The sequence below is a fragment of the Janthinobacterium sp. Mn2066 genome (assembly GCF_049319705.1).
Lineage (GTDB): Bacteria > Pseudomonadota > Gammaproteobacteria > Burkholderiales > Burkholderiaceae_D > Janthinobacterium.
In genome coordinates this window covers 1-57671 of sequence record NZ_JBMOUF010000015.1, presented here as the reverse complement: position 1 = coordinate 57671, position 57671 = coordinate 1, and the positions used below count along the sequence as shown (strand labels likewise).

At 59.9% G+C, this 57671-nt stretch carries 47 protein-coding genes (1 of these 47 running past the window's edge); 26 read left to right on the top strand and 21 right to left on the bottom strand.

Annotated features, from left to right (window positions below; translation table 11 throughout):
* Nucleotides 1–752 carry the 3' portion of a LysR substrate-binding domain-containing protein gene (locus tag ACL9RI_RS24615; RefSeq protein ID WP_422729108.1) on the top strand. 139 nt of this gene lie to the left of the window's left edge, so the window shows 752 of its 891 coding nt (coding positions 140–891); its start codon lies beyond the left edge, outside the window; the stop codon is at nt 750–752.
* Between the two features lie 7 nt (nt 753–759).
* Here ACL9RI_RS24615 and ACL9RI_RS24610 read toward each other — a convergent pair whose 3' ends face one another.
* Entirely contained in the window at nt 760–1230 is a 471-nt protein-coding gene (locus ACL9RI_RS24610; RefSeq protein WP_422729107.1) for a DUF1854 domain-containing protein, read from the bottom strand.
* 2 nt (nt 1231–1232) lie between these two features.
* Nucleotides 1233–3515 carry an ABC transporter ATP-binding protein gene (locus ACL9RI_RS24605; RefSeq protein ID WP_422729106.1) on the bottom strand — a complete coding sequence of 761 codons (2283 nt, stop codon included), beginning with the start codon at nt 3513–3515 and terminating at the stop codon, nt 1233–1235.
* 465 nt (nt 3516–3980) lie between these two features.
* On the opposite strand from ACL9RI_RS24605, the gene cphA (ACL9RI_RS24600) reads away from it, so the two are divergent.
* The 12 genes from cphA (ACL9RI_RS24600) (at nt 3981) to ACL9RI_RS24545 (ending at nt 22274) form a co-directional block, all read left to right on the top strand.
* A complete protein-coding gene (gene cphA, locus ACL9RI_RS24600; protein ID WP_422729105.1) occupies nt 3981–6158 on the top strand; it encodes a cyanophycin synthetase in 2178 nt (725 codons plus the stop codon).
* Nucleotides 6159–6213: 55 nt separating this feature from the next.
* Nucleotides 6214–8784 (top strand): cyanophycin synthetase, encoded by a 2571-nt coding sequence (gene cphA, locus ACL9RI_RS24595; protein WP_422729104.1) that lies wholly within the window; start codon nt 6214–6216, stop codon nt 8782–8784.
* A gap of 270 nt (nt 8785–9054) precedes the next feature.
* Nucleotides 9055–10350 carry a DUF945 family protein gene (locus ACL9RI_RS24590; protein WP_422729103.1) on the top strand — a complete coding sequence of 432 codons (1296 nt, stop codon included), beginning with the start codon at nt 9055–9057 and terminating at the stop codon, nt 10348–10350.
* A gap of 73 nt (nt 10351–10423) precedes the next feature.
* Complete coding sequence (locus ACL9RI_RS24585; protein ID WP_422729102.1) at nt 10424–10699, top strand: hypothetical protein; 276 nt, start codon at nt 10424–10426, stop codon at nt 10697–10699.
* A 58-nt stretch (nt 10700–10757) separates the two neighbouring features.
* A complete protein-coding gene (locus ACL9RI_RS24580) occupies nt 10758–12089 on the top strand; it encodes an aspartate aminotransferase family protein (protein ID WP_422729101.1) in 1332 nt (443 codons plus the stop codon).
* Between the two features lie 222 nt (nt 12090–12311).
* Nucleotides 12312–14558 carry a protein kinase domain-containing protein gene (locus ACL9RI_RS24575; protein ID WP_422729100.1) on the top strand — a complete coding sequence of 749 codons (2247 nt, stop codon included), beginning with the start codon at nt 12312–12314 and terminating at the stop codon, nt 14556–14558.
* Nucleotides 14555–15124: a hypothetical protein gene (locus ACL9RI_RS24570; RefSeq protein ID WP_422729099.1), complete on the top strand. Its 570-nt coding sequence runs from the start codon at nt 14555–14557 to the stop codon at nt 15122–15124. The genes ACL9RI_RS24575 and ACL9RI_RS24570 overlap by 4 nt, the downstream gene beginning before the upstream one ends.
* Nucleotides 15125–16305: 1181 nt before the next feature.
* Entirely contained in the window at nt 16306–16395 is a 90-nt protein-coding gene (locus ACL9RI_RS24565; protein WP_422729098.1) for a bacteriocin, read from the top strand.
* A gap of 77 nt (nt 16396–16472) precedes the next feature.
* Nucleotides 16473–16829: a hypothetical protein gene (locus tag ACL9RI_RS24560; protein ID WP_422729097.1), complete on the top strand. Its 357-nt coding sequence runs from the start codon at nt 16473–16475 to the stop codon at nt 16827–16829.
* 427 nt (nt 16830–17256) lie between these two features.
* Entirely contained in the window at nt 17257–18564 is a 1308-nt protein-coding gene (locus ACL9RI_RS24555) for an HlyD family secretion protein (protein ID WP_422729096.1), read from the top strand.
* Nucleotides 18565–18601: 37 nt separating this feature from the next.
* Nucleotides 18602–20737: a peptidase domain-containing ABC transporter gene (locus ACL9RI_RS24550; protein WP_422729095.1), complete on the top strand. Its 2136-nt coding sequence runs from the start codon at nt 18602–18604 to the stop codon at nt 20735–20737.
* A 517-nt stretch (nt 20738–21254) separates the two neighbouring features.
* Nucleotides 21255–22274: a glycoside hydrolase family protein gene (locus ACL9RI_RS24545; RefSeq protein ID WP_422729094.1), complete on the top strand. Its 1020-nt coding sequence runs from the start codon at nt 21255–21257 to the stop codon at nt 22272–22274.
* A 51-nt stretch (nt 22275–22325) separates the two neighbouring features.
* Here the strand turns inward: ACL9RI_RS24545 and ACL9RI_RS24540 are convergent, their stop codons facing one another.
* Together ACL9RI_RS24540 and ACL9RI_RS24535 are read right to left on the bottom strand one after the other, a co-directional pair.
* Complete coding sequence (locus ACL9RI_RS24540) at nt 22326–22859, bottom strand: superoxide dismutase family protein (protein ID WP_422729093.1); 534 nt, start codon at nt 22857–22859, stop codon at nt 22326–22328.
* Nucleotides 22860–22953: 94 nt separating this feature from the next.
* A complete protein-coding gene (locus tag ACL9RI_RS24535) occupies nt 22954–23880 on the bottom strand; it encodes a LysR substrate-binding domain-containing protein (RefSeq protein ID WP_422729092.1) in 927 nt (308 codons plus the stop codon).
* Nucleotides 23881–23978: 98 nt separating this feature from the next.
* Between ACL9RI_RS24535 and ACL9RI_RS24530 the strand changes: the two genes are divergently transcribed.
* Nucleotides 23979–24830: an SDR family oxidoreductase gene (locus ACL9RI_RS24530; RefSeq protein ID WP_422729091.1), complete on the top strand. Its 852-nt coding sequence runs from the start codon at nt 23979–23981 to the stop codon at nt 24828–24830.
* 264 nt (nt 24831–25094) lie between these two features.
* Here ACL9RI_RS24530 and ACL9RI_RS24525 read toward each other — a convergent pair whose 3' ends face one another.
* On the bottom strand, nt 25095–25445 hold the full coding sequence (locus tag ACL9RI_RS24525) for a CzcE family metal-binding protein (RefSeq protein ID WP_422729090.1): 351 nt from the start codon (nt 25443–25445) through the stop codon (nt 25095–25097).
* Between the two features lie 228 nt (nt 25446–25673).
* Between ACL9RI_RS24525 and ACL9RI_RS24520 the strand changes: the two genes are divergently transcribed.
* Nucleotides 25674–26747 (top strand): catalase family peroxidase, encoded by a 1074-nt coding sequence (locus ACL9RI_RS24520; protein ID WP_422729089.1) that lies wholly within the window; start codon nt 25674–25676, stop codon nt 26745–26747.
* Entirely contained in the window at nt 26744–27280 is a 537-nt protein-coding gene (locus ACL9RI_RS24515) for a cytochrome b (protein WP_422729088.1), read from the top strand. The genes ACL9RI_RS24520 and ACL9RI_RS24515 overlap by 4 nt, the downstream gene beginning before the upstream one ends.
* A gap of 8 nt (nt 27281–27288) precedes the next feature.
* On the opposite strand, the gene ACL9RI_RS24510 is transcribed toward ACL9RI_RS24515, so the two are convergent.
* The 3 genes from ACL9RI_RS24510 to ACL9RI_RS24500 all read right to left on the bottom strand — a co-directional run bounded on the left by ACL9RI_RS24510 (nt 27289) and on the right by ACL9RI_RS24500 (nt 31295).
* Nucleotides 27289–29739, bottom strand: a complete 2451-nt coding sequence (locus tag ACL9RI_RS24510; protein WP_422729087.1) for a TonB-dependent siderophore receptor — start codon at nt 29737–29739, stop codon at nt 27289–27291.
* Nucleotides 29740–29813: 74 nt separating this feature from the next.
* Complete coding sequence (locus tag ACL9RI_RS24505; RefSeq protein ID WP_422729086.1) at nt 29814–30788, bottom strand: FecR domain-containing protein; 975 nt, start codon at nt 30786–30788, stop codon at nt 29814–29816.
* A gap of 3 nt (nt 30789–30791) precedes the next feature.
* Nucleotides 30792–31295 (bottom strand): sigma-70 family RNA polymerase sigma factor, encoded by a 504-nt coding sequence (locus ACL9RI_RS24500; protein ID WP_422729085.1) that lies wholly within the window; start codon nt 31293–31295, stop codon nt 30792–30794.
* A 332-nt stretch (nt 31296–31627) separates the two neighbouring features.
* Here ACL9RI_RS24500 and ACL9RI_RS24495 point away from each other — a divergent pair, with 332 nt between their 5' ends.
* The 3 genes from ACL9RI_RS24495 (at nt 31628) to ACL9RI_RS24485 (ending at nt 36707) form a co-directional block, all read left to right on the top strand.
* Nucleotides 31628–32788 carry a Fic family protein gene (locus ACL9RI_RS24495; RefSeq protein WP_422729084.1) on the top strand — a complete coding sequence of 387 codons (1161 nt, stop codon included), beginning with the start codon at nt 31628–31630 and terminating at the stop codon, nt 32786–32788.
* Nucleotides 32789–32982: 194 nt separating this feature from the next.
* Entirely contained in the window at nt 32983–35655 is a 2673-nt protein-coding gene (mutS, locus tag ACL9RI_RS24490; protein ID WP_422729083.1) for a DNA mismatch repair protein MutS, read from the top strand.
* Nucleotides 35652–36707 (top strand): hypothetical protein, encoded by a 1056-nt coding sequence (locus tag ACL9RI_RS24485; RefSeq protein ID WP_422729082.1) that lies wholly within the window; start codon nt 35652–35654, stop codon nt 36705–36707. The genes mutS and ACL9RI_RS24485 overlap by 4 nt, the downstream gene beginning before the upstream one ends.
* 81 nt (nt 36708–36788) lie before the next feature.
* Here ACL9RI_RS24485 and ACL9RI_RS24480 read toward each other — a convergent pair whose 3' ends face one another.
* The gene (locus ACL9RI_RS24480; RefSeq protein WP_422729081.1) at nt 36789–37337 is read right to left on the bottom strand and encodes an FKBP-type peptidyl-prolyl cis-trans isomerase; all 549 of its coding nucleotides are present in this window, start codon (nt 37335–37337) and stop codon (nt 36789–36791) included.
* Nucleotides 37338–37430: 93 nt separating this feature from the next.
* Between ACL9RI_RS24480 and ACL9RI_RS24475 the strand changes: the two genes are divergently transcribed.
* Both ACL9RI_RS24475 and ACL9RI_RS24470 read left to right on the top strand, forming a co-directional pair.
* Nucleotides 37431–38552: a JmjC domain-containing protein gene (locus ACL9RI_RS24475; RefSeq protein WP_422729080.1), complete on the top strand. Its 1122-nt coding sequence runs from the start codon at nt 37431–37433 to the stop codon at nt 38550–38552.
* A gap of 354 nt (nt 38553–38906) precedes the next feature.
* Entirely contained in the window at nt 38907–39161 is a 255-nt protein-coding gene (locus tag ACL9RI_RS24470) for a hypothetical protein (RefSeq protein ID WP_422729079.1), read from the top strand.
* A 173-nt stretch (nt 39162–39334) separates the two neighbouring features.
* On the opposite strand, the gene bamC is transcribed toward ACL9RI_RS24470, so the two are convergent.
* From bamC to ACL9RI_RS24430, 8 genes are all read right to left on the bottom strand, one after another.
* Nucleotides 39335–40522, bottom strand: coding sequence for an outer membrane protein assembly factor BamC (gene bamC / locus ACL9RI_RS24465; RefSeq protein WP_422729078.1), 1188 nt, complete (start codon nt 40520–40522; stop codon nt 39335–39337).
* A 68-nt stretch (nt 40523–40590) separates the two neighbouring features.
* Nucleotides 40591–41469, bottom strand: a complete 879-nt coding sequence (dapA, locus tag ACL9RI_RS24460; protein WP_422729077.1) for a 4-hydroxy-tetrahydrodipicolinate synthase — start codon at nt 41467–41469, stop codon at nt 40591–40593.
* An 84-nt stretch (nt 41470–41553) separates the two neighbouring features.
* The gene (locus tag ACL9RI_RS24455) at nt 41554–42135 is read right to left on the bottom strand and encodes a class I SAM-dependent methyltransferase (RefSeq protein ID WP_422729076.1); all 582 of its coding nucleotides are present in this window, start codon (nt 42133–42135) and stop codon (nt 41554–41556) included.
* Between the two features lie 44 nt (nt 42136–42179).
* A complete protein-coding gene (locus tag ACL9RI_RS24450; RefSeq protein ID WP_422729075.1) occupies nt 42180–42860 on the bottom strand; it encodes a site-2 protease family protein in 681 nt (226 codons plus the stop codon).
* A 59-nt stretch (nt 42861–42919) separates the two neighbouring features.
* A complete protein-coding gene (locus tag ACL9RI_RS24445; RefSeq protein WP_422729074.1) occupies nt 42920–43543 on the bottom strand; it encodes an L-threonylcarbamoyladenylate synthase in 624 nt (207 codons plus the stop codon).
* Nucleotides 43544–43580: 37 nt separating this feature from the next.
* On the bottom strand, nt 43581–44468 hold the full coding sequence (gene htpX / locus ACL9RI_RS24440; protein WP_422729073.1) for a protease HtpX: 888 nt from the start codon (nt 44466–44468) through the stop codon (nt 43581–43583).
* 128 nt (nt 44469–44596) lie between these two features.
* Complete coding sequence (locus tag ACL9RI_RS24435; RefSeq protein ID WP_422729072.1) at nt 44597–45430, bottom strand: 3',5'-nucleoside bisphosphate phosphatase; 834 nt, start codon at nt 45428–45430, stop codon at nt 44597–44599.
* A 91-nt stretch (nt 45431–45521) separates the two neighbouring features.
* The gene (locus ACL9RI_RS24430; RefSeq protein WP_422729071.1) at nt 45522–46400 is read right to left on the bottom strand and encodes an alpha/beta fold hydrolase; all 879 of its coding nucleotides are present in this window, start codon (nt 46398–46400) and stop codon (nt 45522–45524) included.
* A 317-nt stretch (nt 46401–46717) separates the two neighbouring features.
* On the opposite strand from ACL9RI_RS24430, the gene hslO reads away from it, so the two are divergent.
* From hslO to ACL9RI_RS24410, 4 genes are all read left to right on the top strand, one after another.
* Complete coding sequence (gene hslO, locus ACL9RI_RS24425; protein ID WP_422729070.1) at nt 46718–47701, top strand: Hsp33 family molecular chaperone HslO; 984 nt, start codon at nt 46718–46720, stop codon at nt 47699–47701.
* 259 nt (nt 47702–47960) lie between these two features.
* Nucleotides 47961–50387 (top strand): TonB-dependent receptor, encoded by a 2427-nt coding sequence (locus tag ACL9RI_RS24420; protein WP_422729069.1) that lies wholly within the window; start codon nt 47961–47963, stop codon nt 50385–50387.
* A gap of 11 nt (nt 50388–50398) precedes the next feature.
* Nucleotides 50399–51517, top strand: coding sequence for a glycerophosphodiester phosphodiesterase (locus tag ACL9RI_RS24415; protein WP_422729167.1), 1119 nt, complete (start codon nt 50399–50401; stop codon nt 51515–51517).
* Nucleotides 51518–51691: 174 nt separating this feature from the next.
* A complete protein-coding gene (locus tag ACL9RI_RS24410) occupies nt 51692–51958 on the top strand; it encodes a hypothetical protein (RefSeq protein WP_422729068.1) in 267 nt (88 codons plus the stop codon).
* 208 nt (nt 51959–52166) lie between these two features.
* Here ACL9RI_RS24410 and ftsB read toward each other — a convergent pair whose 3' ends face one another.
* From ftsB to ACL9RI_RS24395, 3 genes are all read right to left on the bottom strand, one after another.
* On the bottom strand, nt 52167–52490 hold the full coding sequence (gene ftsB / locus ACL9RI_RS24405) for a cell division protein FtsB (protein WP_422729067.1): 324 nt from the start codon (nt 52488–52490) through the stop codon (nt 52167–52169).
* A 54-nt stretch (nt 52491–52544) separates the two neighbouring features.
* Nucleotides 52545–53828 carry a phosphopyruvate hydratase gene (gene eno / locus ACL9RI_RS24400; protein WP_422729066.1) on the bottom strand — a complete coding sequence of 428 codons (1284 nt, stop codon included), beginning with the start codon at nt 53826–53828 and terminating at the stop codon, nt 52545–52547.
* A gap of 160 nt (nt 53829–53988) precedes the next feature.
* Nucleotides 53989–55638, bottom strand: a complete 1650-nt coding sequence (locus ACL9RI_RS24395; RefSeq protein WP_183675776.1) for a CTP synthase — start codon at nt 55636–55638, stop codon at nt 53989–53991.
* 245 nt (nt 55639–55883) lie between these two features.
* Here ACL9RI_RS24395 and ACL9RI_RS24390 point away from each other — a divergent pair, with 245 nt between their 5' ends.
* Nucleotides 55884–56291: a PRC-barrel domain-containing protein gene (locus ACL9RI_RS24390; protein WP_422729065.1), complete on the top strand. Its 408-nt coding sequence runs from the start codon at nt 55884–55886 to the stop codon at nt 56289–56291.
* On the opposite strand, the gene ACL9RI_RS24385 is transcribed toward ACL9RI_RS24390, so the two are convergent.
* Entirely contained in the window at nt 56292–57182 is an 891-nt protein-coding gene (locus tag ACL9RI_RS24385; RefSeq protein WP_422729064.1) for a ChaN family lipoprotein, read from the bottom strand.
* Nucleotides 57183–57671 lie beyond the last annotated feature (489 nt).

Genomic DNA, 57671 nt, shown 5'->3' with positions numbered 1-57671 from the left:
TCCTGGGCGTCACGCTATTCCAGCGCGTGGGCAACCGGGTGCGGCTGGCGCCCAGCGGCGCGCGCTACGCGCTGCAGGTGCGCGAAATCCTGGACCGGCTGGAACGGGACAGCCTGTATCTGATGGGGCAGCCAGTCGACGGCGCGAGTATCGAGATCGCCGCGCTGCCCACCTTCGCCAGCCGCTGGCTGATTCCGCGCCTGAAACGCTACAAGGACCGCCAACCGCACATTACCGTGCATATCGCCGAACGCATGGAACCGTTTGTGCTGGCCGGCAGCGGTTTCGACGCAGCGATTCATTTTGAGCATCCGGCGTGGGCGGGCATGCATCGCCATCTTCTGCTGGAGGAAATACTGGTGCCCGTCTGCAGCCCGGCGCTGCTCGACACAGCGCCCGGCACTGCGCTCGATGGCTTGCCACTGCTGCACCGGCGCCAGAATCCGGACGCCTGGCAAGACTATGCCCAGGCGGCCGGCATCGCGCTGGCCAACCCGGCGGTCGGCCCCCGCTATGACCTGCATGGCATGTTGATTGAGGCGGCGCTGGCCGGACTGGGCGTGGCCCTGGTGCCGCGCCTGTATATCGAGGCAGAACTCCGGCAAGGCCGCCTGCTGGCGCCCTGGCCCGATGGGAACACCATCAGCAAGCAGTTTTGCCTGGTGCTGCCCGAGCCGATTGCCTTGAGTGCCCCGCCACTGCAGTCCTTTGCGTCATGGCTGCTTGAGGAAGCGCAAGCGGCCATGCCCTGAATGCCGCTTACAGGAAGCGGTCGAGGATCTTGCGCGTGGTCTTGTCGATGTCGAACATGTCGCGGATGAGGAAATGAATGCCGTGGCTGTCGGCGATCAACAGCGAGGTGGCGCCGATGCGGCGGATGTCTTCCTCGCCTTTCAGCACGAAGTGGGTTGCGCCGCGGTCCGTTTCCACCTGCCAGGTGCACGGCGTGGCGTAACTGCTGACGCTGACCACGCGTGAAATCTCGGGCATGAATTCGCGCCCTTCCAGTTCTTCCTTCACCAGCGTGCGGGCCGGTTCCGGCAGGGTGTCGACGTGGTCGATCCACGCCACTTCCTTGCCGTCGCCCTGGACCAGCGAAATGCCTTCGTTCGGCGACTGGATGGGGAAGGCACGCACGGGCGCCACGCCGTGGTAGACCTGGCCGTCTTCGGCCGTCATCACCAGCTTGCCGAAAGTATCGCGCGTCAATGTAAATGTGGTGCTGGCCATGCTTATTCCTTGTCTTCCAGTGCGAGTTCGGCGTTGCGCGCCTGCGCTTCGTAGAGGCGGAAATAGGCGCCCTCTTTCGCCATCAGTTCATCGTGGCTGCCCACTTCCACTACCTGGCCGCGGTCCAGCACCACCAGGCGGTCGGCCCGGTGCAGGGTAGACAATCTGTGCGCGATGGCAATCGTGGTGCGGCCCTGCACCAGGTTATCGAGCGCCTTCTGGATTTCCTTCTCGGTTTCCGAGTCCACCGACGAGGTCGCTTCATCCATGATCAGGATGCGCGGATCGATCAGCAGCGCGCGGGCGATCGAGATGCGCTGGCGTTCGCCGCCCGACAAGCCCTGGCCCCGCTCGCCGACCATCGAGTCGTAGCCTTGCGGCAGGCGCAGGATGAATTCGTGGGCATGCGCGGCGCGCGCGGCGGCGATGATTTCCTGGCGCGTGGCGTGCGGCTTGCCGTAGGCGATATTTTCAGCGATGGTGCCAAAGAACAGGAAGGGTTCCTGCAGCACCAGGCCGATATTGCGGCGGTAGTCGGCCACGGCGAACGAGCGGATGTCGACGCCGTCGAGCAGGATCGCGCCTTCCGAGGCGTCATAGAAACGGCAGATCAGGTTGACCAGCGTGCTCTTGCCCGAACCGCTGTGGCCCACCAGGCCGATCATTTCACCGGCCTTGATATTGAGCGTGATGCCACGGTTGACGGCGCGGTTGCCATAACGGAAACCGACTTCGCGCAAATCGATCCGGCCTTCCACTTTATCCAGCTTGACCGGATTGGCCGGTTCCGGCACGCTAGATACATGGTCGAGAATGTCGAAGATGCGCTTGGCGGCCGAAGCGGACTTTTGCGTCACGGAGACGATGCGGCTCATGGAATCGAGGCGGCCATAGAAACGCGTGCTGTAGGCGATGAAGGCGGTCAGCACGCCGACGGTGATTTCGCCGCGCGACAATTGCCAGATGCCGAAGCACCAGATCACCAGCAGCCCCATCTCGGTCAGGAACGATACGGTCGGCGAGAACAGCGACCAGACTTTATTGAGCTTGTCGTTGACGGCCAGGTTGTGTGCATTGGCGTCGCGGAAGCGGGCCGCTTCGCGCTTTTCCTGGGCAAACGCCTTGACCACGCGGATGCCGGGAATGGTATCGGCCAGCACGTTGGTCACTTCGCTCCACACGCGGTCGATCTTTTCAAAACCGGTGCGCAGGCGGTCGCGCACCAGGTGGATCATCCAGGCGATGAACGGCAGCGGCGCCAGGGTCATCACGGCCAGCCACGGGTTCATCGACCACAGGATGGCGCCCGTCATGATGATCATCAGCACGTCGGAGGCGAAATCGAGCAAATGCAGCGACAGGAACACGCAGATGCGGTCGCTACCGCTGCCGATACGCGACATCAAATCGCCCGTGCGCTTGCCGCCGAAAAACTCCAGCGACAGTTTCATCAGGTGTTCATAGGTGGCAGAGCGCAAGTCGGCGCCCATGCGTTCGGAGACGATCGCCAGGATATAGGTTTTCCACCAGCCCAGCAGCCAGGCCAGCAAGGCTGAACCGAGCAGGCCGCACATATAGTAGACCACCAGCCAAGGGTCGATATGCTTGCCGTTCTGATACGGGATCAGCACATTGTCCATCAGTGGCGCCGTCAGGTAGGGCGGGATCATGTGGGCGCCGGTACTGAGCAGCATCAACAGGAAACCCAGCGCCAGCTGGCCACGGTAGGGATGGGCGAAGCGCCACAGGCGCAGCAGGGTCCAGGTCGATGGCGGGGTATGCAGCACCTTGGCGCAGATCGGGCATTCTTCCTGATCCGGCTCCAAAGGCGCCTTGCAGCTGGGGCACACTTCCTGTTCGGCCACCACCACGGGCAAGCCCGTCAGATGGCTGTCGAGGCGCTCGACGAACTGTTCCAGCACGCGGATGGCATGCAGGTTCTGGCCCAGGGTAAAACGCCAGGAAGCCAGGCGGCCATGGTCATCGAGCAACTCCAGGTGGCCGACACCGGCGTGGTCATGATGCGTCAGGCGCAGGCCAGAACGGTAAGACCAGCTTTTCCACTCGCTTTCACCGGGAGCGAGCGCTAACAGACGCTTCTCGGTAACAACTATTAAGCCTTTTGTGAAACGTAATCGTGCATCGAGGTCAACCTCAACGCTAGTTAAAACGTTCTCCCCTGGAGAAAGATTTTTTTCCACCTCCGTCAGCCACGTTTCTGACAGCGTTGTCGGTGAGGAGTTGGCAGGAATGGTTGTTGCAGGAACACTCAGTTCAGTTGTCATCGTAAAGCATACTCCGGCTCAAGGCCTGGCCCTCAGGGGCGGGATTTTGGGGGATGGGGCTTCGCCCGATCCATGTTTGTATTTTGGTATTGCGCGGTGGCGGCTGGCGGGTTGCCAGGGCAGTTCCTGTATTGTATCGAATGGATGCGTGCCGATCAGAAATTGAATAGGCAAAGACGCAAGAAATAATCAGACACCGCTGTGCTTTTGCAAGTATACAACAGCTCGCTGTTGCGTAAATGCTGGTTATTCTGGCAAAAACACTAACTTTATAACAATGATGACAATAAAAAATAGCAACTAGAGTCAGAATACAATCAGCAAACGCGACAAAAGGCCGCCAAAAGTGGCACACTGCGCATACCCGGGATAAAGAACACAGCACGAGCCTGAAAAGTCTCTGTAAGCCACCCTATAAAGTATCTGGCGCCCAGACGCCTGGCTTGTTATCAAGAAACCACTTACATGATCAAGAAGAAGAACATCGATTTTCTCCGCATTACCCATTTGCGCGGCCCCAACATCTGGACTTACCGCCCGGTGATTGAAGCCTGGGTCGACATCGGCGAACTGGAAGACTTTCCCTCCAATACCCTGCCCGGCCTGTACGAGCGGCTGATCGCCTGGCTGCCAGGCTTGATCGAGCACCGCTGCGGCGTGGGTGAACGGGGCGGCTTCCTTGAGCGTCTGCGCGACGGCACCTGGGCCGGCCACGTGCTGGAACACGTGGTGCTGGAATTGCAAAACCTGTCCGGCATGCGCACCGGCTTCGGCCAGACGCGTTCGACCAGCCAGCGCGGCGTCTACAAGATGGCCTTCCGCACGCGTGAAGAACAGGTCGGCCGCGCTGCGCTCGACACCGCCCGCACCTTGCTGCTGGCCGCCATCAACGATGAAGCCTTCGACCTGGAAGCGGCCCTGGTGCCGCTGCGCGACATGGTCGATTCGCGCTGCCTGGGTCCGAGCACGGCCAGCATCGTCGACGCCGCCACCGAACGCCGCATTCCATCCTTGCGCCTGAGCGACGGCAACCTGGTGCAACTGGGCCACGGCGCCGCACAGCGCCGCATCTGGACGGCCGAAACGGACCGCACCAGCGCGATTGCCGAAGGCATCGCCAGCGACAAGGACCTGACCAAGTCGCTGCTCAAATCGTGCGGCGTGCGCGTGCCCGATGGCAGCCTGGTGCGCAGCGCCGAAGCGGCCTGGGAAGAAGCGCAGGATATCGGCTTGCCGGTGGTCTTGAAACCGTATGACGGCAACCATGGCCGTGGCGTGTCGCTCAACCTGATGACGGAAGCGGACGTGAAAGCCGCCTACGAACTGGCCGCGCGCAAGGGCGACAGCTCGGCCGTGCTGGTGGAAAGCTTCATCACGGGCGACGAACACCGCTTGCTGGTGGTCGGCAACAAGCTGGTGGCCGCCGCCAAGGGCGAATCCTTGTGGATCGAAGGCGACGGCGTCTCGACCATCCTGGACCTGGTCAACACGCAGATCAATACCGATCCGCGCCGTGGCGAAGGCGAAGACTTCCCGCTGGGCGTGGTGAAACCGCATGAATCGGGCGAAGTCATCCTGGAACTGGAACGCCAGGGCATGACCGCCCTGTCCGTGCCGCAGGCCGGCCAGAAAGTGCTGATCCAGCCGAACGGCAACGTCGCCATCGACGTCACCGACGAGGTGCACCCATCGGTCGTGCATGCGGCCCTGCTGGCTGCGCGCGTAGTCGGCCTGGACATCGCCGGCATCGACCTGGTCACCACCGACATCACGCGTCCGCTGGAAGAGCAGCGCGGCGCCATCATCGAAGTCAACGCCAGCCCGGGCCTGCTGGCCCACATCAAGCCTGGCGTGGGCAAACCGCGCCCGGTCGGCACGGCCATCGTCGATCACCTGTTCACAGAGGAAGAGACGGGCCGCATTCCGCTGGTCGGCGTAACGGGCACGCAAGGCGCCAGCCTGATCGTGCGCCTGCTGGCCAAGCTGCTCAGCCTGTCGGGCAAGCACACGGGCGCCGTCTGCAGTGAAGGCATGTTCCTCGACCAGCGCCGCGTCACCAGCAGCGATTGCGTGAACTGGGACGCGGGCCAGCGCCTGCTGATCAACCGCAGCGTGCAGGCGGCCGTGTTTGAAAGCAATCCACGCATGATCCTGGCCGAAGGCCTGGCCTATGACCGCTGCCAGGTGGGCGTGGTCACGGACATGGGCAGCCTCGATAGCGTCAAGGATTTCGACGTGCTGGACGCCGACGCGCTGTACAAGGTGGTACGCAGCCAGGTCGACGTGGTGCTGTCGACCGGCGTGGCCGTGCTCAACGCCAACGACGCCCAGGTGCTGGAACTGGCCGACCTGTGCGATGGCACGGTGACCCTGTACGCCCAGGATGGCAGCCTGCCCGCCATCACCGAACAGCTGGCGGCCGGCCGCCGTGCAGCCTTCGTGCGCGAGCACCACATCGTGCTGGCCGAAGGCGGCATCGAAACCGTGCTGCTGTGCCTGGACTTGCTGAAACCGGCTACCGCCGGCCAGGTCGACAGCGTGCTGGCCGCCGTGGCTGCCGCCTGGGCGCTGGAACTGTCGGCAGACCTGATCTGCGCCGGCCTGCGTACTTTCGATGCAGCGCCTGGCAGCACCGGTAACTAAACTGAGCCCGGCGCATGCCGGGCCCCAAGAACACAACAGGATTAATGGTTTAACTATGGAAGTATCTCGCGTACGGGCCTTGCGTGGCCCTAACCTCTGGAGCCACGACACCGCCGTGGAAGCCATTGTGTCCTGCACCACGCAGGAACTCGACATCGCCCAATTGCCTGGATTCGAGGCGCGCCTGCGCAACCTCTTCCCGCAACTGAGCCCGCTGCAGCCACTGGGTAACTACAACGCCGCGCCGATGGCGCAGGTGCTGGAACTGGCGGCGCTGGGCCTGCAGGCGCAAGCCGGCTGCCCCGTCACCTTCAGCCGCACCACGCCGACCCTGGAAACGGGCATCTTCCAGGTGGTGGTCGAATACTCGGAAGAAGACGTGGGCCGCCTGGCCCTGGAACTGGCGCAGCAGCTGTGCCGCGCCGCGCTGGACGACGCGCCGTTCGACTTGCCTGGCGCCCTGCAGCAGTTGCAGGACCTGGACGAAGACGTGCGCCTCGGTCCATCGACGGGCGCCATCGTCAACGCCGCCGTGGCCCGCAACATTCCGTTCCGCCGCCTGACCGAAGGCAGCCTGGTGACCTTTGGCTGGGGCAGCAAGCAGCGCAAGATCCAGGCCGCCGAAATGGACGGCACCAGCGCGATTGCCGAAGCGATCGCACAGGACAAGGAACTGACGAAAAAACTGCTGGATTCGGCCGGTGTGCCGGTGCCGCAAGGCCGCGTGGTGATCGACGCGGACGACGCCTGGGCGGCAGCTTGCGAAATCGGCTTGCCGGTGGTCGTCAAGCCCAAGGATGGCAACCAGGGCAAGGGCGTGACGGTCAACGTCACCACCCGCGAACAGCTGACGGCCGGCTTTATCGCGGCGCAGGAATTCCGCGACGATATCCTGGTCGAACGCTATTTGCCGGGCCACGATTTCCGCCTGCTGGTGATCGGCAACAAGATGGTGGCGGCAGCGCGCCGCGACCCGCCGCAAGTGGTGGGCGACGGCCAGCACACGGTGCGCCAGCTGGTAGACCAGGTCAACCTGGACCCGCGCCGCGGCAGTGGCCACGCCACCTCGCTGACGAAAATCCGTTTCGATGACATCGCCCTGGCCAGCCTGGCCAAGCAGGGTTATGTGGCCGATTCGATTCCACCGGTCGGCCAGCGCATCATCCTGCGCAATAACGCCAATTTGTCGACAGGCGGCTCGGCCACCGACGTCACCATCGACGTGCACCCGGAAGTGGCGGCCCGCGCCGTGGCGGCTGCGCACATGGTCGGCCTCGATATCTGCGGCGTGGACGTGGTGGCCGACAGCGTCCTGAAACCGCTGGAAGAGCAAAATGGCGGCATCGTTGAAGTCAATGCCGCGCCAGGCTTGCGCATGCACCTGGCGCCATCGTTTGGCCGGCCACGCCCGGTCGGCGAAGCGATCATCGCCGCCATGTTCGAAGAAGGCGACGATGGCCGCATTCCCGTGGTTGCCGTCACCGGCACCAACGGCAAGACCACCACCGTGCGCCTGATCGCCCATTTGCTGACGGCTTCCGGCCTGCGCACCGGCATGACCAATACGGACGGCGTGTATATCGAAGGCCGCCAGATCGACAGCGGCGACTGCAGCGGCCCGCGCAGCGCGCGCAATGTGCTGCTGCACCCTGACGTCGATGCCGCCGTATTCGAGACGGCGCGCGGCGGCATGCTGCGCGAAGGCCTGGCCTTCGACCGCTGCCAGGTGGCCGTGGTGACCAATATCGGCGCCGGCGACCATCTGGGCCTGAACTACATCACCACCGTGGAAGACCTGGCGGTATTAAAACGCGTGATCGTGCAAAACGTCTCCGACAGCGGCGTGGCCGTGCTGAACGCCACCGATCCGGCCGTCGCCCGCATGGCGAAAAACTGCAACGGCACGGTGACGTTCTTCGCCGCCGACAAGACGCATCCTGTGATGGCCGCCCACCGCGCCCAGGGCAACCGCGTGGTGTATGTGGAAGACGGCAAGCTGGTGGCCGCCGAAGGCAAGCAGCGCCATGAAATCCCGTTGTCGCAAGTACCGATCACGCGCAATGGCGCGATCGGCTTCCAGGTTGAAAACGTGATGGCCTCGCTGGGCGCTGCCTGGGCCGTGGGCCTGGACTGGGATGCGATCGCCAGGGGCTTGAAATCGTTCGCCAACGAGAACGACAATGCGCCTGGCCGCTTCAATGTCTTCGATTACAAGGGCGCCACGCTGATCGCCGACTATGGCCACAATCCGGACGCCATCCTGGCGCTGGTGCAGGCGGTGGAAAGCATGCCTGCCAAGCGCCGTTCGGTGGTGATCAGCGGCGCTGGCGACCGCCGCGACGAAGACATCCGCCAGCAGACGGAAATCCTCGGCGCCGCCTTCGACGACGTGCTGCTGTACCAGGACCAATGCCAGCGCGGCCGCGCCGACGGCGAAGTGGTGGCCCTGCTGCGCCAGGGCTTGAACGGCGCCAGGCGCACCAGCCATATCGATGAAATCAACGGCGAATTCGTCGCCATCGACAAGGCTTTGGCGCGCTTGAACGAAGGCGACCTGTGCCTGATCCTGATCGACCAGGTGGAAGAAGCGCTGGCGCATATCGCCCAGCGCGTGGCAGAAGCGTAATCCCTGCTGCTCCCGACCAACGGCGCCTGAGGGCGCCGTTTTTTTTGTCTCTCATTTTGCATCTCATTAAGTCACTCATTAACTTAGCTCATTAATTAAGTTAACTATCGATGCAAAGAAACCATTTCCAAGTGACAACTTATTGCAAAAAATGGATAATTATTTGTTTCTTATCCCAGCGCAATGTCTCGGCACAGCGCTATCCATCCACCGCTTTTCTTCAGGCCGTCCGTGACCCCATTCTTTTCCCGCCTTGCCCTGTGCAGTAGCATGTTGTTGGTGACGTATGCCAGCGCCACCCCTGTGTTGCAACCCGGTACTATTCCTGCCCAAACGCCGTCGCCAGGCGCCGTGGCTGCGGCCAGCGCATCGCCGCAGCCGGGCAAGTTCATGACGCTATGGCTGGCCGTCTTCAAGGAACTGCGCGACAAAGCCGGTCCTCAGGAAAACTGGGCGCACGTGCTGGAATCGCCGCTCAGTTTTACGCCAGAAACGACCGCGCAACTGAAAGCCGTCTTCGGCACGGAACAGCCGGTGCATACCGAGCGCACGCAACTGCCTGGCGGGGCCACATCGTATGTCGCTACCCTGTCAGCATTGGACGCCCTCGATAGCGATGGCGCGCGCATCAGGTTCCCCGCCGCCACCCTGCGCATGCGCGTCAGCGCCAACAAGCAGAACATCGTGATGAACGGCAACTGGCCTGCCCTGACCATGACTTCCGGTCCCCAGATATCAACGCTGCTGTTACGTGACATGAGATTCGACAGCAACTTCACGACGCACAAGAACGGCGTCAGTTACGGCTCGACAAGCAACAGCATGGGCAGCGCGCTGATCTCGCCGAGAAACGGCGGCCCCGTGCTGTTCAGCGACGTCCGCTACATCAACGATATCGTCAAGACGGGCAAGCTTGATGAGATGCGCTATCGCCTCAACATCGGCAGCATCCAGGCCGGCGGCAAGCAGATAGACCAGTTCAAGCTGGGCTTGCGCCTCACCAGCCTGGACCTGGCCAGCGTCGCTGAAATGACCAAGGCCGTCGCACAAAGCGAGGGCGTTACGCCGCAGACCATGGATCCGGAGCACGTATCGAGCATCATCCGCCATGTCGGCATCGAGGTATTCCGCAAAGGCGGCACGTTTATCCTCGACGATCTGAGCGCCAGCTTCCGCGGCTACCGCGCCGCCGTCAAGGGCCGTTTGAGCTTCAAGGGACTGAGCGCTGATGATTTCGCCAATCCCGCCGCAATCGTGCAAAAAGTCTTGCTGAAACTCGACGTGCGCGTGCCGGTGCCGCTGATTCACGCCATAGGAGAAGAAGTCGCCGCCGAAGTGGCCGCCAGACAGCAAACCAAGGACGTCATGCCGGCGGGCAAAGTCATTGATGAGACACTGGCAAAACTCGTCAAGGAAGGCTATCTCCGTATCGACAAGGGCGTGGTGCTAGCCACCCTCGTCATGCAGGATGCCAAGCTGACCGTGGGCGGCAAGCCGCTGCAGCTGTCGCCGCAAGCGACCGCCGTGAAAGACCAGGCACAGCCTGAGAATCTGCCGGCACAGTAATACGCTGGAGTTGATTTGACTCAATACCATGGGGCACTTCCCACCTAAGCTGAAGGCTAGTGAGGAGGTGCCCATGGGCAATATCTACACCGTCGACAGCACACTATTTTCCCCTGACATCCCGGCGCGGCTGGACATGCGCACGGCCGCGCTGGTGGAGCATGCGCTGGCCTTGCAGGAAATGGCGGGCACGGGCGCCGCCGCCCTGTTCCTGCATTGCCATGACGTGGCGCTGGAAACGGCCTTGCGCGTGCTGACCACAGGACCGCGCCGGCAAAGTGCCGCCCCGCATTTGTTTGCCCGTCTGCGGCCAAGAATGGGCAGCAGCCGCGATGCACCGCTGTATTGATACAACATCCCATGTTTTATGTGAAGGTATAACACTCCAAACTCACCGAAAGCAGCCCATGAGCCATGTCTTCCACCGTAGCCTGAGCAGCAACTACCCGATCGCCACCGGTGGCGATGGTCCCTATCTGATCGCTGCCGATGGCAAGCGCTACCTGGACGCCTGCGGCGGCGCGGCCGTATCTTGTCTCGGCCATTCCGATGCGGCCGTGATCGCTGCCGTGCAGCAGCAAGTGGGACGCATGGCGTATGCGCACAGCGCCTTCTTCACCACCCAGCCGATGGAAGAACTGGCCGACTTTTTAGTGGCAAGGGCGCCGCCCGGCATCGACAGCGTGTATTTCGTCTCGGGCGGTTCGGAAGCGGTGGAAAGCGCATTAAAAATGGCGCGCCAGTATTTCGTCGAACGGGGCCAGCCGCAGCGTCGCCACCTGATCGCGCGCCGCCAGAGCTATCACGGCAACACCCTGGGTGCGCTGGCCACCGGCGGCAACGCCTGGCGCCGCCAGCAATTCGAACCCTTGCTGATCGGCGTGACGCACGTGGCGCCCTGCTACGCCTGGCGCGACCAGCAAAAGCATGAAACGGATGGCGACTATGTGGCGCGCCTGGGACAGGAACTGGAAGACAATATCGTCGCACTGGGTCCGGAAAATGTCATGGCCTTCATCGCCGAACCGGTGGTTGGCGCCACTGCCGGCGCCCTGCCCGCCGTGGCCGGCTACTTCAGGCATATGCACGCCATCTGCCAGCGCCACGGCATCCTGTTCATCCTCGATGAAGTGATGTGCGGCATGGGCCGCACGGGCAGCCTGTTTGCCTGCGAACAGGAAGGCATCACCGCCGACCTGATCTGCGTCGCCAAGGGCCTGGGCGCCGGCTACCAGCCGATCGGCGCCGTGATGGTGTCGCACGACATCCGCGACACCATCCGTGCCGGCACCGGCTTTTTCCAGCACGGCCACACCTACATCGGCCACGCCACCGCCTGCGCTTGCGCGCTGGCGGTGCAACAGCAAATCGAACAACGCGACTTATTATCGAATGTACGGGCCATGGGCGACTTGCTGCAACAGCGTCTGCGCCAGCGCTTCGGCAGCCATCCGCACGTCGGCGACATCCGTGGCCGAGGTTTGTTCCTGGGACTCGAACTGGTGCGCGAACGCGCCGGCAAGCAGCCGTTCGACCCCGCCCTGCGCCTGCACGCGCGCATCAAGGCGCAAGCCATGCAGGCGGGCCTGATGTGCTATCCCATGGGCGGCACCATCGACGGCCTGCACGGCGACCATGTGCTGCTGGCGCCACCTTACATCATCAACGCCGGCCATGTCGAAGAAATCGTCGACAAACTGGGCACGGCGATCGACGCCAGCCTGGTCAATCTCCACTGACACCGCCCGCACGTCATCAATCGCCGCCGCTGCGCGCTGGTAGCGTGCAGCGGCACGCCAAAAAACAGCCCAACAACGCCTTTTGTTCATTCCTTGCCAATATTAATTGACTTATTCGAAACAATCGTTTTAAATCAGTGTGTTACTTAAAATCAATCATCTTGTGCATTCGAACATATTCGATGCTTGCTGCACATCTTGATGCATTCTCAGCCAAGGTATATGGAATTGCTCGATCCCCTGCGTCAGCCCCCGCTGCAAGACGGTAACATCAGCGAGCATTATGAAGTGCGCCGCTTGCTGGGCGAAGGCGGTTTTGGTCATGTATTCGAAGCCTGGGACGCCAGGCTGTGCCGCAGCGTGGCACTGAAACGGCTCAAGCCGCAAGCCGACGTACTGCATCCCGAAAAACTCATCAATGAAGCGCGCCTGGCCGCTTCGCTGCGCCATGCCGCCTTCGTGCGCATCTTTTCCATCGAGGGCCAGGGCACGGGCCAATCCATCGTCATGGAACTGGTCGAGGGACAGACGCTGGGCCAATTCATGCACAGCGGCGCAGCCACCGTGGAAGCAGCGCTCGATATCGCCTACCAGATCGCCGACGCCATGGACGAGGCACACGCCATGGACCTGGTGCATGGCGACTTGAAACCATCGAACCTGATGCTGGAAGCGAACGGCAAGGTGCGCATCCTCGATTTCGGCCTGGCCCGCCATATGGACCCGCAAGCCACGCAAACCACCGCCCTGTGCGACTTGCAGGGCACCATCGCCTACATGGCACCGGAACGCCTGATGGGCCGCCTGCCCGACACGCGCGGCGACGTCTACGCGCTGGGCGCGATGCTGTACGAAATGCTGGCCGGCCAGCGCCACTTCGCCCACCTGAACGGCCTGGCCCTGGCCGCCGCCCACATGCAGGCGACAGAACCCTGGCCAGACCTGCCCGACACCGTCCCGCCCGCCATCAACGCCCTGGTCCGCGCCATGACGGCGCACGACCCGGCCGACCGCCCACGCACCATGCGCGACGTACGCGATGCGATCGGAGCGCAACGCGGGGAAGCGGCAACGCAGTCCGTGCCTATCGTTGAAACGGCAGCGGCAGCGACAAAAGATGAGCTACCAGCCACCGTCTCCATCCACCTGCCCATCCCCCGCAAGCGCACCCTGAAATGGGGCGCGGCTATCGCGCTGCTGGCGGTACTGGCAGGCTGGCAATTACCGAATGTGCTGCCTGTCGTGAAATCGTTGATTACAGGCGAGAAAGCACCCGAGCCATATTCGGAAATGGCCAGCATGGCAGCCGGGATGGAGGCGTTGCGGGTGTTTGATCGCGATAGCAGCCAGGAACAGGCAATTGAGCTTTTCACTGCCGTTCTAAAAAACAATCCAGACAGCGCCGCCGCCTCCGCAGGTCTCTCCTTGGCGTTAGCTTTGCGCTATGTCGGTAATGGCCGCGATGATACGTGGCTACAACGCGCCGACGCTAGCGCACAACAGGCCCTTATGCTGGACAACCAATTAGCACTGTCTCACGTAGCACATGCTTGGGTACTTGAATTTCAAGGTAAGCGAGAAGAAGCGTTCAAAGCAACAACTAGAGCATTGAATTTGGATCCGCAAAATCTACTGGGACTTCTGGGCAAAGCACGACAATTAATTCAGATGAGGCGATTTGAATTGGCAAAAAACGTGTTAGATGACGCAATAATACTGTATCCAAAGGAACGGTTACTTCCAATGCTAACGGGAACCATGCTATATCGGCAGGGAGACTACCTCGGAGCAGAGCAGGCATTTCGCAAAAGTATAGAGCTTGATCGACGTTCGACCAGCGCGTATGGGTATCTGAACGCAGTTCTTTTGCGCCTCAATCGTAATGATGAAGCTTTGCGCGTGCTACAACAAGGTCTGCAGTTTCAGCCGCACTGGGAGCTATACAGCAATCTAGGAACATCATTATTTGCCAGGGCAGACTATCTGGGTGCAGTACAAGCGTTTGAAAAGGCCGTATTACCCAGCAATGGCAATCCAGGATTTTATCAATTATGGGCTAATCTTGCTGATGCGCAGCGTTGGGTACCTGCGCAAATGGAAGCGTCGCAGCACTCCTATCGGCGCGCTATCGAACTATTAACTCCCATCTTGGCTCGTATGCCTGACGATGTAACAGCCAACTCGCGTATGGCTCTGTTTTCAGCCTATGTTGGCGAAACAAAGCAAGCACTGATGAGGGTTGAGAAAGCACTCGTTATAGCCCCTCAACTTCCAGATGTCCAATTCCGAGCGGCCTTGACCCACGAATTAATCGGCAACCGCAAGGCCGCGTTGGCTGCACTGCAGGAAGCGGCCAAGCTCGGCTACCCCCTCAATTTGATCGAATCAGCTCCCGATCTGTTGAACCTCCGGCGAGACTCTCGCTATCAGCAATTTATTACCAATATGAAAAGAGATCTTAGAACATGACGCCTGTCAGCCCTTGGATGAAATTATCCGTACATTTTGACGTAGACCAGATAACCAATCAACTTGATTACAACTTCACCTCGTGCGACGGCACGGCAGACCCACGCCATGGTCCCTATATGGGTGGCGTACACTTCCAGCAAGGACAACATGTGTACTTGGATGTCACTTGTTGTGGCTCTAAAGAGAGCGGTTTCACGTCGTTCCAGATCGTCGACTGCTGCATTATTACCGTGCCACAACTGGCGCAAATCGGGCCCAATGTTCCGACTGTCTATGCACCGCCATCACCATTCCTGCAGGCTATTGGCGCAACTTATAGCTTCCCACTAGACTTTGAAGCTCAAGTATTGCTGGGTGAATCAGAAAACACTGCCTTGCCGCCACTGCGCCGTATCCGTCAGGAATGGAAACACAATCTGGACGTAGGCTATGCAACGGGCCGCTGGGAATTATCCTTCGTCATTACTGTACGCATCATGCGCGGCGAAGGCGTACAGCCCGAGTTGCGCGTCTTTTCCTTTGACCCAGAAAGCTCCGTCGGCGACGCGTGGGGTTTGGGTTAACGATTCATTATACGTTAGCACCATGAATTATGAATAGCAGATATCCGTATAAGGGTTTCTTTCCAGATAGAGTTATCCCTTAACTTTACCACTCGCGCAGACGCTCTCAGACTCAATATACTTATACCAGGCTGAAGCTTGGCAGATCTATTCCAATTAGAATTCCAAGGAAAAAACATGCAAGAACTAAACTTTGAAGAAGTCGAAGCAGTATCCGGTGGACTCATGCCAGAAACTTCGGTTGGCGGCGATAGTGGCATGAACTAAAATAAAATTATTAATTAAACATTTATGAAATTTAGATATTATATGAAGGACTGATATCGGAAGTATCCGTAGGAGGTTCGGTCAAAATTTAATTTTTAAGCTCAGAAATAAAATTCCCTTGAGATCAGTAAGTCGAGCAACTGACTAAGGGCAATCATATTATTGATAGAAAATCAATACTAAAGAATTAATCGCTAATAAGATAGAAGAAGTATCAGGCGGCAGCATGCCTGAAAGCTCTGTCGGCGACTCCCTAGGTTTGGGTTAGTTTATTTAGGCATAAATACAAATACCATATCTACCATTCGTGTATTATCAATTAAAATTCTTTAGGAATCATGGGGAAATTCATGCAGGAATTAACTTCAACAGAAATAGAAGAAATATCTGGCGAAAATATGCCTGAAAGTTCAGTTGGTGGCACGGTAGACATGGGTTAATCCATCGATATTCGCAACTACCTGGATCAAACTTCTGAAATTCATAGCCTTAATATTTAACTCCAAGGAAAATATAATGCAAGAATTAAACGCCCATGAGATAGAAGAAGTATCTGGCGGCAATATGCCTGAAAGTTCAGTTGGTGGATCTTGGGACTGGAACTGAAAATCCGATATCAGAGGTAGATTTTTAATCCATCTCCTTAACATTATCGATCACGCACACTGATAGTGATACATATTTTTGACTAAGTATATTTATACCTGGCCAAAGCTGCATTAATGGCAGGTCTACTGTGATCCATCTGGCACATCAGGAAGAAAAAATGCAAGAATTAATATTTGAAGAAATCGAAATAATATCTGGCGGCAACATGCCTGAAAGCTCCGTAGGTGGCTCATTAGGATGAAATTAAGCCAACGATACACATATCCTGAATCTATAACTTAAATCATCACACTAAGGAAGATAGCATGCAAGAATTAAACACACATGAATTAGAAGAAGTATCAGGCGGTAATATGCCTGAAAGTTCAGTTGGCGGAACGATTGGTTGGAATTAAATATCTCATCACAAACTGCTAATAACCACAGCCCCATATCAACATAAAATATAAAACAGGATTAAAAATCGATAACTATGTATAAAAATAAAATCCTTATCAGTTTGCATACTATTTTGGTCGTGTTTTTTATTTTCTGCCTGGCATTACCAATGCTTGATCAATTAATTGGACAGTCAGAACTCGTCACCAAGCTGACGGCAGCGGCGCTTGTGCTATGTGAATTGATATCCATTTTTTATATATGGAGAACACCAGCAGAGCAAACAGCTGAGCTCAAGAAGGTCATCAAGCTCAGTACGCTGGTACTTTTATTCATGGGCAGTTTTAACTTTCTTCTGATTCCTGCAGAACGTACTTTTTCAGGGCCGATGGTCGCCTTGAGCGCCGTACTTTTTATGACTTCCCTTGCCCAGTTAAATAAACAAATTTGATTTTATATCCGATACTTAAAAAATATTCCACCAAGTTACTACAATTTCTCGTGACAAAAAGTAGCTGCCAGGCAGGGTAAGGCAAGCACTAACAAGCAGCCATCAATCGTCATCTTCCTGCCTTGCAGCGCGTCACTGATGGAGGCCAGAAGTGATAACAATTCATGGCTTGCGTTGCAATAAATCTATGATTTTTTTGGAAATTGCTTTACGATACTTTCTCAAACGCAATTCTTAATTCTTGCTGTTGAGGAGCTGAGCATGCACAAGCTGGCATGGCCGTTCATGAAATCGACCAGGGTTCGGCTGGACTGATGCCGAAAGGTCTTTTAGTCACAATGGCAACTGCCAAATATCAGACCTGGTTCACTGCTACCACTCTTTAGCGCAGCCTCCCGCAGCCCCATTACTTGCAAAGCCCACCATCTTGCGTGATCAACCTTCTGCCCCGGCTCCCGCAACCACCCCTGCTCCACCCGTCCAGCCTCTGTTCCGCCAGCAAGCCATCGAGCATCTGAGCAGCAAGCAATATGGCACGGTGATCCTGGCGCGGCCGGTCAGCCATCTGTTCCTGACTTTGCTCTTCCTGGCGATAGCGCTCGCCATCATCGCTTTCTTCATTTTTTTCAGCACCACCCGCAAGGCGCAGTCGCAAGGCGTGCTGGTGCCGACCAGTGGCGTGATCCGCGTGATGCCGGGCCGGGCTGGGGTGATCACGGCGGTGCGCGTGAAGGAGGGGCAGACGGTGAAGGCGGGCGAGGTGCTGTTCGTGCTGTCGGGCGAACGCAGCAGTAGCAATGCGGGGGCGCCGCAGCAAGTGGTGTCGAACCTGCTGAAAAGCCGGCGTGATAGTTATGACGAGGAATTGAAGCAGTCGGGCTTGCAGGCGCGCCAGCGTATTGCGGCGGCGCAACGCCGGGCCAGCGACCTGGCGGCGGAGATCGCGCGCATGGAGGGCCAGATTGTGCTGCAGCAACGCCGCATCGCGCTGGCCGAGCAATCCTACAAACGCTATAGTGAGTTGAACGCCACCAATTACATTTCGGCGGCGCAGCTGCAAGACAAGCAGGGCGAACTGCTGGACCAGCACCAGCGGCTGGCCGAGTTGCAGCGCATCCAATCGGCCAGCGGCCGCGACCTGGCCAGCGCCGAAGCGGACGTGCGCGATCTGCAGGTGCAGGCGCAGCGCGATACGGAAGGTTTGCAGCGCAATGTGTCGGCCGTCGAACAGGACTTGACGGAGAACGAGGCGCGCCGCGAAATCCAGGTGCGCGCCTTGCAGGACGGCATGGTCACGGCGATTACCACCGAGCTGGGGCAGACGGTGACCACCAACAGCATCCTGGCGTCCGTGCTGCCGGCCGGCGCCGAGCTGGAAGCAGAAATCTATGCACCATCGCGTTCGGTCGGCTTCATCAAGCCGGGCATGCAGGTGCTGCTGCGCTACCAGGCTTATCCGTACCAGAAATTTGGCCAGTATCCAGCCCAGGTGCGCGAAGTGGCCAGCACCTCCCTGCGCCCGGAAGAGCTGGCCGTGCCCGGCGCCGTCAGCGGCACCAATGGCGAACCCTTATATCGCATCCGTTTGAAACTGCAGCGCCAGAGCGTGTTGGCGTATGGCGAAACCTTGCCCCTGAAGTCAGGCATGCAAGTCGATGCCAGTGTGTTGCTGGAACAGCGCCGCCTGTATGAATGGGTACTGGAACCACTGTTCAGTATTTCCGGGCGTTTATAAGTTCCCCCTACTTTTACCTTACTGACGTCTGCGTTCCATGCATTTTCCTGATCTCGCCCACCTGTCGTTCTGGCGCAGCAAGCGCTTGCCTGTCCTGCTGCAAACGGAGGCGGCCGAGTGCGGCCTGGCTTGCCTGTCGATGGTGGCCAGTTACTGGGGCCACCAGATCGATATTTCCAGCATGCGCCGGCGCTTTTCCGTGTCACTGAAGGGCGTGACCCTGAAGGGGTTGATGGCCATGGCGCAAGGCCTGTCCCTGCACACGCGTCCCTTGAAGCTGGATATGCAGCATTTGCCCGAACTGAAACTGCCGGCGATCTTGCACTGGGACTTGAATCACTTCGTGGTGCTGAAATCCGTGTCCGGCAGCCATGCGGTAATCCACGATCCCGGCGTCGGCGAGCGGCGCTTGCCCCTGACGCAAGTGGCCAGGCATTTTACGGGCGTGGCGCTGGAACTGACGCCCACGGCCGACTTTAAAAAGGCGGAAGAAAAACAGCAGTTTTCGCTGCTATCACTGATGGGCCGCGTGGTCGGCCTCAAGCGCGGCTTGCTGCAATTGCTGGTACTGGGCCTGGCCTTGCAGGTGTGCGCGCTGGTGGCGCCGTTTTATATGCAATGGCTGGTCGACGAAGCCCTGCTGGCGGCCGACCGCGACCTGATCACCGTACTGGGTTGCGGCTTTTTGCTGCTGGTGCTGGTGCAAACGGCGATCGGCGCCGTGCGCTCGTGGATCACCACCGTGCTGGCCACCAATCTGAACCTGCAATGGCTGGGCAATGCCTTTGCCCATTTACTGAAGTTGCCGCTGCCGTATTTCGAGAAACGCCACACGGGCGACATCGTGTCGCGCTTCAGCTCGATCCAAACCATGCAGCGCAGCCTGACCACGCAATTCGTCGAAGGCGCCATCGATGGCGTGCTGGTGCTGGCCACCCTGGGCATGATGCTGTTCTACAGCCCGCTGCTGGCCGGCGTGGCGTGCATCGCGGTGCTCTTGTATATCTTGTTGCGCTGGGCCATCTTCAAGGCCTTGCGCGAAGCGAGCGCCGAGCAAATCATCCATGCAGCCAAACAACAGACGCATTTCCTGGAATCGGTGCGCGGCATCCAGAGCATCCGCCTGTTCGGCCGCAGCGAAGAGCGCCGCGCCAGCTGGATGAATGCGCTGGCCGACCAGTTCAATGCCGACTTGCGCATCGCAAAACTATCCGTGTCTTACCAGACCGCCAATACGCTGTTATTCAGTTCGGAACGGGTGATCGTGATCTGGATGGCGGCCCTGGCCGTGCTGGACCACCGTTTTTCAGTCGGCATGCTGTTTGCGTTCATCAGCTATAAAGACCAGTTCAGCCAGCGCATGGCCAGCCTGATCGACAAATTGTTCGAACTGCGCATGCTGCGCCTGCATGGCGAACGGGTGGCCGATATCGTGCTGACCAAGGCGGAAGTCGATGGCAACGACATGGAAATCGATATCGAGCACATCACGCCATCGATCGAGATGCGCAACCTGGGCTTTCGTTATGCCGACAGCGAACCGATGATACTGAGCGGATTGAATCTGACTATTCCCGCCGGCCAGTGCATCGCTGTCACCGGCCCGTCCGGCTGTGGCAAGACCACCCTGATGAAGTTGCTGCTGGGCTTGCTGGAACCGACCGAAGGCGAGATCCTGATCGGCGGCGTCCAGCTGGGCAGCCTGGGCATGACGAATTACCGGCAACTGCTGGGCACGGTGATGCAGGAAGATACCCTGTTCGCCGGTTCAATTGCCGACAACATCAGCTTTTTTGCGCCAGCGCCGAACCCGCAGCAAGTCCAGGCCTGCGCCCAGCTGGCCGCCGTGCAGGCAGAAATTGCCGCCATGCCGATGGGCTTCAACACCCTGGTGGGCGATATCGGCAGCGGCCTGTCCGGTGGCCAGAAGCAACGTATCTTGCTGGCGCGCGCGCTGTATAAAAATCCCAAATTACTTGTGCTCGACGAAGCCACCAGCCACCTGGACGTGTTGAATGAAAAAGCCGTCAATGCAGCGATACAAAAGATCCCACTGACGCGCGTGATCGTGGCGCACCGCCCGGAAACCATCGCCATGGCGCAAAGGGTGATCGTTCTGCAACAAGGAAAAGTGGTGCAGGATGCGCTGCAGGAAACAAAAGAAGCAGCGTAGTAAGCACTGCATCTTGCCATATTAAAAAGATTGCTATACGATAAATTCGGCTTGCGCCCGCAAGCCTGGTCTTCAAAACGATGGAGTGGAAAATGGAAGAATTAAACGGCAAGGAAATCGAAGAAGTTTCTGGCGGTAACATGCCTGAAAGCTCGGTTGGTGGAGATACCAGTTTCTAATGACACCACGCGGGAGGAAATGTTGCCGCAATACAACATCGCAACCTTCCGTGCATACCCGTAGCCGCATCGACATTTGCCGATGCGGCTTTTTACTGTTTATACGCAATCAGTCTCTGTTGACTATCGAAACAGGAAAGTCATGCCCGGTGTAACACCAGCGAAAGCGCAGCCCATCTGCCCTCCTTTGCAAACCCTTTCACAAAAATAAATATGCCCTGGCGCGCGTGCGGGAGTTTTCTTTGCCTATAATTGCGCTGTGGAAACATTTGCATTTATTTCCTTTGTTTCCATGGTCGAGAATATTTAATCACCCACATCTTGCGAGATCACCATCCATGAGCACCCTATTCGAACTGGAAAACCAGCGCCGCAGGCAATGGTTGAAACTACTTGCCGCGTCCGCTGCCGCAGGCGGACTGAGCGCCTGTGGCGGAGGTGGCTCGGATACTCCTGCTACGCTCGCTGGAAACACGCCGGTCAACGTTCCCGTGCCTCCGGTCACGCCCGTGACGCCCGTGACACCGGTCACACCAGCGCCAGCACCGCAGCCAACGCCTACCCCGGCTGCGCCGAAAAGCGCCAAGCGCGGCATCGCCTATGATTTGTCGGACCCGGCCGATTTCTCGGCGCTGTTGCCTGGCGTGAGCTGGTGGTACAACTGGGGTGGCCGTCCCAATAGCGCCGTGCCGAGCGACTACGCCACGCGCTACAACATGGATTATTACCCGATGTTGTGGAACGGCAATTTCAACGATGCCGACACCGTCACTTATCTGAAGGCCAATCCCGGCATCAAGTACTTGCTGCTGCTGAACGAACCGAACCTGACGGACCAGGCTAACCTGACGCCGCAACAGGCTGCCGCCCTGTGGCCACGCTACGAAGCGGTGGCCGCCAGTACCGGCGTCAAGCTGGTCGGCCCGGCCATCACCTGGGGCACCATGCCGGGCTTCAGTGATCCGGTGGTCTGGCTCGACGCCTTTTATGCCGCCTACCAGTCCGCCAATAACGGCCGCAATCCGCAGATCGATTACCTGGCGTTCCACTGGTATGACTATGGCCTGGGCGGCCAGCTCGATCGCCTGCTCAAATACGGCAAGCCGTTCTGGGTCACGGAAATGGCCAACTGGCATAGCCAGAATGATGGTGCGCAAATCGATACGGTGGAAAAACAGAAGGCGCAGATGGCCGAGATGGTGGCCCTGTGCGAAGGCCGCGCCGATGTGTTCCGCTACGCCTGGTTTATCGGCCGCATGAGTCCCGATCCGCACTTCACCAGTTTGCTGGGCGCCAGCGGCCAGTTGACGGAGTTGGGACAATATTACCTGTCCCTGCCGTTCAATACCGCCAAGTAATAAGCTTCACAACAGGCCAGCGCCGGATTCCCGCGCGCTGGCCTGGTCACTTTACTGCTGCAAGCTCACCACGCCACACGCCAGGCGCGCGCCCGAATTGCCGGTCGGCTGCGTCTGCAGATCATCGGCGACCGCATGCAAAATCACGCTATGGCCAGCCAGTGCATTCGGCGCAGCCGGATCCAGGGTCAGCTGGGTCAGTGGAATATCGATGCTGAAGTCCACCTTGCCATTGGCGTCTGCCGTCACGTTGCCAAAATCGCCCACATGGTGATGCATGGCGTGCGGGCCGCCATGTTCTTCTTTGGTCGGGTTGAAGTGGCCACCGGCGCTGCTGCCATCGGCCGAGCTGCAATCGCCATGCTCGTGCACATGGAAACCATGCAAGCCTGGCGGCACGCCCTGCGCCTGCAGGGACACGCTCAAATGGTCCGCTTGCTGCACCACCGTCAGCACGCCAGTGGCAGTGTTGCCCGCCGTGGGCTTCAGTTGCGCCTGGGCGGTCGGCAAGTTGGCAGGCGTGGTGGCGCAGGCGCTCAGTGCCAATGCGCTGACGCAGATCATGGCAGGGTAGAAAAATTTCATCGTGTATCCTTGAAAGTCGGTTGAAATAGGCCGCAGCACGGTCGCAGTCCAGCACAGTTGCTGGCGTATCACCCGTATATGCCGGCAACAACGGCTAAGGTTCAATCGCAGCCGCCATAACCGTCGCCTGCAGGCGTTTCCACTGTTTGACGTAATCGATAAAGGCCCGGAACGCGGCCGAAGGCAGGCGCATGCGCGGGTAATACAGCGCTTCGCCATCGAAGGGCGGCGTCCATTCCGCCAGCACTTGTATCAGCGTACCGTTGTCCAGCATGGGCTGGGCCTCGCGCTGTTCCACGCAAGCGAGACCCACGCCAGCGGCGGCAGCCTTGGCGGCCAGCAAGGTACTGCCCAGCAACAAACGTCCCTTGACGTCGATTTCCGGCAAGGTGGGGCTCGCGGCAAACTCCCAGCGCATGATGCTGCCGCTGGGCATGCGCGCGCGTATGCATTCATGCTGCAGCAAGTCGCCCGGCGTGGCCGGCGTGCCCTGTTCGGCAAGGTAGGCTGGCGCAGCCACGATGATCAGTGCCTCCGGTATGCCCAGCGGCAAGGCCACCATGTCTTGCGGCGCAATGGTGACCAGACGCAAGCCTGCATCAAAGCCCTGGGCGATGATGTCGACCAGCCGCCCTTCCGTCACCAGGTCGACCCGCACGTCAGGGTAGTCGCGCATGAAGCCGACCACGATGGGCAGCAAACGGTCGGCGCCCCAGCTGGACGCATTGATGCGCACCAGGCCGCTGGGCCGGTCGCGCAAGGCATGCACGCCATCGATGGCCTGCGTGATTTCGCTCAAGGCGGGCCGCACCCGGCCCAGGAAAGCGGCTCCCGCCTCCGTCAAGGAAACGCTGCGCGTGTTGCGCAGGAATAAACGGATGCCCAGATGGCTTTCCAGGTTGGCAATAATATGGCTGACCGACGAAGGCGACATGGCCATCTCGCGCGCTGCGCCGCGGAAACTACCGTGTGTCGCCACCGCCTGCGCGACTTTCAATGCGCGCAATCCCAAATCTTCCACTGTACGGTTTCCTTCACCAGTCTGTTCAGTACTGGCTAGCTTACATCATCAATCGTTAGCCCGTACATTAGCAGCATCGTATCCAAGGAGAACTCCACATGACTACTGTGTCCACTGTAAAAACCATTTTGATTACCGGCGCCTCGTCCGGTTTCGGCGTAGCAGCCAGCCTGTATTTTGCCAAGGCTGGCTGGAATGTGATCGCCACCATGCGCACGCCGGAACAGGCGCCCGCCGGCCTGGCCGATGCCGGCCAGGTACTGGTGACGCGCCTGGACGTGCAGGACAGCGCCAGCATAGACGCGGCAATTGCCGCCGGCATCGCCCGCTTCGGCAAGATCGACGTGGTGGTGAACAACGCGGGCTACGGCCTGTTCGGCGTCTTCGAAGGCTTGACGCGCGCCGCCATCCAGAAGCAGTTCGATACCAATCTGTTTGGCGTCATGGACGTTACGCGGGCCATCCTGCCGCACTTCCGCAGCCAGCGTGCAGGCACCATCATCAACGTCAGCTCGGGCGCCGGCGCGATCGGCTTCCCGATGGCTTCACTGTACTGCGCATCGAAATTCGCGCTGGAAGGCTATTCCGAATCGCTGTCGCACGAACTGGCCTCATTGGGCATCAAGGTGAAGATCGTCGAACCGGGCGGCGCCATGCAAACCAGTTTCATGGCCAGGGTCGGCACGGAAAGCGCCGACTCCGCCGCGATCGCAGACTACACGCCCTTCCTGGAACATGTGGGCGCCCTGTACGCAGGCCTGGGCGCGGCAGCGGACGCCGATGCGGTGGATACCGTGGTGGCATCGATCTACCAGGCAGCCACCGATGGCACGAAGCAACTACGCTATACGCCGACCCGCGATATCGCCGCCCTGCTCGACGCGCGCCGCAGCTCGTCGGAGCACGACTATCGTGCTTTAACGACCGGCTTGTTCTCGCTGCCAGAATAAAAAACTATTCTTGGAAATTAACAGAAAAACATCTTAGAATGCAATTGTTTGCAATTTCGCAAACTTCAATCATGAAGATGAGGTCGAACATGCAAGAGTTAAGCGTCAAGGAAATGGAAGAAGTCGCTGGTGGGCTGATGCCGGAAAGCTCGGTGGGTGGCAGCCTGAGCATAGACTGATCCCGGATCACTTGCACTGAATGCCTTGGCCGCACCGACTTCTGTCGGTGCGGCTTTTTCATATCCAGACAGGATGAAGCAGCCATCAACCCCGGTACAGCGGGTTGCTGGCAACGTAGACGCGCACCGGCATGGCGGTGAAGCCTGCCGGGGCGATCTTCGACAAGTCGAAGCGCGCCTCTTCCGGGAAGGTGTCGAAGTGCCAGGTAAACATTTTGTCACCGGCCTTGAATTGCACGGTTTCGCCATTGTTGACGCTGACATATTTGGTGTCGGCCGTGATATTGATCACGCGGTCGGCCGCAGCCGTGGTCACTGGCGTGCCGTAATCGACGGCAGCGCCGGCCCAGCCTGCCGCCTGGGCGCCTGGGATTTGGGTGGCGGCAGCAAAGCCGGTAATTGCCAGAGCGATAGCAGCGCGTTTCAGATTCAACATGGTCCTACTCCTGATGGTTGGTGTATTAATCGATATCCTTGTCGAGATCCTTGTCTCGATGGAAGCCAGTGTAAGGAGCGCCCGCTGACCTGGGCATGACAGGACCATTACAAAAAAATGACAGCCCGGACCTCGCCGCCTGGATGACGAAACTGTCATTTTTCCGTCATTTCCGCGTCACTTATCACTGCCTACAATAGGATTTCCATCCCTTTGCAGGAAACTCCCATGTCCATTCCCCCCACAGGCAGCAGCAAGCCGCTGGCACGCCTGCTGCCGCTGGCCGCCATTGCCGCTACCGGCGCGGCGCTGGTGGCCGCCTACGCCTACGCAGCCGGCTGGCTGAGTCCGGAGCGCCTCACGCCGGCGGCCGTCATCGCCAGCTTTCATGCCGATTTCGGCGAACACCCGGGTTTCCGGCGCAACCATGCGAAAGGCATGTGCGTCGCCGGTTACTTTGAAGGCAATGGACTGGGCACGCCCTATTCCAGCGCGGCTGTCTTTGCGCAAGTGCGCACGCCCGTGATCGGCCGTTTCGCCGTTCCGGGCGGCAATCCTGCCGTGGCGGATACTGCCGGCCCCGTGCGCAGCCTGGCGCTGCAATTCACGCAAGCCAACGGCGAACAGTGGCGCACCGGCATGAACAGCACGCCCGTCTTCATCGTCAATACGCCGCAGGGGTTTTATGACAACCTGCAGGCGTCGCGCCCCGTGCCAGGCACGGGCAAACCGGATCCGGCACTCCTGCAAGCCTTTTTTGCGGCCCATCCCGAGTCCTATGCCTTCCGGCAATGGGTCAAGGGCCACCCGCCATCGTCCTCGTTTGCCAGCACCCGTTTCTACAGCATCAATGCCTTCGAATTAGTCGATGCCAAGGGCGTGCGCCATCTTGCGCGCTGGTCGGTACTGCCTGAAGCCGGAGCCGCCCCGCTGCCGCCGGCAGCAAGCAGCAATCCGAACGCCCTGCAGGAGGAATTGGCTGAGCGCCTGCGCGCCGGGCCGCTGCGCTGGCATCTGCAATTGCAACTGGCCCAGCCGGGCGACCTCGGCAATGACGCTACCCGCGCCTGGCCGGACGACCGCCAGGTGATCGACGCCGGCGTACTGACCCTGGAAAGCACGGTCGCGCAGGATGACGGCCCCTGCCGCGACATCAATTTCGACCCGACCGTATTGCCGCACGGCATACAGGTGTCGAACGACCCGCTGCTGGCCGCCCGTTCCGGCGCCTATGCCCGTTCCTACAATCTGCGCACGCGCGAACAAGCGGCGCTGCACGCTACATCAGGAGCATCACGATGACATCACCGCGCTTTTCATTGGCCTTGCGCCTGTTGCACTGGACCATGGCGCCCTTGCTGCTGGCCATGCTGCTGATCGGCACCGGCATGGTGGCCACCGTTTCACACTGGCATGTGACTTTGCTCAATCTGCACAAGCCGCTGGGCCTGGCGCTGCTGGTGCTGGCCGTGCTGCGCCTGCTGCTGCGCTGGCGCAGTCCCGTGCCTGCCCTGCCATCGACCTTGCCGCCCGCCTTGCGCCTGGCCGCGCATGGGTCACACTGGCTGTTGTACGGCTGCATGCTGGCCATGCCGCTGATCGGCTGGGCCATGCTATCGGCAGGCAACTTTCCGCTGCCGCTACTGGCCGGAAGCACCTTACCGCCGCTGCTCGCGCCGAATGTCGCCCACTATGCACTGCTGCGCTCGCTGCACACCGTGCTGGGCGAACTGTTCTTCGTGCTGGTGCTGGGCCACATCCTGGCCGGCCTGATGCATGCGCTGCTGCTGCGCGATGGCGTGTTCGACGCCATCAGCCTGCGCCGCAAGCGTTAGCCAGGACATTACAAGTCGAACTGGGCCGACAGCAGCGCGGTGCGTGGCGCGGCGGCGGTACTGACCGTCAGCAAGGTGCTGCTGGACAGCCAGTAGCGCTTGTTGAATACGTTCTCCACACTGGCGCGCAACACCACCGGCGTGCGCAGGATGGTGGTGCGGTAGCGTGCGCCGATATCGTAGCGCTGCCAGGAGGGCATCTCCAGCGTATTGGCCACGTCATACGGCGTGGCTGCCGTGTAGATCGCGCGCGCATTCAGAGTCAGGCCGTTGATTCCCGGCACATCCCAGTCGGCGCCCAGGTTGAGCGTATGTTTCGGCACGCCGATGGCGTCGTTGCCCTGGTTCAGACCACCGGCCGCACGCTGCAGCTTGGCGTCGTAGAAGGTGGCGCTGGCCATCAGGCGCAGGTCGCGCACGGCCTCGCCAACCGCCGACAGTTCCAGTCCCCGGTTGCGCTGCTTGCCATCCATGCTGTAGATATTGCTGATCGGATCGGTAATCGCGTTCGGGCGGTCGATCTGGAACAGCGAGACACCGGTGATGACTTTATTACGATCCACTTTCAGCCCGATTTCATATTGCTTGGACTTGAATGGCGCAAACACTTCACCCACATTGGCCGTGCCCAGCGGCGCCGTCGAACCGCGCGTCAGGCCTGACGTAAAGTTGCCGTACACAGACACATCGTCCCAGGGACGCACCACGACGCCGGCAATCGGCGACACCGCACTCTCGCCATACGAGGTAGTCACCGCGCCGGCCGCGTTGAAGTTCTGGGCTTGCACCTTCTGCTGGCGCAGGCCGGCCGTCAGCAGGATGCGCTTGTCGGCAAAGGACAAGGTATCGGTCAGCGACATGCTGGTCAGCTGGGTCGCCGAATTCTTGCTCGGTGAAAAGCGATCGCCGGAAAGCTGGTAGACCGGCAGCGGCGCGTAAATATTCGAATCGACGGCCGTGCCAGCCGGCGCTGCCAGATAGAAACTGCCTGCCTCCTGCTCCAGGCGCGAAGCGGAAAAGCTCAGCACATGGGGAATGCCTTGCGTCTCAAAGCGCGCACGGACGCCCGCTTCGCCGGTCTTGCTGCGCGACGCCGCGTCGTACCAGGCGCTGCTGACCCGTATATTGCCCTGCTCATCCATCGCATCCATGCCGCGCGCGGAAGGAAAATCCTGCTCGCTCGCGCCATAGTGGTAACCGGCAGCGGCGTACAGCATCACTTGCGGCGACCAGTCGTACTCCAGGCGCGAAGCCATCGTCGCATCGCGTATCTTCAGGTCGGCGCCTTCGTAAATGGCGCGGTGGCCGGAAGGCGCGGCCGGGAGCCGGGTGATACCAGGCCGGAAACCAATCTGGGCGCGGAAGTTATCGGTATGCTCGCGTTGCGCGTAGGCATCCACCGACCAGCGCACATTGCTTGCGCGGTAGTCGAGCGCCAGCGCGGCCATCCCGAACTGCTGCTGGCCGTTGTCGATATTCGTGTCGCCGTTGCGGTACACCCCATTAAAGCGCAGGCCCCAGGCGTTGCTCTCGCCAAAGCGGCGCCCCACATCGAGCTGGCCACCCAGCAGGGATTTGCTTTCATAAGTGGTCGTCAGGCGCGTGATTGGCTGGTCCTTGGCGCGCTTGGTGACGATATTGATATTGCCGCCGATGCTGCCGTTCGGGCTGATCCCGTACATCAGGGTGCCCGGGCCTTTCAGCACTTCCACGCGCTCCATGAAGGCGGTGGGCATGCGGTTCGACGAGGCCAGTCCATACAGGCCGTTCAAGCCGACGTCGCCGCTGGTCACATTGAAACCGCGGATCTGGAAATCTTCGCTGAAGCCGCCGGTCGAAGTCATGGTGCGCACCGACGCTTCGTTGACGACCACGTCGGCCAGGGTGCGCGCCTGCTGGTCTTCGAGTATTTGCGCCGTATAGTTGGTGGTGCTGAACGGGGTATCCATCACATCGGCCATGCCCAGCACGCCCAGGCCGCCACTGCGCGCGATGCGGCCACCGGCCAGTGCCGGCTCACTGCGGGCGCCGTTGATCAGCACGCGGCTGGCCGGGCTGCTGTCCTCTTCGCTGATGGCGACCACTTCCGGCAACATGGTGCTCTGGGTGGCGACCGCCTTGCGCAAGGCGTAAGCGCCGTCCGCCTGGGATACGGCTTCCAGCCCGGTGCCTTGCAGCAAGATGGCCAAGCCTTCCTGGGGCGTGTAATCGCCACGCAAGCCCTGGCTGGTTTTGCCTGCGGTGAGCTTGCCGTCGATGGCCAGCAAGATGCCGGTGCTGCCGGCAAAACGGTTCAGCGCGCTGTCCAGCGTGCCTGCAGCGATCTCGACGTGACGCCGTGTTTCTGGGTTGACACCTTGGGCAAGGGCCGTGGTGGATGCAGCGGCAAGCGACAAGGCGGCGAGCAGGGCTGCCTGGGCGATACGGCGGCGACGGAATGGGAGCGGTTGTTGCAACATGAACAGTCTATCCTTTCAAATCAAGAGGGCGATATCGACATCCCGTATGAAAAGAAAAAAGATCTACCCATTTTTTACTTTTTTTTCGCCTGCACCGTGACCCAGTAGCGGGTTGCGTAGCTGATGCGCACCGGCAAGGCTTGTTCCAGGGCAGCGAGCACCTTGTCCGTATCGCCCAGGGGATAGCGCCCCGACACGACTTCATTAGCGACGGCAGGGTCGCAGCGGATCACGCCTGTGCGGTAACGCCCCAGTTCTGCCAGGAAATCTTGCAAGCGCATTTGCTCCGCCTCCAGCACGCCATCGAGCCACGCGGGATGCTCCGACGGCAACGCGCGCACCGCCTCCATCGAGGCCGCCGTAAAGCGCAGCTGGCTGCCAGCGGCCAGGCGCAGGGGCGCATCCGGGGTCAAGCGGGGACGCACTTCGACGGCGCCCTCGTAGACTTCCACCCGGGTATGTTCGCCGCCTTGATACACGGTAAAGCGGGTGCCGAGCGCGCGCGCCGCGCCATGCGTGGTGACCACCACAAAATCGCGATGGCGTGTTGCCGGTTCGTGCGCAGTGGTGACGAGAATTTCGCCTTGATACAAATCAATCCGCCGCAAGCCGGCGTCAAAGTGGACATCGAAGGCAGTGGCCGTATTCATGCTGATGCGGGTGCCATCTGCCAGCACCAGCTCGCGGCGTTCGCCGGTGGTCGTGGCATACTGCGCCGTCATGGCGTGCCATGGCGCACTGCCCCGCAAGGTATAGACCGCAGCGCCGCTGCCGCACACCAGCAGCAAGCCACGCAACACCGTGCGGCGCTGATTGCTCCGGCTACTTTCGCGCAAGGTCAGCCCGGCCGTGGCTGCCGGGACGCTGCGCAGGCGCTGCTCCAGCTTCGCTACCTGCAGCCAGGCAAGCTCATGCTCGGGCGCCGCCTGGCGCCAGTTGCTCAGCGCAAGCTGTTCTTCCGGCGTGACTTCGCCCGACCACATGGTCACCAGCCACGCCAGGGCCTGTTGACGGTGTTCGGCAGAGACCGTGTCGCTCGATGCTTCCAAGAACTACACCATCACCGCAAAACAGGCCTGCGCAGCCTGGAACATATACTTGCGCACCGATCCCAGCGACACCCCCAGGCGCTCGGCGATGCTTTGGTAAGTCAGACCGTCGAATTGCGACAGCAGGAACGCTTCGCGTACGCGCTGCGGCAAGCGGTCAAGCGCCGCATCGAGCAGGCACAGGGTTTGCAGCGCGATGGCGCGCTCCTCCGCCGACGGCATCTGGTCGGCAGAAAAATGCGTGAGCGCTTCCAGGTAGGCATATTCCAGGCGCCGCCGGCGCTGCAAGTCCACCACCAGGTGTTTTGCAATCCGCGCCAGATAGGCGCGCGACTGCTGTTCATATTCGGGCAGCCGGCCAGTATCGATCACCCGCACATAGGTATCCTGCGCAACATCGGCCGCATCGGAAACATTGCCCAGCTTGCCACGCAACCAGCCCAGCAGCCAGCCATGGTTCTGGCGATACATGGTGCTGATGAAGTCAGGGGCGATGCTGTCAGCCATTACGATTCCTGGGGCGTAGCCGCAAGGTCCTGGTACGGGAGCCTGGCCAAAGTTTGATTGAGAATAATTCTCATTATTATATCGAAGTCGGGTGGCGTGTGCTACTGGCGCAGTCGATGCAGAGCCTATCTTTGCCATGAGCGAGCTGTGGCAGCTCAGATGCCGGGCGATGCGTTTGACAAGATGCTCTGCGGTGATTTTACAGATACCTGATTGTTCATTTTCAGATAATGAATTATGGGATCTCTCTCAAACCATTGATTAAAAAAGGTTTTTTTACAAAATTCAAGATAGTTATTGACACCAGTATCAATAACTTCTAGATTCCTTCTATGATTAATCCTCGCTTCGAACACTTCGAGCTCAAACTATGCAACCCGACATTTGACTCACCGCTAGTCGATGTCATCAACGAACTTGAGCATCTTCGTCGCCTGCAATTGGGCGGGAGCACGCCTGCGGGCGTATTCTTCCAGCTCAAACACATCTTCCACCTGCTGGAAAGTCTGGGGTCTGCCCGCATCGAGGGCAATCACACCACACTGGCCGATCTTGTCGACGCAACACTAAGAGGCGATGACGGGGCTGGCAACAGTGACCAAATGCAAGAGATCAGCAACATCGAAAAAGCGATGCGGTATGTTGAAGAGGCCATCGAGCCTGCTGCACCACTGACCGAAACGTTCATACGCGATTTGCACAAGATTGCCGTGAGCACATTACAGCGCGAGGGCGACAAAACACCGGGAGCGTATCGAGAAGGAGCGGTCACAATCGCCATGTCGGCACATCTGCCGCCTGAGGCACTTGCCGTGCCGCAGTACATGAAGGAGTTGACGGATTTTGTCAACACCGCCTCAGCGCCCAAGTACGACCTGATGAAAGTGGCCCTCACCCATCACCGGTTCGGCTGGATACATCCTTTCTCAAACGGAAACGGAAGGGTCGTCCGCCTGCTGACATACGCTCTGCTCATCAAGTACGGCTTCAACGTCAAAGATGGACGCGTGCTCAACCCAACCGCAGTCTTTTGTAACAACCGGGAGCGCTACTACCAGATGCTTGGTAGCGCCGATAGTGGCACAACGCAGGGCATTGAAAACTGGTGTATTTATGTACTTGAAGGAGTATTGCTTGAGCTGCAAAAAGTAGATCGGCTGACACAATACGATTACATCGAGCAAAAAATTCTCATACCCGCACTCAATATTTCACGTGCGCGGCAGCTGATAACGCTTGCTGAATATCACGTACTGCTTGAAGTGGTTCGGCTGAAAAGTGCAAAGTCGGCGGACCTGAAAAAAGTCATGCCCAACTTGACTGACAACCAGCGCACCTATCAGATCAAACGACTGGTAGAGCTGAAAATGTTGCAAGCAATCTACCCGGGCGCCAGACAGTACGCGATCTGCTTCACCAACAATTACCTGTTACGCGGCGTCATCAAGGCCCTGACCGAAGAAGGATTCGTTCCCAGCTCCATGGAAAAGTGACGACCATGACGCCTATGCTGGTTTGACACCTGCCCCCATCGGGCAAACAGCAATAAATCCACCATCTGATCGACTTTGTCGGCGCAAGTGGCGGTCATCGGCAGCCGCTAATGGTAAAGTGTGGCCTGCTGCGCAATAGCGCCATCGCACCACCGAATTCCACACAGAACAACGATCAAACTCAAAGACTTACAATGAATATGCAGTCAAATCAAGAGCTTGCCAACATCCAGCGGAGCAAGCTCACGCCCATGATGCAGCAATATATGGCGATCAAGGACAACCACCCGACGATGTTGGTGTTCTATCGCATGGGCGATTTCTACGAGCTGTTTTTTGAAGATGCAGAAAAAGCCGCGCGCCTGCTGGGCATTACCCTGACGGCGCGCGGCGCAGCCAGTGGCAATCCGATCAAGATGTGCGGCGTGCCGTTTCATTCGCTCGATGGCTACCTGGCCAAGCTGGTCAAGCTGGGCGAGTCGGTCGCCATTTGCGAACAGATCGGCGACCCGGCTACCAGCAAGGGCCCGGTCGAGCGCAAGGTCATGCGCGTGGTCACGCCAGGCACCCTGACGGATGCCGACTTGCTGCCCGAAAAAGCCGAACGGCCGCTGCTGGCCTTGTGCAGCGTGACGCAGCGCAAGACCGTGACGACGGGCCTGGCCTGGCTGTCGCTGGCCAGCGGCGCCTTGAAACTGATGGAGTTTTCCGGCGACAGCGCCACCGTGGCCACGCGCCTGCAGCAGGAACTGGAGCGCATCGTGCCGGCCGAGATCCTCAGCGGCGACCATGGCGGCCTGTTTGACGATTACGCCGGCACGCATGTGAACCGCGTGCCCGACTGGCATTTCGACGTGGTCAGCGGCCACAAGGCGCTGCTCGACCAGCTGGGCGTTGCCACCTTGACGGGTTTCGGCGCCGATGGAATGAAAGCCGCGTTCGGCGCGGCCGGCGCGCTGCTGCGTTATGCGCAGTCGACGCAGGGCCGCGGCTTGCAGCATGTGCGCTCGCTGACGACGGAAAACGAAAGCGAATTCATCGGCCTGGACGCCGCCACGCGGCGCAACCTGGAGTTGACGGAAACCATCCGCGGCCAGGAATCGCCGACCTTGTTCTCCTTGCTCGACCATTGCCGCACGGCCATGGGTTCGCGCATGCTGCGCCACTGGCTGCATCATGCGCGGCGCGACCAGGGCGTGGCCCGCGCGCGCCACGAAGCGATTGCCGCGCTGGCGCAAAGCGAAGCGGCCGGCCCGCTGGCGGCCACGCTGGCGCAAGTGCCCGATATTGAACGCATCACCACGCGCATCGCACTGCTGTCGGCCCGCCCGCGCGACCTGGCTGCCCTGCGCGATGGCTTGCTGCAATTGCCGGCGCTGCGCGAACAAGTCGTGCGCTGCCATGGCCAGGAGAGTCAAAACAGCTTGCTGCGCGCCATCCACACTTCCCTGGCGACGCCGGAAAATTGCCTGGACCTGCTGGTGCGCGCCGTGGCGCCGGAACCGGCGGCGATGGTGCGCGACGGCGGCGTGTTTGCGCGCGGCTACGATGCCGAACTCGATGAATTGCGGGCGCTGTCGGAAAACGCGGGCCAGTTCCTGGTCGACCTGGAAACGCGCGAACGGGCCCGCACCGGCATCGCCAACCTGCGCGTGGAATACAACAAGGTGCATGGCTTCTATATTGAAGTCACGCATGGCCAGACCGACAAGGTGCCCGACGATTACCGCCGCCGCCAGACCCTGAAAAACGCCGAGCGCTACATCACGCCGGAACTGAAAGTGTTCGAAGACAAGGCCCTGTCGGCGCAAGACAAGGCGCTGGTGCGCGAAAAGCTGCTGTACGACCTGCTGCTGGCCGAACTGGCGCCGCATATCGGCACCCTGCAAACCATCGCCCAGGGCCTGGCCCAGCTCGATACCCTGAACGCGCTGACGGAACATGCGCAGCAACACAACTGGGTCGCGCCGCAACTGGTGGCCGAGCCGTGCATCAACATCGTCGAAGGCCGCCACCCGGTGGTGGAAAAGCAGATCGAACGCTTTATCGCCAACGATTGCCGCCTCGTCAATGAACGCCGCCTGCTGCTGATCACCGGCCCGAACATGGGCGGTAAATCGACCTTCATGCGTCAGGTGGCCCTGATCACCCTGCTGGCCTACGTGGGCAGTTATGTACCAGCAACTAGCGCGACCATCGGCCCGATCGACCGCATCTTCACGCGCATCGGCGCCACCGACGACCTGGCCGGTGGCCGTTCGACCTTCATGGTGGAAATGACGGAATCGGCCGCCATCCTGAACGGCGCCACCGAGCACTCGCTGGTGCTGATGGATGAAGTGGGCCGCGGCACCTCGACCTTCGATGGCCTGGCCCTGGCGTGGGCGATTGCGCGCCACCTGATCGACAGCAGCCGCAGCTTTACCCTGTTCGCCACGCACTATTTTGAGCTGACGCAATTGCCGGACAGCCATCCGAGCGCCGCCAACGTGCATTTGTCGGCCGTCGAGCACAAGGACAGCATCGTCTTCCTGCACGCCGTGCAAGCGGGCCCGGCCTCGCAAAGCTATGGCTTGCAGGTGGCGCAGCTGGCTGGCGTGCCGCAGCCGGTGATCAAGGCGGCGCGCAAGCATCTGGCGCGGCTGGAAACGCAGGCGCTGGACGCCACGCCGCAACGCGACCTGTTTGCTGCGCCATCAAGCGATCCGTATGCGCAGGAGGAAGACGACGCGCCCGCGCCAGGCGCCGCCCTCAACGAGGCCCAGCAAGCCTTGCTGGACGCGATCGCCGACCTCGATCCCGATGCGCTGACGCCGCGCGATGCGCTGGAACAGTTGTACCAGCTGAAACGGCTGGCTGCCGCATGATCATCCGCTCCGGCAAGGTTCGCCTGGCAAGGCTCGCCGCCAGTACGCTGGCGGTGTGCCTGCTATGGCAGGGCACGCTGGCACGGGCAGAGGAGCCCGGCTTCGACTTTGCCGTGCTGGGGCACTCGTTCAAGGCGGGGCCGGACGATGCGCCGTTGAAACACGCGATCCAGGATAGCAACAACCTGCACCCCGCTTTCCTGGTGGCGACCGGCATCAAGGCGGCCAGCGAATCGTGCAGCGACAAGCTGTACAGCCAGCGCAAGGATTTGCTGGACGCGAGCAGCCAGCCGCTGGTGATTTCACTATCGGCCAGCGACTGGGCCAACTGCCGCAATTCGCGCGGACGTGCCAACGCCATCGAACGCCTGAACCGTTTGCGCGAAGTGTTTTTTGCCGACGACAGCAGCCTGGGCCAGCGCAAGCTGAGCCTGTCGCGGCTGTCGTCGACGGCCAAGTTCCGCAGCTATGCGGAAAATGCCCACTGGGAATATGGCGGCGTGCTGTTTGCCACCGTGAACCTACCGGCCAACAACAACCATTTCCTGCCGGAAGCGGGCCGCAACAGCGAATTCGAAGACCGGCTGGTAGCCAACCGTTCCTGGCTGCAACGCTTATTTGCCATGGCGCAACGCAAGAAACTGGACGGCATCGTGCTGTTCTCGGATGGCGACGTACACATACTGGAAGAAGAGGAAAGTTCGCTGCTCCCCAATTTCAGCAGCAAGCAAGATGGCTTCGCCAGCCCCCGCAAGCAGATCCGCCTGCTGGCCAAGAAATTTGAAGGCAAGGTATTGCTGGTCGACACCCAGGCGGGCATCAAGAAGGCGGGCAAGAAAAGCAGCCAGGGACCAAAAATCAGCTGGAAAGATAACCTCGGCCACATCAGCATCGACAGCGACTGGGCCACCATCGCAGTACAGCCAGGCAAGTCGCCCTTGTTTGAAGTGCGTGAACGCGCCGGCAAACTGGCACCAAACCAGTCCGCATCAAGCCAGCGAACGTCACGACGCCTGGCCAGACCGTCGCGAGCGGAAGGGAGAGGTGGCTAAGAAGCGCAACCGTACTCAAGTACGGTGAGCATCGCAGGCTACCTATACCGACGCGCAGCAGGTCTGGTCAGGCGTTACCACTTAGTGGATAGGGTGGGTGCGGAAGTGATCGCCGTCTTCGCCTTCATCACCCTCGTCATCGCCATGGTCATGGCCATGCGCGCCATGCACGTGGCCATGGGCGATTTCTTCTTCGGTGGCTTCGCGCACGTCGGCGACGGTCAGCGAGAAGCGCAGCGCGATGCCGGCCAGTGGATGGTTGCCATCCAGAACAACTTTGTCGTCGGCGATATCGGTCACGGTGAAGATCATCGCTTCTTCATCGGTCGAATCGCTTTCTGGCATGCCTTCGAATTGCATGCCCACTTCCAGCGGCTCAGGCAGGCGGTTGCGTGGCTCGACCTTGACCAGCGCTGGATCGTATTCACCGAAAGCATCGTCCGGTTCGATCTGGATCGTGTTGGAATAGCCAACTTCCTTGCCGTCGAGCTCTTCTTCGATCTTCGGCAGGGTGTTTTCATAATCACCATGCAGGTAGACCATAGGCTGACGGCCATCTTCGATCAGATTGTCTTGCGCGTCTGACAGTTTGTAGTTGACAGTCACGACCGTATTCTTGGCAATCTTCATTATGCTTCCTTTCATTGTATAAGCTGGCAAATTATACCTTTCCGCCGCTCGCGGCGAGCGCATTCCTGCATTTGCGGTTGTTATAATGGGCGCATGAAAACATTAACTCTCCTCGGCGATATCACGCCAGCGCAATTCCTGCGCGACTACTGGCATAAAAAACCCCTGCTGATCCGTCAGGCCGTGCCTGGCTTCAAGCCCCTGCTGGACTTCAAGGCCATGGCTGAACTGGCCAAGCTCGACCACGTCGAATCGCGCCTGGTCAGCCATGCCGATGGCCACTGGTCGATGCAGCAAGGTCCGTTGACCAGCCTGCCTTCACCCAAACAAAAGGAATGGACCTTGCTGGTGCAGGGCGCCAACCTGCACAACGCCAAAGCCGATGCACTGCTGCGCCAGTTCCGTTTCCTGCCAGACGCACGCCTCGATGACCTGATGGTGAGCTTCGCCACCGATGGCGGCGGCGTGGGCCCGCATTTCGATTCCTACGATGTGTTCCTGCTGCAAGGCCAGGGCAAGCGCCACTGGCGCATCAGCGCGCAGAAGGACTTGAGCCTGATCGACGGCTTGCCGCTGAAAATCCTCAGCAACTTCACGCCGGACGAAGAATTCACCCTGGAACCGGGCGACATGCTGTATCTGCCGCCACACTACGCGCACGATGGCGTGGCCATCGGCGACTGCCAGACCTATTCGATCGGTTTCCGCTCGCCATCGTTCCAGGAACTGGGCGAAGCCTTTTTGCAATTCATGGCCGACTCGATCGACTTGCCGGGCCGCTATGCAGATCCCGAATTGAAAGCGTCAGCCAAGCCGGCGGAAATCCCGCGCGAGATGCTCGCCACCATCACGGAAGAACTGAACAAGGTACGCTTCACGGAAGAAGATGTGACCATCTTCCTGGGGGAACACCTGTCCGAACCGAAGCACAATGTGTTTTTCACGCCACTGTCCAAACCGCTGACGGTGGGCCGCTTCACGGAAGCCGCGTACAAAAAAGGTGTCGTGTTGTCACGTAAGACCTTGATGCTGTATCGTGGCAAGAATGTCTTCATCAATGGCGAATCGTTCGCCGTTGGCCGGGCCGATAAAACGGCGCTGGAAAGCTTGGCCAATGACCGCGCGCTCGCTGGCGCGGCCGTGGCGCAAGCGTCTGATGACGTGATGGACGCGTTGTACACCTGGTATCAGGATGGCTGGATCGAACTGGCCTGATAGCTGCGTTGCAGTAAAAGTGGCACTACCCGCAACAGGTGTTTTTGTTTCTGCGTTAGCGCAATAAAACATAATATTTTTATATCGTTTTGTGGCGCTTACGCAAAACACTTACACTTGCTTGCAATTTGCTTTGCTAATTATTGCGTTATCACAAAATAGTTGCGGATTTGCCTCTTGCTGCTATTGCGACGCACCAAAAATCGCTATAATATTCGGTTAGGAAGTTTCCGTTGTCTGGCAGGCACCACCTGGTACGAAAAGCCTTCGAAGACGACCTAACGAGCGATAATTACCGGTAATTATTCATCGCAACAATGTTGATTTATTTTTTGAAATAATTAAGGAAAACAAATGAAAAAATCCCTGCTGATCGCCTCCCTGATGGTTGTTGCTCTGGCCGCTTGCAGCAAAAAAGAAGAAGCTCCTGCACCAGCACCAGTAGTTGAAACCCCAGCACCAGCTCCAGCAGAAGCTGCTCCTGCTGCTCCAGCTGCTGACGCTGCTGCTTCGGCCGCTACCGACGCTGCTGCTGCTGCTTCGACCGCTGCTTCGGCTGCTAGCGACGCTGCTGCTGCCGCTTCGGCTGCTGCATCGGCTGCTAAGTAATTTAGCACCCTGCATCAAAGAAAGCCGGCCTTCGGGCCGGTTTTTTTATGCCCGCAACTTTTATGCTCTTTAACCAGAGCCACTAATAAATAGCGCAGGCAATAAAAAAGGCTGGCTTCCGTAAGGAGCCAGCCTTTTTTGATCCGCAGCAGGCATGGTGCCTGCCGCTGCGCTTATTTCAGCTGATCGTTCAGCAGACCGAGGATCTTGCCGGCCACTGGCGTGACATCCGGCTTGCCTTCGCTGCTCAGGATGCTGACCAGGCTGGTCGAGCCATTGCCGGCCTTGACCGCCACGCGGTAGCGCTGCGCTTCCTTGTCCTTGTCGGACGAACCCCAGCTGAACAGTTTCGCGAAGAAACCTTCTGGCTTGACCGCATCCGGATCGACGTAGCGCACGAAATACGTACCTTGCGTGCGGTCGCGGTCTTCCACGGTAAAGCCGACGCGGTCCAGCGCCAGGCCGACACGGCGCCAGGCGCGGTCGAAACCTTCGTCGACTTCGATGGCGTGCGTGGCGCCCTCGCCCACCAGCTTGGCGTGCAGCGGCTGGACGATGGCCGAATCGACGGCCGTCTTGGCTTGCGCCTCGTCGGTGGCGGCGCCCAGGCGTATCATCAGCTTGGCCAGGAATTGCGCTTCCAGGCCCGGATCGTTGGGACGCGCGGTCCAGGTGGTGGTTTCCTTGTCGCGGCCCGTCAAGACCTCTTCCACGCCGCGGTGGCTGATGTAGATCTCGGTCGAGCCGTCCGGCAGGCGCTCCAGGCGGGTACGGTACTTGTCTTTCTCGCCCGTCGAATACAGCGAATCGAAGACCTTGCCGATGGTGTTGCGAATGATGTCTTGCGGCAGCTTGGCGCGGTTTTCATTCCACTCGGTTTCCATGATGCCGGCGGTCGGCTCGTCGATGGCGAGATTGAAACCGGAATCTTCCCAGAATTGCTTCAGTTGCGGCCACAGCACTTCAGGCGACTGCTTGACCACCAGCCAACGCTGGTTGCCGACACGTTCCACCTTGACGCCGCCTGCTGCCACGGGCACCACGTCCACTGCGCCGCCGGTGGCGTTGGTGGCGACCGGTGCGCCGGCGGTGGCATTACGCTGCGCGTTGTAGCCAGAGGCCGTGGCCACGCCATTTTTCGAATCTGGCAAGGCGTAGCGGTTGTCTTGCTGCAATTGAGTCAGATCGGGCGGCACGTCCAGGGTGCTGGCTTTCTTGACCGACTTGTAGTCGACCTTGTCGCCACCGACCACCGAACTGATCATGCCACAGCCGGCGAGGCTGGCTGCGACGGCGCCGATGACGAGGCCGCGAACGGCGATGGTGGCAGGCGCCGGGTTGGTTTTCTTGCTATTAGTCATGTCGTTACTGGATAAGAAGCTAAGAGGCAGCTGAAATCAGGGAAGGTCCGGACTGTGCTAGTCAGGGCTTAAGATAAGACACCGGCGTCGCGCAAGGCTTCGCGTACCGTGGCATGGCAATGTTCAGCCAGCGGCACCAAAGGCAAGCGTATGCCGGCGGGCATCATGCCCATTTCCGCCAGCGCCCATTTGACGGGCACTGGATTAGGCTCGACAAACAATTTCTGATGCAGGGGAAATACCTTGTTATTGATGGCGATGGCCTTGGCACGCTCGCCGGCCATGGCGGCCACGCACAGTTCGTGCATGGCGCGCGGCGCGACGTTGGCAGTCACGGAAATATTGCCGTGGCCACCGCAGAACATCAGCGCCATGGCGGTCGGATCGTCGCCCGAATACACGGCGAAATCGGCTGGCACCTGCCGCAGCAGGTCTACGCCACGGCCGATATTGCCGGTCGCGTCTTTCACGCCGACGATATTGCTGATCGCCGCCAGGCGCACGATGGTCTCGTTGCTCATGTCGGCAACGGTGCGGCCAGGTACGTTGTACAGGATGACTGGAATGTCGACGGCTTCGGCGATGGCCTTGAAGTGCTGGTACATGCCTTCCTGGGTAGGACGGTTGTAGTACGGAACCACTTGCAAGACAGCATCGGCGCCCGCCTCTTTGGCGTAGCGCGTCAGCTTGATGGCTTCGGCTGTGGAATTGCCACCGGCGCCGGCGATGATAGGAATGCGTCCCTTGGCATGCTCGACGGTCAGCTTGATCAGTTCGCAGTGTTCTTCCACGCTCACTGTTGCCGATTCGCCCGTGGTGCCCACGATGACGATGCCATCCGTCCCCTCGGCGATATGCCAGTCGATCAGCTTGCGCAGGCCTGGAATATCCAGACTGCCATCTGCGTGCATCGGGGTGACGATTGCTACAATGCTGCCCTTGATCATAGTAATTTTATAGCGCCGATAAATAAAACAACGATTGTAGCGGATAGCCCGCGCCTGTGGTGCATTCTGATTTCGAAACGCCGCTCAAAACGGTGGCAACAGGGCCGCCAACCGTGGAAAATCTGGCCGAACGGCACAAATTCGTTGCACTAGAGCAGCTTTTGGCTGTTCTACCCGGCCCTCTTCATACGCCACCACGCGCAAGCCGTGCTGCGCGGCCCAGCCCAGCATTTCGCCTTCCTTGAGCAGGAATTTCGGATTCGACGGCTTGCCGAATTGTTCATTGCCCTCAGAGAAAGTTTCGTAGACCAGCAGGCCATCGGGCGCCAGGCTGGCCACCAGCGATTCGATCAAGGGACGATGCAGATAATTCGTCACGACGATGCCGGCAAAGCGCCCGGCCGCAAAAGGCCAGGCGGCGCCCGGCGCTTCCAGGTCCACCAGCGAAGTGACGATACCCGTGCCGGCGGCTTTTTCCAGCATTTCGGGATCATGATCGAGCGCAATCACCGGGTGGCCCAGGCCGACCAGGTGGCGCGCATGGCGGCCGTTGCCGCAAGCCAGGTCCAGCACTTCGCCACCGGGGATCAGGGGCGCCCAACGGCGCACCCAGGCTGAAATTGCTTCACTCTCGACGAGCGGTTCCACTTGTTTTAATACTTGCATTCATATTCCATCAGTTAATTGCTTTTCGCTCAAGATACCCTGCCTCAGCCCAGCAGCATCCGCAGCGGCAAAGTCAGCCCATACACACCCTTGATGACGACCTGCACGATACCAGGCAGGAATTTACCGAGCACGCCCGTATAACTGAGCACGATCAGTCCGACAAAGATAAACGGCGTATAACGGTCGAGACGGGCATATTGTTTCGACAATTCCAGCGGCAGCAGCCCGGTGACGATACGGCCACCGTCCAGCGGCGGGACGGGGATCAGGTTAAACACGCACATCACCGCATTGACCAGCACGCCTGCCTGGCTCACTTCCAGCAGATACGCCTGCAATGGCGACGCCGGCACCTTGTCCGCCAACACGATGAAGACGACCATCCAGGCCAGCGCCATCACCAGGTTGGCGGCAGGGCCGGCTGCGGCCACCCAGGCCATCTGTTTCTTGGGATTGCGCAAGCGGTTGAAATCGACAGGCACTGGCCGGGCATAGCCGAACGGCACCTGGATCGTGAGATACAGCAGCAACGGCAACAGAATCGTACCAAAGGGATCGATATGCCGGATGGGATTGAGGCTTAGCCGCCCCTCGTCCGATGCAGTGGAGTCACCAAAATACCGGGCCACATAACCGTGCGCAGCTTCATGCAGGGAAATCGCAAAAAGCACCGGAACCAGGTAGACCGCAATGGTCTGGACTATCTCGTTGAAATTGCTCATGACCGCGATTCTACCAGAGCGGCCCCGTGCCTTTCTTATGCTGTCATGAAGACCACGGCTTACAGGCCCAGCGCCGCCGGGTCGCCGCGGCCCACGCGCACCACTTCCGGCTCAGTCCCCGTCAGGTCGATCACCGTGCTGGGGCCATGCGCGCACACGCCGCCATCGATGATCAGGTCGACCAGTTTTTCCAGCCGCTCGCGGATGGTGTCGGCGTCCGTCAGGCTCTCCTCATCGCCAGGCAGGGTCAGGGTGGCGCCCAGCAGCGGCTGGCCCAGCTCTTCCAGCAGGCAATGCACGATGCGGTGCTGCGGCACCCGCAAGCCGATGGTCTTGCGCGACGGGTGGCTCAGGCGGCGCGGCACTTCCCTGGTCGCTTCCAGGATGAAGGTGTAGGCGCCCGGCGTGGCCGCCTTGAGCAGCCGGAACTGGCGGTTATCGACCCTGGCGTACACGCCCAGCTCGCTCAAGTCGCGGCACAGCAAGGTCAGGTGATGCTTTTCGTCCACGCCCCGGATGCGCCGCAAGCGTTCGACCGCGCCCTTGTCATCGAGCTGGCACACCAGCGCATAGCAGGAGTCGGTGGGCAAGGCCACCACGCCGCCTGACTGGATGATCTGCGCTGCCTGCTTGATCAGGCGCAATTGCGGATTGTCGGGGTGTATCTGAAAAAATTGACTCATGGTCTATAGGGTCTGGCGAACCAGCGAGTGAAAAACGTCATGATTGTACGCCGCGCAAGGCGGCGATGCGCTGTTCGATCGGCGGATGGGTGGCAAACAGCGCGCCCCAGCCGCTATTGCCGCCGCTGATGCCCAGCGCCTGCATCGATTGCGGCAGCTCGCCCGGCTGCACGCCGCCCAGGCGGGCCAGCGCATGCACCATCGGCGTGGGGCTGCCCAGGAGCTTGGCCGAACCGGCATCGGCGCGGAATTCGCGCTGGCGCGAGAACCAGGCGACGATGATGGAAGCGAGCAAGCCGAAGATGACTTCGCACACCATCACCGTGACGAAATAACCGATGCCCCGTCCGCCGCCTTCGCGGTTGTTATTCTTCAACAGGACATTGTCGACAAAGAAACCCACCACGCGCGCCATGAAGACGACAAACGTGTTGACCACGCCCTGGATCAGGGTCAGGGTCACCATGTCGCCATTGGCCACGTGGGCGATTTCATGGCCCAGCACGGCTTCGACTTCCTCGCGGTTCATGCTTTCCAACAAGCCGGTGGAGACGGCCACCAGCGCCGAATTCTTGAACGCGCCGGTGGCGAAGGCGTTCGCCTCGCCGTCGTACACGGCCACTTCCGGCATGCCGATGCCGGCCCGCTCCGACAGGGCGCGCACGGTATTGACCAGCCACAATTCGGTCGACGAGCCCGGGTTGTCGATCACGCGCGCGCCGGTGCTCCACTTGGCGACCGGTTTGCTGATCAGCAAGGAGAAAATCGAGCCGGTGAAACCGACCACCAGCGAAAACACCATCAGGCTGCCCAGGTTCAAGGTACTGCCCCGCGCAGGATTGCCCACACCCAGCAAACTGAGGACGATGGACAGCACCAGCATCACAGCCAGGTTGGTGACAACAAAGAGGACGATACGTTTCATGGGCGTTGGCTCCAGAGGAATATTGAAGACGATAGTAGTGAAAATATAAGTACAGGGCCGCACATTTCAAGTGCGGCACGTCTTATGAATACCTTAAGAATCGTCGCGAAGCGAGATTGCCTGAGATATTAAAACCAGTCGTGCCAGATCGGCGTGACATTGGCGGGCAGCGGCGGCAACTGCGCAAAGTCCACGCGCGACTCGCCCGGCGCGTGGAAGTCGGTGCCGCGCGAGGCCAGGAAACCGTAGTCGTTGGCCAGGCGCGCATACTCGCCATACTGGTCCGGGCTGTGGCTGCCCGTGACGACTTCGATCGCGACGCCGCCCAATTGCTTGAATTCATCAAACAGCACGCCCTGCGCCGTGTCGCTGAAACGGTAGCGGCCCGGGTGGGCGATCACGGCCAGGCCGCCCGCGCTGCGTATCCAGCCCACCGCTTCGGCCAGGGTCGCCCAGCGGTGCTCGACGTAGCCGGGCTTGCCTTCCGACAGGTATTTCTTGAACACTTCCGGAATATTCGCGCACTTGCCCGTTTCCATGATGTAACGCGCAAAGTGCGTGCGCGACATCAGGTCCGGGTTGCCAACGAATTTCAAGGCGCCGTCATAGGCGCCGGGAATGCCGGCCAGGTCCAGCTGGCGGGCGATTTCGCGCCCGCGCGCATCGCGCCCGGAACGCGTCTGGTGCAAGCCCTGCACCAGCGCCGGATGGTTTTCATCGATCTGCAAGCCGACGATGTGCACAGTTTGACCGGCCCAGGTAATCGAAATTTCCACGCCCGCCACGAAGCGCATGCCCAGATCAAGGGCGGCGGCGCGCGCGGCCGCAGTACCCGACACTTCATCGTGGTCCGTCAGCGCCCACACCTGGACGCCGGCCTGGTGCGCATGCGCTGCCACGGCGGCCGGTGCAAGCACGCCGTCGGAGATATTGGAGTGGCAATGTAGATCGACTTTAAGCATGGGAAAACAATACCGCGCGCGGGCTGAACATGGAAGAAGTTTTCATTGTACGCTGCTTGCCAGAGACAAGAGCACTACTGTGATCAGCATGCTATTGAGCAAGAAATTGCTCCACCAGCCGCGCCAGTTTGGCCGGCTGGTCGTGGTGCAGCATATGGCCCGCATCCATCATCATTTCGCAGCGCACGTCTTGCAGGAAACCCAGGCGGCGGTCGATCTCGATGCGCGCCTCTTCTTTCGGCCCCATCCATTCCCACATATTCGTCCCGGCCGCCTCCACCCACAACACGGGCGCCGTGATGCGGCTCCAGCACGCCATCACTTCCTCGACCTGGTACAGCATCGGGTTGACGCGCTTGTGGCGCGGGTCGCCCATGATCTCCCACTCGCCCGCCTCGTTCTGCACCGACCAGTGTTCGGCCAAAAAGGCGGCGCGCTCGTCGCTCAGGCGCGGATTGGTCTTTTGCAGCCGTGCCGCCACCGCTTGCCGGCTCGGATAGCTGCGCATCAGCGGCGGCTCGCGCAATTCATCGAGCCAGCGGGCGTAGCGGCCAGGCGCTTGCGACGGGCGCGTGGCCATCATGCCGAAGCCTTCCAGGTTGATGAAACGGGCGATGCGTTCCGGCCGCACGCCCGCGTACAGGCCGGCCACGTTGGCGCCCATGCTGTGGCCCAGCAAGTTGACGGGCGCATCGGGCGAGTAATGCTGCAGCATGGCGTCCAGGTCGGCCAGGTAGTCGGGGAACCAGTAGGTATCGGACTGCGTGTAGTCGCTCAAGCCGAAACCGCGCCAGTCGGGGGCGATCACATGCCAGTCGCCCGCCAGCTCGTCGACGACAAACTGGAACGAGGCAGCCACGTCCATCCAGCCATGCACCATGAACAAGATGGGTGCGCCTTCGCGGCCCCAATGGCGCACATGGGTGCGCGCGCCGCGGATGGAGATGAATTCGGAACGGGAAGTTTTCATGGTTTTCATTGCCTTGCCTGCCTTGAAAGTAGCGCGGATGTCGCCACATGCTGTGCCTGTAGAGAGGACACGCATAAAAGTACGACCGTTCTTTAATTATACCGGATCAGCGCCATTGTTCGTACTTGTCTTACAACAGTGAACCGCCCAGCGTAAAATAGCGTCAAACTTCCACATCCGGCTGTGCCCGGCGTTTCCACCACCGCCAATCGCGGCGATCAGCAGGCACTGCCTTGACAACCGGCCGTCGACTTCATTCACGCGGCCAGCGAATTTAATATGCAACAACATGCAACTCAAGAAGATTGGATAAACACATGACGACCGATACCAGCGCCGTGACAGCAAGCGTAGCCACCGAAGGCCAGGATACCCTGCAGAAATTTATTTTCGATAACGCCGCCGTGCGCGGCCAGTTCATCGATGTCTCCCACACCTGGCAGGAAGTGGTGTCGCGCCACGCCTACCCGGTGGCCGTGAAAAAAGTGCTGGGCGAAATGGTGGCTGCCGCCGCCCTGCTGTCGGCCAACCTGAAATTCAACGGTTCCATCATCATGCAAATCCACGGTGACGGCCCGGTGCGCCTGATGGTGGTCGAGTGCGATTCGGAACTGCGTTTGCGCGCCACCGCCAAGCTGGACCCGGACGCCACCATCGTGGACGGCGCCACCGTGCCGCAATTGCTGAACGCCACCGGCAAGGGCCGCTTCATCATCACCCTGGATCCGGCCGACAAGGTGCCGGGCCAGCAACCGTACCAGGGCATCGTGCCGCTGGACGGCGACGACATGGCGACCGTCATCGAAAATTATATGTTGCGCTCGGAACAGCTCGACACGCGTCTGTGGCTGGCCACGGACGACAACACTTCGCGCGGCCTGCTGCTGCAAAAGCTGCCCCACCATGGCGGCAAGGCTGAAGCGACGCCCGTGTCGGAAGAAGATGCGCTGGAAACCTGGAACCGCGCCGTGATGCTGGCCTCGACCCTGAAAGAGGAAGAGATCCTGGCGACCGATATCGATACCCTGATGCAGCGTCTGTTCTGGGAAGAGACGATCCGCGTGTTCGATCCGCTGCACCCAAGCTTCCATTGCACCTGCACCCGTGAAAAAGTGGGCAATATGCTCAAGATGCTGGGCGAGGAAGAAGTCAACAGCACGCTGGAAGAAATCGGCCACGTGGGCGTGAACTGCGATTTCTGCGGCCAGCACTACGATTTCGACAAGGTCGATTGCGCACAGCTGTTCGTCAGCAACGCGCCGGCCGAAGTACTGATCCCGCCAGCGTCCAGCATTAACTAATGACATTGCCTGATTGCGTTGCCTGATCAAGTATCTTGATTAAATAACTCAATTAAACAACACCCTCGGTTACTGCTTTAACATTACCAAAGTTTAATGTAATTCCCTGCAACACCCACGCGCCGCCCCACGGGCGGCGCGCTTGCCACCCCGTTCTTGTCATCTTCCCGTCACGCAACCGTCATCAACGCGTCATACAGCGGCTATACGCTGCGCAGCTTGTTCCACCCCCATACCTTTCCTTCCCACAGGCTGATTGATGAACTCGAATTTGAAGCTGGCGCTGCGCCGCCACTCCTTTAATGTCTTACTGGGCGCCTGCGCAGCGGGCCTGTCCATGCCCGCGCTGGCGCAAACGGCCGCTGCCGCCGCCGTCACCGCCGCCACCAGCGAAATGGCCGCCCCGGCAGCCGCGGCTGCCGCTCCTGCCGACGATGGCAGCGCGGCGACGATGGCCACCGTGCAGATTTCCTCCAACAAGACGCGCTCTTCAGTTGCCCTGAACAGCAACGAGATTCAAAAGATCCTGCCGGGCACCAATCCGCTCAAGGCGCTGCAAACCCTGCCGGGCGTAAGCTTCCAGACGGCTGACCCATGGGGTAACAACGAGCAAAATCTGTCGCTGTTCGTGCACGGCTTCTCGGGCCAGCAACTGGGCTACACCATGGATGGCGTGCCGCTGGGCGACCAGCAGTACGGCAACTACAACGGCCTGTCGCCACAGCGCGCCGTGATCAGCGAAAACGTGCGCAGCGTGGTGCTCTCGTCGGGCGCCGGCGATGTCGGCACGGCCTCGACCAGCAACCTGGGCGGCACCATCGAAACCTATTCCAGCGACCCGCTGGCCACCCGTGGCGGCACGGTGCAGCAAACGGTGGGCAGCCACCGCACGTCGCGCACCTATGCCCGCTATGACACCGGCGTGTTTGGCGACGGCAACAGTGCCTATATTTCCGTGCTGCACCACGAAGCGCACGCCTGGGACTTCAACGGCCGCCAGGGCGGCGACCAGGTCAACGCCAAGTTCGTCAACCGCAGCGACGCCGGCAAGCTGACCCTGTTCTTCAACTACTCGGACAAGACCGAGCCGAACGAAGACAGCACCGTGCACGTCAAGGGCGAAACCAGCGCACCGTACACGCGCCCGTTCCTGTATCCCGACTTTAATGCGGCCTTGAACTACCTGTCGCCAACGGGCGCCACGCCGGCCGCCGATGGCAATAACTACCGCAACTACTACAGCGATGCGCAGCGCACCGATTACCTGGCGTATGCCAAGTTCGACGCCAACCTGTCCGAAGGCACGACCTGGTCGAACCAGGTGTACTTCCACAACGATGACGGCGTGGGCGTGGTCGCCGGCCCGATCGGCGTGGCCGGCTTGCCAGCGCTGTTCAGCGTGTACTACCCGAACCAGAACCTGAAACAGGTGTTCGGCGGTTCCGGCTACGCCACGCGCACCACCGAATACAAGATCAACCGCGGCGGCCTGGTCTCTACCCTGCGCAAGGAAATGGGCGACCATCAACTGGAAGCAGGCGTCTGGCTGGAACAAAACAAGTCGTCGGCCTACCGCCGCTGGTATGCGCTGGACGTGAACAATCCAAGCTCGCCATACGACCGCCCGACCGATCCGTTGATCACGCAGTACGGCAGCGTGATGGATACCAAGGTCGCCCAGTTCCACCTGCAGGATGAATGGAATATCCGTCCCGACATGGCGCTGCAAGCGGGTTTCAAGTCCAGCCTGCAATTTGCCGATGGCCAATTCCCCGTGCAGCCGCTGGTCGGCGCCATCGCTGGCGGCTCGACCGCCTTGCCGGTGGGCTCGATTACCACCAAGAAATGGTTCCTGCCACAAGTCGGCGGACGCTGGGACTTCACGCCGAAAGACCAGCTGTATTTCAACATCCAGCAAAACATGCGCCAGTTCGTGACCTATGGCGGCGGCGGCGCCTCGCCATGGAGCCTGGCCAACCAGGCCGCATTCGACCTGTTCAAGAAAACTGCCAAGCCGGAAACCGCCGTGACGTATGAAGTGGGCGTGCGCGGCAGCCACCCGCTGGACCTGGGCCCTGTCACCGGCATCGATGGCCAGGTCAATATCTACCACGTCGACTTCAGCAACCGTTTGCTGCAAATCAGCCCGACTGCCGTGATCTCGTCCATCATCGGCGGCAACCCGGTGCTGGCCAACGTAGGCAGCGTGCGCACGGACGGTATCGACCTGGCTGGCACCTTGCACTTCGGCAAGAACTTCTCGTTCTACAATGCGCTGTCGTACAACCGCTCGAAATACGCCGACGATTACCTGAGCGGCACCACCCTGGTACCGACGGCAGGCAAGGATGTGCCAGGTTCGCCTGAGTGGCTGAACAAATCCGTGGCCTCGGCCACCATCGGCGATGTCGACGTGCAGCTGATCGGCGACTACGTGGGCCGGCGCTATGCCACGTACACCAACGATTTGTCCGTCTCCAGCTATTTCCTGATGAGCCTGGGGGTGTCGGGCAAGCTGCCTAACCTGGCCAGCTGGCTGAAAAACCCGCGCTGGCGCGCTACCGTCAGCAACCTGGCCAATCGCCAGGGCGTGCTGAACGTGGTGGTCGGTGCAGCCAGCGGCACCTACAACACCTTCCCGATCGCCCCGCGCCAGGGCTTCCTGACCTTGACTGCGGACTTCTGATGCGCAATCCTATCCTTCCTCAACGGCACTTTTCGCGCCGCAACTTCGTCAAGGCCACGGTTGGCGGCCTGGCGCTGACAGCCGTGCCGGGCTTCGCCGCCAGCATGCTGACCTTGCCGACGGCGCGCCCGCAGGTGTTCGCCCACCGGGGCGCCAGCGCGCTGCGCCCCGAGCACACGTTTGCGTCGTACGCCAAGGCGATCGCCGATGGCGCCGACTACATCGAGCCAGACCTGGTGTCGACCAAGGATGGCGTGCTGGTGGCGCGCCATGAAAGCAATCTGATCGAAACGACGGACGTGGCCAAACGCAGCGAGTTTGCCAACCGGCGCGGCAAGCGCATGGTCGATGGCCAGATGCACGACGGCTGGTTCGTCGATGATTTCACCCTGAACGAACTGAAAACGCTGCGCGCCATCGAGCGCCTGCCGCAAATCCGTACCGCCAACACCCTGTACGATGGCCAGTTCCAGATCCCGACCTGGGAAGAAATCATCGAATTTGTTGCAGCGCAATCGGCCGCCACCGGCCGCGTGATCGGCCTGGTGCCCGAGCTGAAAAGCTCGACCTACTTCCGCGATGCGGGCCTGGCGATGGAAGACCGTTTCCTGTCCATCATCCTGGAACACGAGTACACGCGCCGCGCGCCGCTGGAAATCCAGTCGTTCGAAGTGGCTAACCTGAAGTATCTGCGCGAAAAGCTGGGCCACCGCGCCAACATCCGCCTGATGCAGCTGGTGGTCAACATGGACATCCGTCCGATGGACGTGGCCAAGGCGGGCGGCAAGCTGACCTTCCACCAGATGGTCTCGCCGGCCGGCATGCGCGACATCGCCACCTACGCCGACGTGGTGGCGCCGCCGACGCGCGACGTGATACCACTGGGTAAAGACGAGCGCCTGGCGCCGCCGACCTCGATCGTCGACGATGCGCACCAGGCAGGCTTGCTGCTGCACACATGGACCTTCCGCCCGGAAAACCGTTTCCTGGCAGCCGACTTCCGCGATGGCAATGGCGAAAATGCCCGCAACGAAGCCGGTTCCGTGGCGGAGATCAAGCGCTATATCCAGACGGGGCTGGACGGCTTCTTCAGCGATGATCCGGGGATAGGACGCCTGGCCGCTGGCTAAGTGTTGCTTGCAGCACCATTTACATATCTTGTAACAATTTTCATTTCAGGGCGTCACCAGTGGTGACGCCCTTCTTATTCATATTGTGAATTTCTGAAATGGGGATTTGGAATTGGACGCATATCAAAAACTTCATTATTGTGCACTGCAACAACGCATTTTCATGGAGGGCATATGTCCACATTCAGCTCCACCTACAGCAACAACGACGGCTACTTCAGCAACCTCGGCCGCGCCACCCGCGCCTTTGTCGGCGCCCTGCTCGCTGCCAAGCCTTACAGCGAACTGGCCCAGAAAGAAGTCATCGCCAGCGCCGAAGACCAGCGCTACACCCGCCCCAGCCAGCGCGATATCGCCCTGCTGAACTCGGAAGCCATGCGCCACGACAAGTTCATGCCGAATCTGGCCGCCGAACTGCGCTTCATGGCTTCCCGTGGTTAATACCTGACATCCAACTCTGACTAACAAGGAAATATCATGATGATTATCGAATCCGGCCTGATCGTAGTTGCCGTCGCCGTTACCGCGATCCACTTTTACCTGATCATGACGGGCAAAGCGAAGTTCTAAACAGCAACACGCAGTAGAGTAGAAGTAAAAATGATGCAGCAGCCTGGCAATCGGTCCAGGCTGGCAGGGGCAGGAATACTTAGCGCGGCGCAGCGGTGGCGTCGGCGGCTGCAGGCGGCGTCGGGGTCTGGCCCTTGCGCACGATCTGCACGAAAATTTCATTCTGTTTGACCATGCCCAGTTCATAGCGGGCACGCTCTTCGACGGCGCCGGTGCCATCTTTCAGGTCGCGCACTTCCGACTCGAGCTTGTCGTTACGCGCCTTCAATTCCATATTCTTTTTGTTCGCGACCGCCACTTGCGCTTCCATGTCGGCAACGCGCAGCCAGCCGCCTTTGCCCAGCCAGAGCGGGTATTGTATCAACAGCAGCAAGGCTGCCAGGGCAAGCGTAATGAGGCGCATGGGATATCGCTAAAAAACCGACCGGATTGCTCCGGCCGGCCTGTAGGTGACAAATTACTTCAGATTATAGAACGCATCACGGCCAGGGTAGCTGGCGACGTCGCCCAGGTCTTCCTCGATACGCAGCAGCTGGTTGTACTTGGCCATGCGGTCCGAACGCGACATCGAGCCGGTCTTGATCTGCAGGGCGTTGGTACCGACAGCGATATCGGCGATGGTCGAATCTTCCGTTTCGCCCGAGCGGTGCGAAATGACGGCCGTATAGCCGGCGCGCTTGGCCATTTCGATGGCGGCGAAGGTTTCGGTCAGGGTGCCGATCTGGTTGATCTTGATCAGGATCGAATTGGCGATGCCTTTCGAGATGCCTTCTTTCAGGATCTTGGTGTTGGTGACATACAGGTCGTCGCCGACCAGTTGCACTTTCTTGCCCAGTTCCGCCGTCAGGATCGCCCAGCCTTCCCAGTCGCCTTCATGCATCGCGTCTTCGATCGAGATGATCGGGTACTTGTCGCACCAGGTCGCCAGCAGGTTGGTGAACTCGGTCGCGGTCAGGCTCAGGCCTTCGCCTTCCATTTCATACTTGCCGTCCTTGTAGAACTCGGAAGCGGCGCAGTCCAGGCCAATGGCGATCTGCGTGCCTGGCTCGTAGCCGGCTTCTTCGATGGCCTGGATGATCAGCTTGATGGCTTCTTCGTGATTGGCCAGCGATGGCGCGAAACCGCCTTCGTCGCCCACGTTGGTGTTCAGGCCCTTCTTGTGCAGGATCTTTTTCAGCGTGTGGAACACTTCCGCGCCGTAGCGGACGGCTTCCTTGAACGACGGTGCGCCCACGGGAATGATCATGAATTCCTGGATGTCCAGGTTGTTGTCGGCGTGTGCGCCACCGTTGATGACGTTCATCATCGGCACTGGCAGCTGCATCGCGCCCGAACCGCCGAAATAGCGGTACAGCGGCAGGCCGGCTTCTTCAGCGGCAGCCTTGGCGACAGCCATCGAGACGGCCAGGATGGCGTTGGCGCCCAGGCGCGATTTGTTTTCCGTGCCGTCCAGGTCGATCAGGGTGCGGTCCAGGAAAGCCTGTTCATTGGCGTCCAGGCCCATGATGGCTTCGGAGATTTCAGTATTGATGTTCTCGCATGCTTGCAGCACGCCTTTGCCGAAATAACGCTTGGCGTCGCCATCGCGCAATTCCACGGCTTCGCGCGAACCGGTCGAGGCGCCCGACGGTACGGCCGCACGGCCCATCACGCCCGATTCCAGCAACACGTCGCATTCGACGGTAGGATTGCCGCGCGAGTCCAGGATCTCACGGCCGATAATGTCAACAATAGCACTCATATCATTCTCCAAAGTTAAGCGTAACGGGGCTGCACACTGCGTTCTGACGCGCAATTGCGCAATTGCACAACGGGGTAAACAAACTCCCGGCAGACGTTGCAGTGGAAAACTGGCGTGCCGGGAGTCATGCTACGGTAGTACTACGCTATCTCGCCCGCTATCAAGCGGCGGCGGTGGCTTCCTTCTGTGCCAGCGCTGCCTTGATAAACGAGGTGAACAGCGGGTGGCCAGTACGTGGCGTCGATTTGAACTCAGGATGGTATTGCACGCCCATATACCATGGGTGGGCGTTGTCGCCCGTGCGTGGCAATTCCATGATTTCGCACAAATCTTCGCTCGGCGTACGGGCCGAAACGATCAGGCCAGCCGCTTCGACACGGGCCAGGTAATGATTATTGGCTTCGTAGCGATGACGGTGACGCTCGGTCACCACGCTGCCGTAGATCTCGGCCGCCAGGGTGCCCGGATTGACGGCGCAGGTTTGCGCGCCCAGGCGCATGGTACCGCCCAGGTCCGAGTTTTCATCGCGCAACTCGACTTTACCATCGTGGTTTTGCCACTCATTGATCAGTGCCACCACCGGTTGATCCGTATCGCGGTCGAACTCGGTCGAGTTGGCGTTGGCCATGCCGGCCTTGTTGCGTGCGTACTCGATCAGGGCGACCTGCATGCCCAGGCAAATGCCCAGGTAAGGAATCTTGTGTTCGCGGGCGAACTGGGCAGCCTTGATCTTGCCTTCCACGCCGCGCTTGCCGAAGCCGCCCGGCACCAGGATGGCGTCGTACTTGGCCAGGTTCTCGCAGCCGGTGGTTTCGATTTCTTCCGAGTCGATGTACTCGATATTGACGCGGCTTTCCGTGTGCAGGCCGGCGTGGCGCAGCGCTTCGATCAGCGATTTGTACGACTCGGTCAATTCCACATACTTGCCGACCATGCCGATGGTCACTTCCGCTTTCGGATGCTCGAGCGTGTAGATCAGCTTGCTCCAGACCGACAGGTCGGCCGGCGCCGGATCGAGGTCCAGCGCGTCGCAGATGATCTTGTCGAGGCCTTGATCGTGCAGCATTTGCGGCACTTTGTAGATGGTGTCGACGTCCCACACGGAAATGACGGCATCTTCTTCGATGTTCGAGAACAGCGAGATTTTTGCGCGCTCGTCTTCCGGAATTGCACGGTCGGCACGGCACAGCAGTGCGTTCGGCAAGATACCGATTTCGCGCAGCTTTTGCACCGAGTGCTGGGTCGGCTTGGTTTTCAACTCACCGGCCGAAGCGATGTACGGCACCAGGGTCAGGTGCACGAACGCGGTGTTCTTGCGGCCAGCGCGCAGGCTCAGCTGACGCGCTGCTTCCAGGAATGGCAACGATTCGATATCGCCGACGGTGCCGCCGATTTCGCACAGGGCCACGTCGTAGCCTTCTGCGCCACGACGGATGTAGTCCTGGATTTCATTGGTGATATGCGGAATCACCTGCACGGTTTTGCCCAGATATTCGCCGCGGCGTTCCTTGCGGATCACCGATTCATAGATCTGGCCGGTGGTGAAGTTATTCACCTTTTTCATGCGGGTGGAAATGAAGCGCTCGTAGTGACCGAGGTCGAGGTCGGTTTCGGCCCCGTCGTCGGTGACAAACACTTCACCGTGTTGCATAGGGCTCATCGTGCCAGGATCGACGTTGATATACGGGTCGAGCTTGAGCATGGTGACTTTAAGGCCGCGCGATTCGAGGATCGCGGCGAGAGAGGCGGCGGCAATCCCTTTTCCAAGGGAAGACACAACGCCACCAGTGACGAAGACAAATTTGGTCATTGCAGATGGTGCCGAACGGCACGTGCGGGAAATTGAAATTATACACTAAAGCCCGCTGCGCGAACTTGCCCTGCGCGGAAAATTACGCCAAATGCCGTCATTCCCGCCCGGCAGGATGCCAACACACAACATTATTACGAATTGGAAATATTTGAAATATTTCCAATTCCATATCTTGTGTGGTGAACCGAACAGACCCGCTCTCGCGGCAGGACCACACTGGCATTTTTCAACGGAGGTCCATCATGAGCTACGAAGAACGCGACGCCTATGGCATGTATGTCAATCGGGGCCACAAGGGTCCCGGCCCTGAACTGATGGGTGCCGACACCCTGATCGGCGACCATGTGCACAACGCCCGGGATGAACACCTGGGGGAAATCAAGGAGATCATGCTCGACATGCGCAGCGGCAAAATCGCCTACGCCGTCCTGTCGCACGGCGGCGTATTTACCCTCGGTGAAAAACTGTTTGCCGTGCCCTGGGAAGCACTGCTGCTCGACACCGTCAACAAACGCTTCACGCTCAACGTCGACAAGGAGCGCATCGAAAATGCGCCCGGCTTCGATACGGACCATTGGCCCAACATGGCCGACCAGGCCTGGGCCAACGAGCTGCATACCTACTACGGCACCACGCCGCGCAATGACTGATTATTGATCAGCAGTTGGCGTGAACCAGACCAGGTCTGCCTGCGCCCGGCTCACGGTGGCGCCTTGCCTGGCCAGCACCAGCACCAGCGGTGCTGCGCCACCCGTCATATCGCGCACATGCAGCGGCACGCCCAGGTCCTGCTGCGCATGGTAGGCGCCGGCAACCAGCAAGGCGGGCGCGGGCGCGGCCAGCAGCCGTTCGGCCATGCGGCGGTCGCGCTGCTGCTGGATGGCCAGCATGGCAGCCAGGCGCGGCTCGTCGATCTGGTTATCATGCATGGCGCGGATGATGTCTTTTAATTTGCCCTGCACCTGGGCGTCGTTGGCCAGGTTGGAAAACTTGCCCTGCACGCCAGGCTTGTCGACAAACATCTGCCTGATCTCGCTGCGGTCCAGATTGGCCGACCAGACCGGATACGGCGCGCGCATCGCTTCCATCACCAGCGCGCCATACTGATCCCACTTCCAGCTGGCTTGCCACGCCAGTTGCTGCGCCAGCTGATCAGGCGTTGCCTGCGGATGACCTTGCAGCCACGACTTGGCCTGCTCCACTTTCGCTTGCTGGTCCGGGTTCAGCATTTCCAGCAGCACACTGCCTTGCGGCCGCCGTCCCTGCAATTGCTGCAGCAGCCATTGCTCGATCCGATGATGACTCAATTGATCATGCTGCTCGCCCACGATCACACGCGGCGCCGCCGCCAGATGATCGAGCAATTGTTCAGCAGTCATGCGCTGGCCACTGCGCAAATCGATAATCTCGCCCAGCTGGCTGACATCTGGCGCAGAGACGGGCGCCGTAACAACGGCAGGAACAACATCACTGGCCACACTACTGCCCACACTCAGGGCAAGCAGGCAGGCGGACACAAGCAAGGACAGGGACAGTTTCATGACGGCCTTAGAATAGCGCTGCAAAAACAGCAATGACCATCATTTTAATGGAAATGATTCTCACTTACCATTCCGCGATATAGCCCTCCTCCGGCTGACGCATCGACAAGCGCAGTGACACCGGCAGCTACATCATCACTCAATTGGCGAGCTGTGACACAGACATGGTATCGCTCTTCATGCAAGCTCTGCTCAAACTATGTTCGCGGCAACAAATCGCTATTACGCGAAATGCGCCATCCGGTTTTTCCCATCATGAATGCTTATCGCATTGCACCAATCAGTGTACTGCGGATGTGGTTGACTTAAGGAAACGCTGATTAATTCAGCCGCCCCGTTCCCGTCGGTGCCGCGACCTGAGACAATCACGCTACGTTCACCGCCCGCGACCAATCATGCAAAAGAGCTTTTCCGACCTCGAATACGCCGCCAAGAAAAAACTGACGCGGCGCGACCGCTTCCTGGCCGAAATCGATAGCGTGACACCGT

What these genes read in the sequence shown, in the direction of transcription:
- ftsB (WP_422729067.1), bottom strand. Translation starts at nt 52,490, where the DNA reads ATGCGCCTCATTACGCTTGCCCTGGCAGCCTTGCTGCTGTTGATACAA.
- ACL9RI_RS24450 (WP_422729075.1), bottom strand. Translation starts at nt 42,860, where the DNA reads ATGAGCAATTTCAACGAGATAGTCCAGACCATTGCGGTCTACCTGGTT.
- ACL9RI_RS24470 (WP_422729079.1), top strand. Translation starts at nt 38,907, where the DNA reads ATGAAAAAATCCCTGCTGATCGCCTCCCTGATGGTTGTTGCTCTGGCC.
- ACL9RI_RS24420 (WP_422729069.1), top strand. Translation starts at nt 47,961, where the DNA reads ATGAACTCGAATTTGAAGCTGGCGCTGCGCCGCCACTCCTTTAATGTC.
- ACL9RI_RS24445 (WP_422729074.1), bottom strand. Translation starts at nt 43,543, where the DNA reads ATGAGTCAATTTTTTCAGATACACCCCGACAATCCGCAATTGCGCCTG.
- ACL9RI_RS24580 (WP_422729101.1), top strand. Translation starts at nt 10,758, where the DNA reads ATGAGCCATGTCTTCCACCGTAGCCTGAGCAGCAACTACCCGATCGCC.
- ACL9RI_RS24435 (WP_422729072.1), bottom strand. Translation starts at nt 45,430, where the DNA reads ATGCTTAAAGTCGATCTACATTGCCACTCCAATATCTCCGACGGCGTG.
- ACL9RI_RS24475 (WP_422729080.1), top strand. Translation starts at nt 37,431, where the DNA reads ATGAAAACATTAACTCTCCTCGGCGATATCACGCCAGCGCAATTCCTG.
- ACL9RI_RS24480 (WP_422729081.1), bottom strand. Translation starts at nt 37,337, where the DNA reads ATGAAGATTGCCAAGAATACGGTCGTGACTGTCAACTACAAACTGTCA.
- ACL9RI_RS24430 (WP_422729071.1), bottom strand. Translation starts at nt 46,400, where the DNA reads ATGAAAACTTCCCGTTCCGAATTCATCTCCATCCGCGGCGCGCGCACC.
- hslO (WP_422729070.1), top strand. Translation starts at nt 46,718, where the DNA reads ATGACGACCGATACCAGCGCCGTGACAGCAAGCGTAGCCACCGAAGGC.
- dapA (WP_422729077.1), bottom strand. Translation starts at nt 41,469, where the DNA reads ATGATCAAGGGCAGCATTGTAGCAATCGTCACCCCGATGCACGCAGAT.
- ACL9RI_RS24550 (WP_422729095.1), top strand. Translation starts at nt 18,602, where the DNA reads ATGCATTTTCCTGATCTCGCCCACCTGTCGTTCTGGCGCAGCAAGCGC.
- ACL9RI_RS24545 (WP_422729094.1), top strand. Translation starts at nt 21,255, where the DNA reads ATGAGCACCCTATTCGAACTGGAAAACCAGCGCCGCAGGCAATGGTTG.
- bamC (WP_422729078.1), bottom strand. Translation starts at nt 40,522, where the DNA reads ATGACTAATAGCAAGAAAACCAACCCGGCGCCTGCCACCATCGCCGTT.
- ACL9RI_RS24495 (WP_422729084.1), top strand. Translation starts at nt 31,628, where the DNA reads ATGATTAATCCTCGCTTCGAACACTTCGAGCTCAAACTATGCAACCCG.
- ACL9RI_RS24515 (WP_422729088.1), top strand. Translation starts at nt 26,744, where the DNA reads ATGACATCACCGCGCTTTTCATTGGCCTTGCGCCTGTTGCACTGGACC.
- ACL9RI_RS24560 (WP_422729097.1), top strand. Translation starts at nt 16,473, where the DNA reads ATGTATAAAAATAAAATCCTTATCAGTTTGCATACTATTTTGGTCGTG.
- ACL9RI_RS24500 (WP_422729085.1), bottom strand. Translation starts at nt 31,295, where the DNA reads ATGGCTGACAGCATCGCCCCTGACTTCATCAGCACCATGTATCGCCAG.
- ACL9RI_RS24565 (WP_422729098.1), top strand. Translation starts at nt 16,306, where the DNA reads ATGCAAGAATTAAACACACATGAATTAGAAGAAGTATCAGGCGGTAAT.
- ACL9RI_RS24395 (WP_183675776.1), bottom strand. Translation starts at nt 55,638, where the DNA reads ATGACCAAATTTGTCTTCGTCACTGGTGGCGTTGTGTCTTCCCTTGGA.
- ACL9RI_RS24455 (WP_422729076.1), bottom strand. Translation starts at nt 42,135, where the DNA reads ATGCAAGTATTAAAACAAGTGGAACCGCTCGTCGAGAGTGAAGCAATT.
- ACL9RI_RS24485 (WP_422729082.1), top strand. Translation starts at nt 35,652, where the DNA reads ATGATCATCCGCTCCGGCAAGGTTCGCCTGGCAAGGCTCGCCGCCAGT.
- ACL9RI_RS24510 (WP_422729087.1), bottom strand. Translation starts at nt 29,739, where the DNA reads ATGTTGCAACAACCGCTCCCATTCCGTCGCCGCCGTATCGCCCAGGCA.
- htpX (WP_422729073.1), bottom strand. Translation starts at nt 44,468, where the DNA reads ATGAAACGTATCGTCCTCTTTGTTGTCACCAACCTGGCTGTGATGCTG.
- ACL9RI_RS24390 (WP_422729065.1), top strand. Translation starts at nt 55,884, where the DNA reads ATGAGCTACGAAGAACGCGACGCCTATGGCATGTATGTCAATCGGGGC.
- cphA (WP_422729104.1), top strand. Translation starts at nt 6,214, where the DNA reads ATGGAAGTATCTCGCGTACGGGCCTTGCGTGGCCCTAACCTCTGGAGC.
- ACL9RI_RS24605 (WP_422729106.1), bottom strand. Translation starts at nt 3,515, where the DNA reads ATGACAACTGAACTGAGTGTTCCTGCAACAACCATTCCTGCCAACTCC.
- ACL9RI_RS24410 (WP_422729068.1), top strand. Translation starts at nt 51,692, where the DNA reads ATGTCCACATTCAGCTCCACCTACAGCAACAACGACGGCTACTTCAGC.
- ACL9RI_RS24385 (WP_422729064.1), bottom strand. Translation starts at nt 57,182, where the DNA reads ATGAAACTGTCCCTGTCCTTGCTTGTGTCCGCCTGCCTGCTTGCCCTG.
- ACL9RI_RS24610 (WP_422729107.1), bottom strand. Translation starts at nt 1,230, where the DNA reads ATGGCCAGCACCACATTTACATTGACGCGCGATACTTTCGGCAAGCTG.
- ACL9RI_RS24570 (WP_422729099.1), top strand. Translation starts at nt 14,555, where the DNA reads ATGACGCCTGTCAGCCCTTGGATGAAATTATCCGTACATTTTGACGTA.
- ACL9RI_RS24530 (WP_422729091.1), top strand. Translation starts at nt 23,979, where the DNA reads ATGACTACTGTGTCCACTGTAAAAACCATTTTGATTACCGGCGCCTCG.
- mutS (WP_422729083.1), top strand. Translation starts at nt 32,983, where the DNA reads ATGAATATGCAGTCAAATCAAGAGCTTGCCAACATCCAGCGGAGCAAG.
- cphA (WP_422729105.1), top strand. Translation starts at nt 3,981, where the DNA reads ATGATCAAGAAGAAGAACATCGATTTTCTCCGCATTACCCATTTGCGC.
- ACL9RI_RS24540 (WP_422729093.1), bottom strand. Translation starts at nt 22,859, where the DNA reads ATGAAATTTTTCTACCCTGCCATGATCTGCGTCAGCGCATTGGCACTG.
- ACL9RI_RS24575 (WP_422729100.1), top strand. Translation starts at nt 12,312, where the DNA reads ATGGAATTGCTCGATCCCCTGCGTCAGCCCCCGCTGCAAGACGGTAAC.
- ACL9RI_RS24520 (WP_422729089.1), top strand. Translation starts at nt 25,674, where the DNA reads ATGTCCATTCCCCCCACAGGCAGCAGCAAGCCGCTGGCACGCCTGCTG.
- ACL9RI_RS24585 (WP_422729102.1), top strand. Translation starts at nt 10,424, where the DNA reads ATGGGCAATATCTACACCGTCGACAGCACACTATTTTCCCCTGACATC.
- eno (WP_422729066.1), bottom strand. Translation starts at nt 53,828, where the DNA reads ATGAGTGCTATTGTTGACATTATCGGCCGTGAGATCCTGGACTCGCGC.
- ACL9RI_RS24525 (WP_422729090.1), bottom strand. Translation starts at nt 25,445, where the DNA reads ATGTTGAATCTGAAACGCGCTGCTATCGCTCTGGCAATTACCGGCTTT.
- ACL9RI_RS24590 (WP_422729103.1), top strand. Translation starts at nt 9,055, where the DNA reads ATGTTGTTGGTGACGTATGCCAGCGCCACCCCTGTGTTGCAACCCGGT.